Source organism: Bartonella sp. CL71SXKL, from assembly GCF_042194935.1.
In the GTDB taxonomy this organism is placed as follows: domain Bacteria; phylum Pseudomonadota; class Alphaproteobacteria; order Rhizobiales; family Rhizobiaceae; genus Bartonella.
Genome location: NZ_JBHINI010000010.1, coordinates 1 through 57,671 on the forward strand (window position 1 = coordinate 1; position 57,671 = coordinate 57,671).

The window sequence follows — 57,671 nt, forward strand, 5'->3', positions numbered from 1 at the left end:
ATATAGCATTTTGAATTTCATGACCTTTATTTCCTACCTCGGTAAAAAAATACCGTGGTTATAAAATCGATCTTGTCTTTAAATCCTTTTATGCAATCTTTATAAACTAAACCTATAAGCTTATAAAAGTTTTAAATGATTACCTTCTTATAGGATACTATAACAACTTTAGATTTTGCGCTCCCCAATTTTGAGGACTGCAAATCTTGTGTTTTTATCATGCGATTAACAATCCAATCATTAAAACAAGATGTGATCTTTAAACGTATGTTATCGATAATTCCAAACAACTAAATTTTTAACAGTGTAATTTGTGCTGTGATAAAAACGTATCATAAAATTTATAAACTGTTATGAATGATATCGGCTTTTCATTTTATTTGAATACACACATGCGTTATAATATTTACATCATGATTTGCTTTTTATGGTCTATTCATGCATGGCAATCTTATATAAAAAATGGTCAAATGAATCATGCATAAAAGTGTGGGTTCTTAAGTGGATTCATATAAAATAATTGCACACAACATATTGATTTATTTATATTTTTATGTCATATGTGGCGCCGGGCGCTAACACCACCACACACTTTTTCCTCTTAATGTCGCAATAATCCTTGCATTTGAAGGGATTCATAAGAGGCTTTTTATTTCTTTTTCAATCATTTTTACTCACACTTTAGCCCTCGTTTGTAATGTGCAAGCGAAGATGTGGACTGATTTACTCTAAATAGATTTGAAACGAGAAAAGCTTAAGACTTTCAGAACTATCACTCAACATGAAAAATTGTAAATAACCGTTATAAATCAATTTATTAACTATTGAAACAGCAATTTTTTGTTATGATTAAGCTAACAAATTGATCGAAATAATATTAACATATTTAATATTTACAAAAACTGTTTTAACCCTAAGGGAGATGATCAGAGGAAACTTTTAAAAGCATCTCATTGGCTTGAGGTATTGTTTGGCGTTCAATCATGCGGTGCACTCTTATACCGTTAGGAGCACAATTTAAATGACGCAGACGCTTATTGACTTCTGCATCTGCTTTTGTACGACGATGATTATGGCGTAAATAATCTACCCATGTTGGCATATGATAAGCCTCTGTCCAATATTCAGGTCTTTCAAGATCTCGTAAAAGAACCCACTGACGCGCACCATCACGTAATCGAATATGGCGTCGACGCGTCATCACTTTGAGAAACTCTTCGAGTTCATTTTCATGAATTTGGTAATCAATCATTATCATGATCGGGCCACTTCTTGCTTTGAGGTCGAGTAATAGTTCCGGCTCTCTAAAATGATCAAGAGGATTTAAATCTATCTGAGGAATTTCTTGAATTCTAAATTTTACCCCTGCAAGAGCACCAAAAATCAAGAATAAAGAACAAACGCTCAAAGCAATTGTTGGAGAATAACCATCAGCTAAACCTCCCCAGATTGCACTTCCAATAGCCATCCCCCCGGCAGATGCCGTTTGATAAAGAGCTAAAGAACGTGCAACAACCCAGCGTGGTGTAGAGAGTTGTACAGATGTATTAAACAATGATAAGGCCAAAACCCAACATAACCCTGCAGGAAATAAAGCAATATGGCTTATAATCAGTGAACGACTGATTCCCAATAAAAAGCAAGAAAAGGCGAAACCAATAAATGCACTTGCAATAATTGTTTCTGAACGAAAATGATGCCGTACAACTGCATTAATAATACCTGCTGTCATGGCTCCTAACCCAAAACAACCGAGCAATGTACCATAAAGAAGGGCACTTCCTCCAAGAACTTTATGCGCAACAATTGGCAAAAGTGCTAAAATAGAAGTTGCTCCTATACCAAAAAGGAACGCTCGAACCATAATACTTAAGAGATTAGGTGACATCGCAACATAACGCAAACCATCTGAGACAGCTCCTAACAGCCTTTCTCGTGGCAGTGAGTTGTTTTCATAATTCGACTTCCAGAAAAACAACGCACCAATAAGAGGAATATAGCTTATAGCATTAAACAAAAAAGCAGCCGATGCCCCTAAAGTTGCAATGATGGCACCACCAATAGCAGGACCAACACTCCGCATTAAATTAAAGCCGACACTATTCAAACTAACAGCAGCAGGAATATTTTCCCTGCTCACAATATCTCCTATCGTTGCTTGCCAAGAAGGATTATAAAAAGCTGTGCCACATCCAATCAAAAACGTAAAACATAACAAAAGCCAAGGTGTTAGAAATCCCATATAGGCTAAAACAGATAAACTCATCGATATGACCATCATCATAATCTGTACACACAACATAATTTGACGCCGATTAAAATTATCAGCTAATGCCCCTGCCATCAAAGAAAACATAACAAGTGGTAATGTTGTGGCACTTTGAACTAGCCCAACCATGGAATGCGAAGAACTAATCAACGCCATTAACCACCCTGCTCCAACAGCTTGTATCAGCCCCCCTAAATTAGAAATAAGAGTCGATGACCATAAATTTCGAAATACCGAATTACGAAAAAGTTTTAATGTTGAAATGCTCTGCATCTTTTCCCTCCAACGCTATTTATCACTTTTGTTACCACTCACACACACTCATAATCTTTGTATCAAAAGGATGCATAATTGTTTAAAACACTTCTCATAAAACTCTATTTAAATCAATATTTCAAAACAAAAGCTTTTATTTAAAGAAAGACTTCAAAATGCTGTCAAGGACTAGTATTTTAACCTTCTTTCCTATATAAGAACGAAATTAGGTAAGAGTCTTCGACTTTTCCTGTTTTCTCACAGACCCTAGCTGAACGACATCTCGGCTATGGGTGGCTTTATGTTTCTTCGTTTTTGGAAAGGATAATACGATGTCGATTACAGCTGAACGTAAAAAAGCTCTTGTCGCAGAATACGCAAACAAAGTTGGTGATACAGGATCACCAGAAGTACAGATTGCTGTACTTTCTGAACGTATTTCTAATTTAACAAACCACTTTAAATCTCACAAAAAGGATAATCATTCTCGTCGAGGTCTTTTGAAGATGGTGTCTCAACGCCGGCGTCTTCTTGATTATCTTAAAGGAGTTGACCAAAATCGTTATCAGACACTTATAAAGAAGTTAGGTTTACGTCGCTAAAAGAAAAATGGAGGTGGTATTTAAAAAAACCACCCATTTTTTCAATGTGTTGCTTTTAATTAAAAATTTTAAAAACTGATAAGTTATTATGGGATAGGACTGCTCATCGTTTCACATTTAATGCGATTTACTTCTCTCTTCTCGCAACAAAGGAAGTAATTTGTTGTCCACCCCAAAACTTGCAAATATGCTACGCACAACCAGAATGTAAGCAATCAAAGATTTAAACACTGGTCATTAAGGATAAAAAATGTTCAAAACGCACAAGATAGAAATTGAATGGGCTGGGCGTCCTCTCACCCTTGAGACAGGGAAAATAGCGCGTCAAGCTGATGGTGCAGTGATTGCTACCTATGGAGAAACTATTGTCTTAGCAACCGTTGTATCGGCCAAAAACCCAAAACCAGACCAGGACTTTTTTCCACTCACTGTTAATTATCAAGAAAAATTCTATGCTGTTGGTAGAATACCTGGGGGCTATTTAAAACGTGAAAGTCGACCAAGTGAAAATGAAACTTTGGTTTCACGTTTGATTGATCGCCCAATTCGTCCCCTTTTCGTTGAGGGATATAAAAATGATACACAAGTTATTGTTTCCGTTATACAGCATGATCTCGAAAACAATCCCGATATCCTTGCGATGATTGCATCTTCTGCCGCATTGACCCTGTCAGGTGTTCCTTTCATGGGACCTATAGCTGGTGCACGCGTTGGCTATTGTAATGGACAATATGTTCTTAATCCTCATATCGATGAAATGCCTGAATCAAAACTTGATCTTGTTGTTGCTGGAACAGAAAGTGCTGTTTTGATGGTTGAATCAGAAGCACAAGAATTACCGGAAGATATCATGTTGGGGGCCGTGATGTTTGGTCACAAAGGCCTTCAACCTGTCCTTGATGCCATTATAAAGCTTGCTGAAGTTGCTGCAAAAGATCCTCGTGATTTTGTTCCTGAAGATCTTTCTGAACTTGAAAAAGCGATGCAGAAAATGGCAGAACAGGATATACGAAAGGCTTACACAATTACTGATAAGCAAGAACGTTATGCTGCAATTGATGCACTAAAGACAGAAATCCTCAATAAATTTATGCCAGAAACAGAAAAAGACTGTCAATTTAGTACAGATCAAATTGCAACCGTATTTAAACAGTTGCAAGCAAAAATTGTTCGTGGGAACATTCTTGATACCCAAAAGCGGATTGATGGACGCAATCTTTCTACCGTGCGCCCTATCCAATCAGAAGTAAGTATTTTACCCCGCACACATGGATCAGCTCTCTTTACCCGCGGAGAAACACAAGCTATTGTCGTTGCAACACTAGGAACTGGTGAAGATGAACAATATGTTGATTCCTTAACGGGAATGTATAAGGAAACATTCCTTCTCCATTACAATTTCCCACCATTTTCAGTGGGTGAAACGGGACGCCTTGGTTCTCCTGGTCGTCGTGAAATTGGACATGGTAAATTGGCATGGCGGGCAATTCACCCCATGTTGCCAACGAAAGAATCTTTTCCTTATACCATTCGTGCTGTCTCAGAAATCACTGAATCCAATGGCTCTTCTTCTATGGCAACGGTTTGTGGAACCTCACTTGCTCTTATGGATGCTGGTGTTCCTCTAGCACGCCCTGTTGCTGGTATTGCTATGGGCTTGATTAAAGAAGGAGAACGCTTTGCTGTTCTTTCTGATATTTTAGGGGATGAAGATCATCTTGGAGATATGGATTTTAAAGTCGCAGGAACAGAAAATGGTATTACTGCCTTGCAAATGGATATCAAAATTGATGGTATTACCGAAGAGATTATGAAAATCGCGCTTGAACAAGCCAAAGGAGGCCGAATCCATATCCTTAATGAGATGGCAAAAGCTTTAACCAGTGCACGTGCTGAGCTGAGTGAATTTTCTCCACGAATCGAAGTTATGAATATTTCTGTCGATAAAATCCGTGATGTTATCGGCTCTGGTGGTAAAGTTATTCGGGAAATCGTGGAACAAACTGGAGCAAAAATTAATATTGAAGATGATGGTACCATTAAAATTGCTTCTGCTGATGCTAAAACCATTGAAGCGGCAAAACGCTGGATCCATTCTATTGTCGATGAGCCTGAAGTTGGTGCTATCTACCAAGGAACAGTTGTAAAAACTGCAGAATTTGGTGCATTTATAAACTTCTTTGGTTCTCGTGATGGACTCGTTCATATCTCTCAGCTTGCATCAGAACGCGTCAGCAAAACAACCGATATTGTAAAAGAAGGTGACAAAGTTTGGGTTAAATTAATGGGCTTTGATGAGCGTGGAAAAGTTCGGTTATCAATGAAGGTCGTTGATCAAACAACCGGAAAGGAAATCACCGGTGATAAAGCGATAAATGAAGAAAAGTGCGTGGATGAAAAAAAACAACCTGAAAATAAGCGCCGCCGTAAGAAAAAAGAAGAGTAAGTTTTTCTTCTTATCGTATCATGAAATGCCATCCCAATATTGGAGTGGCATTTTTTTCTTTGAAAGAGTCATATGTGTTATTATTTTTGCCTTTTGAAAATCATGAACTCCCGTATCCTGATCCAAACCAGTGTTGGCTAAGTTTTGGTTTAACAGAAATCCCAGCTCAAGAATGGGCACAAAATTTAAGAGTTATTACGCCTTGGCGACCAGATTTTTTAAAATTTGTCGATACTCAATTTCACTGCTCTCCTCAAATAGATAAAACCTTCAGCTATGATGGTGCATTTTTACATTTGAGCAAATATCGTGGTTTGAACCAAAATTGTTTTCTTGATTTATTAGAATGCGTTAAACCCAATGGATGGATTGTAATCAGTGGGAATAAAACTGCTGGTGCTGCTTCAATGATGAAATGGGTCAAAACAATTGTTCCCATCACCAATAAATTATCTAAAAATCATGGTCTTGTATTTTGGTTGCAAGTTCCTCAACAAATTGAGAGACATAACATTGCGCAATTGCGCTCACCACCGCTCACTTTTGGTAAATTTCAAACCGCTTCTGGTATGTTCTCACACGGACGTATTGATCCAGGATCTGCTGCGCTTGCGTCTTATATGTTCAAAGTTATTTCTGGAAAAACGGCTGATTTTGGTGCTGGATGGGGCTATCTTTCTCACGTTGCACTTGAAAGAAGTGAAAAACTCACCGCTCTAGACCTTTATGAAGCCGACTACAACGCTTTGAGAGCAGCAAAACGGCACCTTAAATCCATAACAGCTCCTTTTCCAATTCATTTTTATTGGCATGACCTTGTACATGAACCTATCACAAATCTATATGACACAATCATTTCAAATCCACCGTTTCACACACAACAAACGACAGATGTTTCATTAGGAAAAAATTTTATTATAAATGCTGCAAAGTGCTTAAAACCAAGCGGCAGTCTGCTTTTTGTTGCAAACCGCCACCTGCCTTATGAAACATTATTAAAAAATATTTTCCGCACAGTGTTGATACATGAACAAGCCCATGGTTTCAAAATTATCGAAGCGCGCAGATAAACAAAACAAGCAATAACTTTCAAAGAATAAAACGGGAAAGATCGATATCAGCAGCAAGCTCGCCAATAGATTTTCTTACGTAAGCAGCATCAATTTTAAACGATGTTCCAGCTTTATCTGGCGCCGTAAAAGAAATCTCATCCAAAACGCGCTCCATCACTGTTTGCAAACGACGTGCCCCTATATTTTCAATCCTTGCATTTAAATCTACAGCAATATCTGCTAAAGCATCAATTGCATCATCGGTAATTTCCAAATGAACCTCTTCCGTTGCCATAAGAGCAATATATTGTTTAATCAAACTGGCTTCTGGTTCTGTTAGAATGCGTCGTAAATCTTCCCTTGTTAAAGGATTGAGCTCCACACGGATGGGCAAACGTCCTTGAAGTTCGGGTAATAAATCAGATGGCTTGGAAACATGAAATGCACCTGAGGCAATAAAAAGAATATGATCTGTTTTGATTTGCCCATATTTTGTAGCAATTGTTGTTCCTTCCACCAAAGGCAAAAGATCACGTTGAACGCCCTCACGCGAAATCGCAGCACTGGCTCCACCGTCTCGAGTTGCAATTTTATCAATCTCATCAATAAAAACAATACCATCATTTTCAGCAACACGAAGCGCCTCTTGAATAATTTGCTCCTGATCAAGGAGTTTTTCAGATTCATCATCAATGAGCGGTTTAAAAGAATCCTTTACCGTCGTCTTACGGACTTTTGTACGACTGCCCATTTTGCCCAAAATATCTGATAAATTCATAATACCCATTTGTGCCCCAGGCATACCAGGAATATCAAAGGTTGAAGCACTATTGCTATTATTATCGGCGACTTCAATTTCAATCTCTTTCTCATCCAGCTCACCTTCACGCAATTTTTTACGAAAACTATCACGGGTAGCAGGACTTGCTGTTTTACCAACAAGGGCGTCTAAAACGCGCTCTTCAGCATTCACGTGAGCCTTTTCTTTTATTTCATCTCGTTTCTTTTCACGTACAAGAGAAATGGCAATTTCAACAAGATCTCGAATAATTTGCTCAACATCACGTCCCACATAACCAACTTCAGTAAATTTCGTCGCTTCTACTTTAACGAAGGGTGCTCCAGAAAGTTTTGCTAATCGACGTGCGATTCCTGTTTTACCAACACCTGTTGGCCCTATCATTAAAATATTTTTTGGCATAACTTCTTCACGCATCGGCTCATCAAGCTGTTGCCTACGCCACCGATTGCGCAATGCAATAGCTACAGAGCGTTTGGCATCATTTTGGCCAATAATAAAACGATCAAGTTCAGAAACAGTCTCACGAGGGGAAAATACAACACACATTTAAATAGCTTTCTCTAAAGAAGATAATTCTGCATCCAATGTTTCAATCGTAAAATGATCATTGGTGTAAACACAAATTTTAGCGGCAATAGCCATAGCTTTACGAGCAATAGTTTCTGCATCCAAATCCAAATCCATGAGTGCACGCGCTGCTGAAAGAGCAAAATTTCCTCCAGAGCCAATTGCCATAACCCCATCTTCTGGTTCTAAGACATCACCAAGCCCTGTTAAAGCCAAAGTTACTTTCTTATCAGCCACGAGCATCATTGCTTCGAGACGACGCAAATAGCGATCTGTTCGCCAATCTTTTGCAAGTTCTACACAGGCACGCATAAGCTGATCAGGATATTGTTCAAGCTTTGTTTCCAATCTCTCCAGTAATGTAAAAGCATCTGCCGTAGCACCTGCAAAACCAGCAATAACCACTCCGTTCTTTCCAAGACGACGCACTTTACGTGCATTGCCTTTCATAATTGTCTGTCCAAGAGAGACCTGACCATCACCGGCCATCACGACTTTTCCACCTTTTCGTACCGTAATAATTGTTGTACCATACATTATGTCTGGCTTATGTTCTGTCATAAGGAAACTCCTTAATATTAACTTTACTTTTTAATATTGATTTCTTTTCATACAATGTAAAACTCAATTACTATTGTCCTATTTAAGAACATATACAGCAAAACACAATGATTCAGCATAACTCAATTTGTTGAAAATGGAAAAATGATATCATTGTTGTCAATGTAAATTACTGCTAAATAGCTTTATATAAACAGTTTGTGCTTTTTAGAGGAAAATTATGAAAAAAATAGCCATAGGGACCTTAGGTGGAACAATTGCAATGACTGCTGATAGTTTTGGTCACATGCAACCGACTTTAACTTCAGATAACCTTATAAAAAGTGTTCCTGATTTAAATAACGTTGCTGATATTCATGCACAAACATTAATGCAAATACCAAGTGGATCTTTATCGTTTCAAATGCTTTTTGAAATAATTAAGTGGGCAAAACAACAAATAAACGCTGGTGCAGAAGGTATTGTTTTAACACAAGGGACTGATACTCTGGAAGAAACAGCTTTTTTTCTTTCTCTTTATTGGAAGGAGGCTGAACCACTCATCATAACCGGCGCTATGCGCATGCCTCATGAAGCAGGCGCGGATGGCCCCGCAAACATTTTAGCAGCCACTCGTGTCGCAGCAGCCACACAAAGTCGTAACAGGGGCGTTCTCGTTGTCATAAATGATGCAATTCATTCACCTTATTGGCTCTATAAAAGCCATACCGTCAAAGTCGAAACATTTCAATCAGGTCTTGCAGGTGTTTTAGGAACTATTTTAGAGGGAAAACTTATTTATTTCAATGATCGAAAATTTTTTCCGACAACGTTTGATCTTCCCCAAAATCATGATCATCAAATTGCACTCCTCTATTCCTCTTTATCATCTGGTGCACAATTAATGAAACTATGCCTTGAAAGTGGGTATTATGCTGGAGTTGTTATTGCTGGTTTTGGTGCGGGGCACTGTAGTTTTCAAGAAGCAGACCTTGTACAACAATATGCACAAAAAATACCAATCATTATTGCTAGTCGTTGTTGTAATGGCTCAACAACTCGTATAACTTATGGCTATAAAGGCTCCGAAATCGATATGATTGCTTCTGGTGCTCTCATGTCTGGTTATTTATCAGCCGTAAAAGCGCGTCTACTTTTATGGGCTTTTTTGGCGCAAGGGCACTCATTAGCACAAATCCGTGCAAACTGGAATGACTGGACTATAAGTTAATGAAAAATGATCTATTATCTTAAAAGAAGAGAGCATGCAAAACAAAATTTATTTGAAAATAAAGCCGCTCTTCTGTCTGCTCTTAATCAATTGCTGCTGCAAAAAAATCTCGACAAATACAAATGATTGATACAACTATACAAAAAATTAATCAGAAAGATAATCTGGTCAAATCTGTTTCTGACCGATATTCACCCTATCGTGTTTTTACTGCACAAGAATGGTCAGAGTTTCGTGAAGACACACCTCTTACTTTGACTTTTGATGAAATTAAGCGTTTACGCTCTATTGATGATCCTATCGATCTTAAAGAAGTCCAACGCATTTATCTTTCTTTATCGCGTCTGTTATCATGCCATGTTGAAGCAGTACAGGAACTTTTCCACAAACGTCAGCAGTTTCTCCATCAAGAAGAGAGTAGAAAAACGCCCTTTATTATTGGAATTGCTGGTTCTGTAGCTGTAGGAAAATCAACCACGGCTCGCATTCTTCAAGAACTGTTGAAACGTTGGACATCTAGTCTTAAAGTTGATCTAATCACAACGGATGGTTTTCTCTATCCTAACGCAATCTTACAGCAAAAAAATCGTATGAATCGTAAAGGATTCCCTGATTCCTATGACATTAAAAAGCTGCTGTGCTTTCTTTCGGCTATAAAAGCAGGTATCGGAAATGTCCGTGCCCCACTTTACTCACATATGACCTATGATGTTCTAGAAAATCAGACAATTACCATCGATCGTCCTGATATTTTAATTGTTGAAGGTATTAATGTATTACAGGTCAGTGATCTTCCTAAAGATGGAAAAGCTATTCCTTTCGTATCAGATTTTTTTGATTTTTCAATCTATGTCGATGCCGAAACAGAAGTCATTCGTCACTGGTATTTGGAGCGCTTTAAACGTTTGCGTAAAACAACTTTTCAAAATCCTGAATCCTATTTTCATCGTTATGCCCACCTCAATGAAAAAGAAGCCTCAAAAATCGCTGAGGATCTTTGGCAAACGATTAATTTAAAAAATTTACAGGAAAATATATTGCCAACACGACCACGGTCCAATCTCATTCTACGAAAGGGAAAAAATCATTTGGTCGAATATGTCGCACTTAGACGACTATAAGGATCTCATAACTATGCAGCACCACCACATTCATTTTACCTCAACGCGTATCGATAACAGTTGCCCTATCATCTTGGTAAACCAAAGAAATCTTGCTAACTTATCACTTGATGCGTCAACAACAGCATGGATAAAAGTTAATGACTTTACTGGAAAAGCGGGACAAATACTCTTTGTTCCTCACGAAACGGGGCATTTAAAAAAAGTTTTATTTGGAATTGGCAATAATAGCGATCCTTTTATCACAGGAGTTCTTGCTCAAAAACTTCCTGCTGGTCAATGGCATTTAGAAGGTACAACCTCTGATGAAATAAATACCTATCTTGGATTAGCATTCGGTAGCTATCAATTTAATCGCTATCGTCAAAATTCTTCTTTCAAATCATTATCCATCCATGTCAATGAGGCCGTTGATCTTAATGAACTCCAACGAATTTATGAAGCTGTCTTTTTCGTCCGTGATCTCATTAATATTCCAGCCAATGATATGACCCCTGATGCTCTCGAAAAAGAAGCTCGAAAACTAGGAAAAACCTACGGTGCTCACATCAAAAGTATTTGTGGAGATGATCTCTTAACCCATAACTTTCCGATGATTCATGCTGTAGGACGAGCAGGCAGCACTGCACCACGACTGATTGAGTTACTCTGGGGGAAAGAACATCATCCTAAAATAACGTTGGTGGGCAAAGGCGTAACTTTTGATACTGGAGGACTCGATATTAAATCAGCCAATAACATGTTGCTTATGAAAAAAGACATGGGGGGTGGAGCAAACGTTTTGGGATTGGCTAAACTTATCATGGATGCAAAATTGCCTTTCCGTCTACGTGTTTTGATTCCAGCTGTAGAAAATGCAATTTCTGCGAATGCTTACCGACCAAGTGATATCCTCAGAAGTCGTAAAGGTTTAAGTGTTGAAGTAGGTAATACAGATGCTGAAGGGCGCCTTGTCCTTGCCGATGCACTCGCCTATGGTGATGAAGAAAGTCCACAATTCATGCTTTGTATGGCTACTTTAACAGGGGCAGCGCGTATAGCATTAGGACCAGATCTTCCCGCATTTTATTGTAATGATTCAATATGGGCACAACAAATTTCTGAATCTGCTCACGCTGTCTTTGATCCTCTTTGGCAAATGCCCCTTTGGAAACCTTACCAAGAGATGTTATCATCACCAATTGCTGATCTTAACAATGTAACTGGAAATAGCTTTGCTGGTTCTATAACAGCTGCTTTATTTCTTAATTCTTTTGTTGAAAAAGCTGAACATTTTGCGCATTTTGACCTTTATGGATGGATTCCAAAAGAAAAACCAGGATACCCTATTGGTGGATCAGCACAAACTATTCGTGCCCTTTATAATATTTTTAAAAATGAAGTTTGACACACAATATCCACAAAAATGGACAATTTTGCAATTTCAAGAACAGTTGCTATCGTTTTAAATTGTGTTCTTAGTTTTGTTTGAGGATAAAAATCTTACCAATACAGCTTTCATGAGTTTGTTTAAAGGTAAGAAGTAACAAAATGGAAAGCAAAAAGATGATCTCTAAAGACCCAAGACTTCATGCATTCAGAGATGATCTAGCAGATCAACGTCTTGAAACAGAAATTACAGCTCAGCGCTTTGTTCAAGGTGAAAAAAGACGTGTTAATACAGCGGTCGCTGGACTTTTTAAAGAAAATAGTAAAAAAAGTGAAAGACAAACAGAATGCTTATTCGGAGAAGAACTTCTCATTTTTGAACAAGGGGAAACAATGTCGTGGGGACAATCACTCAAAGATGGTTATGTTGGTTATATTGATACAAAAGTTCTTTGTACATCAACCATAAAACAAACGCATGTGGTTTCAGTACCACGTACATTTAAATATTTACACGCTGACTTACGTGGACCAATAGTGTCCCCTTTATCTATGGGAAGCAAAGTCAGTGTTGTTGATGAAATTGAAGTCCGTGACACAATGTATTCTATTCTTGAAAATGGAACAGCAATCATTACGAGCCATCTCAGCCCCATTGGACGCGTATATGAAGATTATGTCACAGTTGCAGAAACCTTTATCCGTACACCTTATCTTTGGGGTGGTGTCAGCGGTTTTGGAATTGATTGTTCGGGACTCATTCAGCTCTCTATGATGATGACCGATCAAATAGTTTTACGTGATACCGATATGCAGCAAGAAACTATAGGCAGTCCTCTTACAGATACTGATAAACTTCAACGAGGCGATTTAATTTTTTGGAAAGATCATGTTGCTATTATGGTCGATCACGCAAATATTATTCACGCAAATGGTTTTTCTATGGACGTTATGATTGAGCCATTGGAAAAATCAATTACGCGTATCGCTAAAAAAAATCAATATCCCATCGCAAAACGCCGTCCAATTCAAGAAACTTCATGCATGCCTCCTATAAAAAATTAATTGAATGTTTTATTATACAATATATTGATTTATAAGGATAATTATCCATCATTCACTCTGCGTCAAGCATTCTAAATATCGTAAAATTTTTTATTTCAAATCTGTTTTTATGTTGGATCAATCAAAGCCGCTTGTCTGTTCATCACAAGCGTAATTGATGTATAAGTAAAAATGATTATGAAAAGAAAAATATTCCTTCTGAATGCCCTCAAATGCCAAGAGCTATCGTAATATTGGGACCAGCTTACTTCTTCATAAGCGTAAAGATAGTGGCGCTCAATAGATTTTACATTATTTCCATAGGGGCTTTAACGTTATATCATTCCGGCACCGTCGCGAAATGGGCTTTGGAGCATTGCGAGGTGCCTCTTTTAAAAAAGCTCGTGAATATGCAACACAATGCCATTCTACATTACGTAAAGAACGTACCCCTCTTAATCAAAAGCAACATTTTTTGAAATTTTTCCTATTATCGATATCTCATGAAATAAATACCCCTTATACCTCTCAGTGCACCCCAACCCATCTCACAATGATACACGTGAAAAGTGTAACATACATTGTCTACCACTATCTTTATACTTATGAATCGTGTAAAGACATCGTTATACACTTTGCCAATTCTCAATGTTGCGATAACCCTTGGCTATTGGAGAGTGTTCTTTCAGCACGTATTTTATTTCTTTCTTAAATAATTTTATCCACATAACCCTCCCCGCTTGGAACGTGCAAAAGAATGGTTTTGATTAATTTAACATAAAACAGATTTGAAATGAGAAAGTTTTTTACGACTCTGGACTTCCCCATTTAACATAAAAAATTATAAATTATCATTTTAAATCAATATATTGAATTATATTTTCTTCTTATAACACATTAAAGAAGATGATTTTTCAATACCTGAACCAATGGTTTATCAGCATCAGGCATAGAGTATTTATCAAGATCATTAATAAAAACCCATTCTAAATTTTGCCCCTCTCGTCCTTGCGCAACACCCTCATAATGGTCACAAAGATACAATGGCATTAAGAGATGAAATGTTTTATAGTTATGACTTGCAAATGTTAAAGGGTGTAAATTATTTGGTTGAACATAAATACCAAGCTCTTCCTCTAATTCACGAATCAATGATGCTTCCGGAGTTTCACCTTGCTCAACCTTGCCACCAGGAAACTCCCATAAACCAGCCAGTGATTTTCCTTCAGGACGCTGTGTAAGCAAAACACGATTATTCTGATCGAACAATGCGCATGCAACAACAAGAAGAATAGAACTTTTCATACACATATCACTCCCCAATAGGGAACATAAAAATAACTGACTTTCCTATCATATCCCCTCTGCTCCTAAAAGAGCTCACATACCCCATTTGCTCTGAAAAATAATAAGCTGTTAAATATAAAGTGCATCCATTAACTTCTGTAATCGCTATTGATCATAACGTACTCTTTTGTTAAATCGCAAGACCAAACCGTCGCCGTGCTCTTACCCAAACCGATATCAACACGAATTGTGATGTGTTTACCTTGCATATAAGCACCTATTGTCTCTTCACAATACTCAGGATCTCGTACGCCATTCACGGCCACACGATGCTCACCAAACCAAATCGTCAATAGATCACGATCGACTTCAACACCGGCCTTCCCAACTGCCATAACGACCCGCCCCCAATTCGCATCTTCACCGGCAATAGCCGTTTTTACGAGCGGTGAATTTGCAATTGATAAAGCAATAGTTTTAGCTGCATTGTTTGTTGTAGCGCCCATCACATTAACCTCAATTAAATGACGAGCACCTTCACCATCACAAACAACTTGTAGTGCAAGTTCATGCAGAAGTGCACTCAATTGTTTCACAAAAACCCCATAACGCGGATCAGATTTACTTGTAAGACATGGAAAATGTTCTTTTCCTGTCGCAAACAACATAAGCGTATCTGAAGTGGAGGTATCACTATCAACAGTAATTGAATTGAAAGAACCCTCAACTGCCTCTGATAACATGGATTGGAGTGCATCCGAAGAAATAGTCGCATCACTAACCACAAATGACAGCATTGTCGCCATATCTGGTGCAATCATACCAGCACCTTTTGCAATTCCATTAATGGTAACACGCTCTCCCCCACAGTCAAAAGTGCGCGTCGCAAGTTTTGGAAATGTGTCCGTTGTCATTATGGCTTTTGCAGCTTCCAACCAATTGCCCTCTTCTGCTGTCTCTGCCATACTTGGTAAAAGATTGACAATACCCGATGCATCCATTGGCTCACCAATAACACCCGTAGAAGCTATAAAAATTTCATCTTCTCTAACCTTTAAAGCGTTCGCTGCTGCACAAATAATTGCATCGGTTGTGTGCTTTCCTTTGCTTCCTGTAAAAGCATTTGCATTTCCAGAATTCACAACAACACCCCTCGCAACCCCATGAGGAAGCGATGCACGACAATGCTCTACAGGAGCAGATGGACATTTTGAACGAGTAAAAACACCGGCCACACTCACTGGCTTATCGAATATGATGAAAAGAAGATCTGTACGATCTTTATATTTAATCCCAGCTTCAGCTGTTGCTATCCGTACACCAGATAATGGAGAAAGCTCTTGGATCTTTTGAGGCGACAAAGGAGAGATTTTCAAAACCAAAATATGCTTTCTATAAAAAAATGAAATGATTGCAGATCAATAACCTCTCATAGAAAACTGCTAGGCTTTTTGAACAAAACTAACCTAGCAAATTATCTATTAAAGAGGCTATCTACTTATTTTTCCTAGCTATTCCGTATCTTCTTCATCTGATGTCTCATCGGGAAGTAGCGTCCCATTTTGATGAAGCGATTCCATGATTTTGGTAACATTAGAATCAGGGTATTTCACATCTATCTTGCTACGCAAATCAACAATCAGTTCTTGATAGCGCTTTTTTATTAGCTGTGTCCGCAACATCTCTTTAACATCATCAAATGCAGGCGGTTGTTTTACACGACGATCTTCTAATTTAATAATATGCCAACCAAAAGGACTTTCAACAGGTTGTTTTGTGTATTCGCCAACTTTCAAACCAAATGCGGCATCTTCAAAAGGCTTGACCATTTGACCATGGCTAAAATAACCAAGATCACCCCCAACGGCAGCAGAACCATCTGTTGAACTTTTCTTTGCAATCTCTTCAAAATTTTCGCCTTTATTTAAATGCTTAATGATAGCTTCTGCTTCTTTTCTCGTTTTGACCAAAATATGACGCGCTTTAACCTCATCCTCTTTAGGTAAAGCAGCAACTTCTTGCTTATAAAGAGCTTCCAAATCAGTATCCGATATTTTATCAACAATCTCCTGTTTAAAATAAAGCTGTTGAAGAACATTGTCACGCATGACTGCCATACGTTTATCGTAAGCTTCTGTCTTATCAAGACCCTTGCTTCTTGCTGCTTTTGCGAGTGCCTGCATATCTAAATAAGCTTTTAAAACCATCATACGGCGTTGTTCATCAGGAAAACGTGCTAAATTAGGATTTATTTCAAGCGCTAAATCATCCAATTGGCCTGCTGTAATATTTTTCCCATCAATAACCGCCATAACATGAGAAGGAGAAACGGCTTTTTCAGAAGCTTTCTCTAAAGTCTTTAAATCACTCGACGATGAATTCAAACCTTCTTGAGCACTCACCCCTAAACTTGTACTTGCCAATAAAGTTGATGCTAAAAAAAGCGTGATAAAGTTAAATTTCATAAATATACTCCTTAAAAATGAAGGCAGGTTCAAGATTCCAATTTTCTTTACCATAACACTTTAATCTTTAAACATAGAGAAATAAATTAGTAATTTTATTTTAAAAAAGTATAAAATCATCCTTTTATCTCAGTTTCTCCAATCCTATCTAATGCAGATGAAAAACATGATAATAGAGAAAAATGACATATTGTATCTTAAATTACTTTGTATTGTATCAGTTAAATAGCATACTTAAAGTTGACATAAAGCGCTTAGCCTCTTATCTCTACTTTACAATTAGAGTGAAAAATTGCACACCAGCAAGTATAATGGTACCATCTGCATTTCATGATGTCTCCAATGATATCAGACAACCTGAAGGAAATGTAGAGTATGGGGAGAGCATATGAATTTCCCAACAAGAGTGACAACAATTAAAAGAAAGGGCCAGAGATGGTCAGTTTAGGTGTTTTTGCCCGTAAGTTTTTTGGTTCAGCTCATGAGCGACATCTCAAAGCACTCCGCCAAAAAGTTGCACAAATTAATGCTTTGGAAGAACAATTCCTAAAATTAAGTGATGAGCAGCTTTGCCAAAAAACAGATGCCTTTCGTAAACGTCTTAGTGAAGGTGAAAGTGTTGATTTGCTCTTACCAGAAGCTTTCGCGACTGTTCGTGAAGCCGCAAAACGTGTTTATGACATGCGTCCTTTTGACGTACAACTTATTGGTGGAATGGTCCTTCACGACTGCGGCATAGCTGAAATGCGTACTGGTGAAGGTAAAACCTTAATGGCAACTCTACCAATTTATCTCAATGCATTGGAAGGTAAAGGCGTTCATGTTGTGACAGTAAACGATTATCTCGCCAGTCGTGATGCTGAAACAATGGGAAAAATTTTTAGTTTTCTAGGGCTTACAACAGGCGTGATTCTTCATGATCTTGATAGTGATGCCCGCCGAGAGGCCTATGCATGCGACATCACCTATGCCACAAATAATGAACTAGGTTTTGATTATTTGCGTGATAATATGGCCTTCGATCGTAGTCAAATGGTCCAACGTGGACATCATTATGCAATTGTCGATGAAGTTGATTCGATTCTTATTGATGAAGCCCGTACCCCCCTTATTATTTCTGGTCCTCTAGAAGATCGTACTGACTTCTATAACCTTATTGATACATTTATTCCTGCCTTAACTCCAGAAGACTATGAAATAGACGAAAAACAAAAAACAACGACATTTACCGAAGTTGGTACTGAAAAAATTGAAAAAATGCTCGAACAAGCTGGGCATCTTAAAGGTGAGAGTCTTTATGACATAGAAAATGTCGCTATCGTTCATCATGTCAATAATGCTCTAAAAGCTCATAAACTGTTTGCTCGCGATAAAGATTACATTGTTCGCAATGATGAAATCGTTATTATTGACGAATTTACAGGGCGAATGATGCCTGGGCGGCGTTATTCTGAAGGACTTCATCAAGCGTTAGAAGCTAAAGAGCATGTTGCTATTCAACCAGAAAACCAAACACTTGCTTCCATCACTTTCCAAAATTACTTCCGTATGTATAGGAAATTATCTGGCATGACTGGAACTGCAACAACAGAAGCCGAAGAATTCAGAAATATTTATGGTCTTGACGTTGTCGAAATCCCTACAAATTTGCCAATACAACGTATTGATGAAGATGATGAGATTTATCGAACAGCAGAAGAGAAATATCGGGCAATTGTGCGTGATATCCGTCAAGCGCACGAAAAAGAACAGCCTATTCTTGTTGGAACAACCTCTATTGAAAAGTCAGAACAATTGGCAGAGCGTTTGCGAAAAGAAGGCATTACCGATTTTAGAGTCTTAAATGCTCGCTATCACGAACAAGAAGCATATATCATTGCGCAAGCAGGCGTTCCTAGAGCTCTCACCATTGCAACCAACATGGCAGGACGCGGTACGGATATACAGCTTGGTGGTAATGTTGAAATGCGCATCCGACAAGAGTTACAGGATATCCCCGAAGGTCCAGAGCGGACAGCTAAAATTGAAGAAATAAAAAAAGATGTTCAGAAGCTTAAAGAAAAAGCTTTAGCGGCTGGAGGGCTTTACGTTATCGCTACTGAACGTCATGAAAGCCGTCGTATTGATAACCAGCTTCGTGGACGTTCTGGTCGCCAAGGCGATCCTGGTCGCTCAAAATTCTTTCTCTCTCTTCAAGATGATCTTATGCGTATCTTTGGCTCTAACCGTATGGATGGTATGCTGCAAAAACTTGGATTGAAAGAAAATGAAGCTATTATCCATCCATGGATTAATAAAGCCCTTGAAAAAGCACAAAAAAAGGTCGAAGCACGAAACTTTGAAATTCGTAAAAATCTGCTAAAATATGATGATGTCATGAATGATCAACGCAAGGTTATTTTTGAACAGCGTATGGAGGTCATGAACGCAGATGATTTATCAGAAATGATCCTTGAAATGCGCAATGAAGTCGTAGAGGATCTCGTAGAGGCTTATATTCCATCAGGGACATATTCTGAAAAATGGGATGCAAAAACTCTTGAAGAAGAGCTTCAACAACTCTTTAATCTTGAGCTTCCAGTGGAAGAATGGGCAAAAGAAGATGGAATTGCCGAGGAGCAAATTCTAGAGCGTGTATCAGATGCTGTTACAAAACTTGAAAATGAGCGTACTGAACGATATTCTCCAGAAGTTATGGCTTATTTTCACAAAGCAGTATTGCTCGAAACTATTGACACGTTATGGCGTGAACATCTGGTGAGTTTAGACCATTTGCGTTCTGTTGTTGGTTTTCGTGGTTATGCGCAGCGGGATCCGCTCAATGAATATAAGACAGAATCATTTGAACTCTTTCAAAGTATGTTGAGAAATTTGCGCCGAATTGTCACTTCTAAGCTTATGCGCTTTGAAATCATTCAACACCCCACAGAACCGACCATACCTGAGCAAACTGATGCTGCTTCTTCTGTCTTTAATGATCAAAGTCAAGAAAATGCTCCCACCTTATCGGCACGATCACAAGAAAATAGATTTGTTAATCCACAAGATCGTGACCCTAACGATATAACCACATGGGGAAAAGTTGGACGTAATGAGCGTTGTCCTTGCGGTTCAGAGAAAAAATACAAACACTGTCATGGAGCCTTTATTTGAAAAGCAAATTATGCAAATGAATAAAAAGCGAAATTATGAGCAAGAATTGCGCACCGCTGGTTTAAGAGTAACACGTCAACGACGAGTTATTCTTGATATTTTGACTGATACAAATGATCATCCCAATGCATTTGAAATTTTTCAGCGTGCAAACAAAATAGATTCGAATATTTCACTCTCAACTGTTTATCGAACCATGAAAATATTAGAAGGAAATGGAACAATTCATCGCCATAGCTTTAGTGGTGGTCCATCTCGTTTTGAGCAAGCAGATGGGCAACATCATGATCATCTCATTGATATAGAAACAGGACAAGTCATCGAGTTTCATTCTGATGTTATTGAAAAGCTACAAGAGGAAATTGCAAAATCTCTTGGCTATGATATTATTCATCACCGCCTTGAACTTTACGGAAAAAAAAACTCTTAAAAAAGTGATCATATATCATTAGATAAAAGACCTCAGGCAAATCAAATTTTATAAAAATTTACCTTTAAAATATAATAGTTTTCATTGGCAAAAAAAAAGAATTGCTTTATTACCCCTCTTTGTATGATGCTATACGGTAATTCATTGCCAATATTATAACAAAAAATCATTGCAACAAAATATTATAAAAAATTGTATTATAAAAAATTAGGCCAATATTATCATGGTTTCCTTGCCACAAGATCGTATGAGACAGCTTGAAAAGCGCTTTGAAATAATTGAAAGCCAAATGACGACGAATCCAAATGCTGAAACATATGTCAAATTAGCTTCTGAATATGCAGAACTACAACCCGTTATTGCCTCTATACGCGCATTAAATGCTCTTTACGAAGAGATTACAGAATTAGAAACGATTATCAACGATAAACAAACAGATATAGAGATGCGTAATCTTGCCCAAGAAGAGCTACCATCGTTATATAAAAAAGTAGAGCAATTTGAAAAAGAACTCCAGATTCTGCTTTTGCCTAAAGATGTTGCTGATGAAAAAAACGCTATTGTTGAAATTCGTGCAGGAACGGGTGGATCAGAAGCAGCACTTTTTTCCGGTGATCTTTTCCGCATGTATGAACGTTATGCCCATGCTCACCATTGGAAAGTAGAAGTTATTTCACTTAGTGAGGGGGAAGTTGGCGGATATAAAGAGATTATTGCTACCATTTCAGGAAAAGGTGTCTTTTCTAAATTGAAATATGAATCAGGGGTTCATCGTGTGCAACGCATCCCTGAAACAGAAACAGGTGGACGTATCCATACATCTGCTGCTACCGTTGCTGTGCTTCCAGAAGCTGAAGATATTGATATTGATATTCGTCCTGAAGATATTCGTATCGACACAATGCGTGCATCCGGAGCAGGAGGACAGCATGTTAATACAACGGATTCAGCTGTTCGTATCACGCATATTCCAACAGGAATTATGGTCGTACAAGCAGAAAAATCACAACATCAAAACCGAGCAAGAGCCCTTCAAATTTTACGGGCACGCTTATTCGATATCGAACGACAAAAAGCGGAAAGTGAACGTTCAGCTTCTCGTAAAAGCCAAGTTGGTTCTGGTGATCGCTCAGAACGTATTCGTACCTATAATTTTCCACAAGGACGTGTCACGGATCACCGTATTAATCTAACCTTGTATAAGCTTGATCGCATTCTAGAGGGAGATCTTGATGAGCTTCTTCATGCACTCATCTCAGATCATCAAACAACACTGCTGATGGAAATGGATAATAATTGAGCAAATATTCTTTCAAGAATGTCATCCAACAAATGCAAGAAAAATTGCGCACGAAAGGAATTGCTGAAGCCGATCTCGATGCGAAAATACTCGTTGAATGGATAACAGGAATAAATGCTGCTGAAAGAATTTCTAAACCAGATATGCATCTATCTTCTGAGCATATTATACAAATAGAACAAGCTTTACAACGGCGTATTGCAGGCGAACCCGTTTACCGTATTATAGGAGCACGAGAATTTTATGGTATATCTTTTAAATTGTCTCAAGAGACGTTAGAACCTCGCCCTGATACAGAAACGCTGATAGATCTTGTTCTCCCTTTTCTCCAAAAACAGGTCGAAAATTCGAGAAAAACAACATTCCTTGATATGGGAACAGGAAGTGGCGCCATTGCTATTGCACTCCTTAAACAAATTCCCCAATCCTATGCGGTGGCAGTCGATATTTCTGAAGATGCCCTTAGAACAGCAAAAAAAAATGCAAAAAATGCTGAAGTAGCACACCGCTTCACACCTCTTCTTAGCGACTGGTTTGATTCTGTCGCAGATCGCTTTGATTTTATTGTTTCCAATCCACCTTATATTCCCGCAAAAGATATCAAAAAACTTGCAAAAGAAGTGCGCTTACATGACCCATTGCGCGCTCTGATAGGAGGAGAAGATGGACTTGATTTTTATCAAAAACTCGCCCATGAAGCAGCCAACTACTTAAAAGAAAACGGCTATATCGCTGTTGAAATTGGTTTCTCTCAAGAAAATGAAGTCTGCAATTTGTTCGAAAAAAATGGTTTTCAATGTTTAGAAGTGCGCAAAGATCTAAGTGGAATACCCCGCGCACTTCTATTTGCATGCAAACATTAAAATTCCCAATCATCATCCGTGGTAGCAACCGCCTTGCCGATGACATAAGAAGAACCTGCCCCTGAAAAAAAGTCATGATTTTCGTCAGAGTTTGGTGATAAAGCTGCCAAAATAGCGGGATTAACACGACAAACCTCAGGGGGGAAAAGAGCTTCAAAACCTAAATTCATTAAAGCCTTGTTTGCATTATAATGAAGAAAAATTTTAACATCTTCTGTCAATCCAAGCGCATCATAAAGATCTTCAGTATATTTGCACTCAATGTTATAAAGATCAAAGAGCAGGTTAAAAGCAAAATCTTTAATTTCTTGTCTTTTGGCTTCATCAAGCTTTGCAAAGCCCAATTGGAATTTATAACCTATATAATAACCATGGACTGCTTCATCACGAATGATTAGTCGAATGAGGTCTGCTGTATTGGTCAACTTAGCGCGACTGGCCCAATACATGGGCAAATAAAAACCAGAATAAAATAAAAAGCTTTCCAGCAAAGTCGAAGCAATTTTTTTCTTAAGTGGATCATTTGCTTCATAACGCTCAAGTACTAATCTAGCCTTTTTCTGCAAATGAATATTTTCTTCTGACCATCTAAACGCGTCATCAACTTCTACCGTCGAACAAAGGGTTGAAAAAATAGAGGAATAAGAACGTGCATGAACCGCTTCCATGAAGGCAATATTCGTCAAAACTGCCTCCTCATGCTCTGTTATCGCATCAGCCAGAAGCGAAATGGCTCCTACAGTGTTTTGAATTGTATCTAAAAGCGTTAGTCCTGTAAAAACACGAATTGTCAATTTACGTTCTTCATCCGTTAAGCTTGACCATGAGGGAATGTCATTGGAAAGTGGAACCTTCTCAGGTAACCAAAAATTCCCAGTTAAGCGATTCCATACTTCAAGATCCTTCTCATCATGTAATCTATTCCAATTAACAGCGCACACAACAGGATTTTTGGTTGTAATCTTTGTCATATGATGATCTCCTATAAACTGCAAGAAACACAGCCATCAACTTCCGTTCCACTTAATGCTACTTGCCGTAACCGTACATAGTAAATACTCTTGATACCCTTTTTCCAAGCATAAATTTGTGCGCGGTTAATATCACGTGTGGTCGCTGTATCAGGAAAAAATAATGTTAATGAAAGACCTTGATCAACATGCTGTGTTGCAGCAGCATAGGTATCTATAATTTTTTCAGGGCCAATCTCATAAGCATCTTGGTAAAAATTCAAATTCGTATTATCCATATAAGGAGCGGGATAATAAACGCGCCCAATTTTTCCCTCTTTGCGAATTTCAATTTTTGAAGCAATTGGATGAATAGAAGAAGTGGCATGATTAATATAGGAAATAGATCCCGTAGGTGGAACTGCCTGCAAATTGCGGTTATAAAGCCCATACTCAATAACTAATTTTTTGAGTTCCTGCCAATCCTTTTGATCTGGGATAACAATATTATTCCGTGCAAAAAGCTCTTGCACAAGCGCAAATTGCGGTTTCCATTCTTTTTCAATATATTTTTCGAAAAAACTTCCATCTGCATAAGCTGATTTTTCAAACCCTGCAAACATTTCTTGACGTTCGTGCGCAATTAAATTGGAAGCCCGTATGGCATGATATGTCACAATATAAAAATAGATATTGGTAAAATCAATCGCTTCTGGAGACCCATAATAGATCTGCTCACGCGCTAGAAACCCATGCAAATTCATTTGTCCCAAACCAATCGCATGACTTTCAGCATTGCCTTTCGCAATGGAAGGCACACAGGCAATATTGCTCATATCCGAAACAGCAGTAAGAGCACGAACAGCAGATTCCACGGTCTGTCCAAAATCAGGACTTTCCATTGCTTTGGCAATATTCATGGATCCAAGATTACAGGATATATCACTTCCAATCGTGCGATAAGTTAAATCTGTCTCCAGTTCACTCGCCTCACTCACCTGCAAAATTTCTGAACATAAATTGCTCATACTTATGCGCCCAGCTATCGGATTCGATCGATTAGCAGTATCCTCAAATAAAATATAGGGATAACCTGACTCAAATTGAATTTCCGCTAATGTCTGGAAAAAAACGCGTGCACTTATTTTCTTTTTACGAATCTTTGCATTATCAACAAAAGAACGATAATGCTCCGTTAAAGAAATATCGCTAAAAGGCTTACCTGTCACACGCTCGATATCATACGATGAGAAGAGGTACATATCCTCATTATTCCGTGCAAGCTCAAAAGTAATATCAGGAATAACGACACCAAGCGAAAGCGTTTTAATTCTAACTTTTTCATCAGCATTTTCACGCTTTGTATCCAAAAATTTCATAATATCTAAATGATGAGCATGCAAATAAACAGCTCCAGCCCCCTGTCGTGCCCCAAGCTGATTGGCATAAGAAAAAGAATCTTCCAAGAGTTTCATCACCGGTAAAACACCTGAGGACTGATTTTCTATTTGCTTAATTGGTGCCCCTGCTTCCCGCAAATTCGTTAAACAAAGCGCCACACCTCCACCACGTTTTGAAAGCTGCAAAGCCGAATTAACCGCACGACCTATCGATTCCATATTATCTTCAACACGTAGCAAAAAACACGAAACCAATTCACCTCGTTGTTTTTTCCCAGCATTTAAAAATGTCGGTGTTGCCGGTTGAAAACGTCCTGTAATAATTTCATCCACAAAATTTTCAGCAAGAGCTTTATTCCCTTGTGCCAAATATAAAGCTACAAGACAGACGCGATCTTCATAACGTTCAAGATAACGTTTCCCATCAAAAGTCTTCAGTGTATAGCTGGTATAATACTTAAATGCGCCTAAAAAGGTAGGAAAACGAAACTTAAATGCATAAGCACGTTTAAAAAGTTTTTTAATAAAAGAAAAATCATAAAGCTCAAATAAAGCTTTTTCATAATAACCTTCTTCTATTAAGTAATCTATTTTTTCCCTCAGGTTATGAAAAAAAACTGTATTTTGATTAACATGCTGAAGAAAATATTGCCGTGCGGCAAGCCGATCCATATCAAATTGAATATGACCATTTTCATCATAAAGATTAAGCATTGCATTCAGCGCATGATAATCAGTAATCTGATCCGATTTCTGCGATTGTCCTATACTAATTGTTTCCAAAATATTTCCAATCCCTTTTTTACATAAATAACGTCTTCATCAGTTCCACGCAGCTCAAAACGATAAAGGCAAGGTACACAACATTTTTCAGCAATAATTTTACTTGCTAAATTATAATAGCGACCAAAATTACGATTCCCACCGCCAATAACACCACAAATTAATTTTCGGTTCTCAGCTTCATTAAGAAACTGGACAACGGCTTTCGGCACTGCCCCTCTTCCTTCACCATCTGCATATGTAGGAACAACCAGTACATAAGGTTCACCAACCAATGCAGAAGGCTTTCTTTTATCAATTTTGAAGAGTCGTTGACCAAGCTGCGAGACAAAATGCTGTGTATTACCCGTTGCACTCGAATAATAAACAATAAGCCCCATTAAGCACAAAGACCACTAATCATATCTGGTCTAAAACCAGACCAATGATTTTCACCACAAACAACGACAGGAACCTGACGATACCCCAGAGATTGAACAAAACTGTATGCTTGTTCATCACAGGAAATATCAACAACACGATAACGAATGCCTTTTGCATCAAAAGCGCGGCGTGTAGCATCACATTGGACACAAGATGGTTTACTATAAATAGTGATCGACATTTTCTTCAACTTTCACAATTCCAAACAATCAACCCTCAAAGGTCAATCTAATAATTTTATAGGTACTCAAGAATAACAAAAAATAGAAATTGTACGCAAAGCATGTGGTTATTTTTCAAATAGTACACAGCTTCCTGAATATAACAGAATTCCTCATCAAATAACTTCAAAGACTATGATGAGAATAAGAGATTATTCTACAACTTAAATGGCAAAGCCCCCTAGTTATAAAACAATCTTTTGCTTGCATTACAATTCCCTCCTGCTGTCTAAAAAACTAACGTTCTAAACTACCGTCTTCCAAGAGCTCTGTTTTACTCTTTTACGGCAAAAATCAATTACAAAAATGAAAGGGAATCCTTCCAAAAGAGATCCTTCAGCAAAAATACTGCTATACCCTTGGTCAATAAACTCTTTACAATAATGGAAATAACTTAGATACCAAACGAAACACACTAACACCCTCTCTTGTGCTTATTTAGAATCACCAATCATTTTGATACTATATATAGTATATACTCTCTCTCTTTCGTCAAGGTGAATTCAATTATTATTTTTAATTTTCCACGATCTTCCCACTAAAATTTTCAGTACTCAAAACTATGTAATAATATAACATTTTGTTGACAAACGTTATATTATTACATAGTTTCCAAAATAATAAGCAACGATGGTAAAAAATATGGATCTGCTCTTCAATAAGACAACATTAGGCTATAGGAATAGAATAGCAATAAAGAACTTTTCAGCAAAGTTAAAAGCTGGTTCATTGGTCGCAATAACAGGTGATAATGGCGCTGGAAAATCGACACTGCTAAAAGCCATCGCCGGATTGATTAAACCTCTTAAGGGAAAAATTATAAAACAAAAAAAAAGTCGCATTGCTTATCTTGCTCAGCAATGTGATATAGATCAAACATTTCCAATTGATGTGAAAACGCTTGTAAAAACAGGACTGTGGTCTTTTTGTGGATTATGGAAAAATCAACGCCCTTATGATTCTAAGATTCAAAATGCGCTTAAAATGGTTGGGCTTACAGAACTCGCACCCCGTTCACTTGAAACATTATCAGGCGGGCAATTACAACGCGCTCTTTTTGCACGTATCATTGTGCAAGATGCCAATATTATTTTGCTTGATGAACCTTTCAATGGTGTAGATCATAGTACCCAAAAAGACCTTCTTGCACTGATCACATACTGGCAACAGCAAGGACGCACAATTCTCACCGCACTCCATAACCCTCTCATCGTGCAAGAATTTTTCCCCCAAATGATTCAAATTGATCAACAAAACGCCTTTTATGGAGAAACAACACAGTTTTTAAACAACACCATTCATCACGTTATGCCACCTCTCTCATCCAATTCTTTCCCTGTTAGCGCACAAAAACAAAATCTTCCCATCAATGATCCTCTCTTTCTTAGGTTATAAGACGTGTATGCATTTTTTCTTGCCCCCTTTGTTGATTTCCAATTTATGCAAAACGCCCTTATCGGTTCTATTTTCCTGTCTATTAGCGCTTGTCCTGTTGGTGTGTTTTTGATGCTCCGTGGAATGAGCTTGACAGGAGATGCTATCTCTCATGCCATTCTTCCTGGTGTTGCAACTGCTTTTCTGATTTGTGGTTTTTCCCTCATATCTATGACACTTGGTGGCATCTTCGCTGGTCTTATTGTTGCTTTAGCAACCATTTTGATTTCACGAAACAGCTTTCAGAAAGAAGATGCATCCATGACCGTCTTTTATCTTATTGCACTCGCGGCAGGTGTCATTATTATCTCACTGAAAGACTCAACAATTGAGCTGCTTCATCTCTTATTCGGATCGGTTCTTGCACTTGATGCACAAGCCCTTTGGTTAATCGCTACTATAATGCTGATTACACTATGCAGCCTTTGTATTTTTTGGCGTGCACTCGTTTTAGAAAGCTTTGACCCCCTCTTTTTTAAATCACTCTCTCCATTGAGTAAATATATTCATATTTCATTGCTTGGACTTGTGGTGTTGAATCTGGTTGGAGGCTTTCAATCACTAGGAACATTACTCTCCGTTGGCATTATGATGATTCCAGCCATTACAGCCCGTTTTTGGTTTTCACGGCTAGGCCCTATTTGCGCGCTTTCCACTCTTTTTGGAATCATTTCTAGCGTATGTGGTCTTCTGCTTTCTTTTCATCTTTCACTTCCCTCCGGCCCTGCTATCATCATTGCCGCAGGATTTATTTATCTTGTTTCCTGTTTGATAAGTCCACGTGGCTTTATTGTAACATGGTTTCCCCACCTCTTTTATACCTCCTCACTTTAAGGAAAAAAATGTGCCTAAGTTTGCTCAAAAATTTGCTCTTCTTGGAGCTTTATTGCTTGCCCTTTCTCCATTTTCTGCTTCTGCACACAATAAAATCAAAGTTGTTGCGAGCTTTTCTATTCTCGCAGATCTCGTCAAAAATGTAGGAGACAACCATATCTCTATGACCACTTTTGTAGGTCCCAATGCGAATACCCACACTTATGAACCTACCCCCCATGATGCTCAAGCTCTTAGAAATGCTCAAATTATTTTCATCAACGGGCTTCATTTAGAAGGATTTATTGATCGCCTCATTACAGCAAGTGGTACAAAAGCACTTCTTGTCGAAGTTAGCGCTAACATTCCCTCCCTCAAAATGAAAAATCAAGAACATAATGCCCATCACCACCACAGCGTTATTGATCCACACGCTTGGCAAACCATTCCCAATGTCAAAATCTATGTGAAGAATATCGCTGCTGCTTTTTGTAAAATCGATCCACAATCCTGCACCAGCTACAAAAAAAATGCCGAAACCTACATTCAAAAACTTAAAATAGCACAAGATACCCTGAAAACAAAAATTGCTACTATTCCTAAAGATAAACGTATCATTATCACATCTCATGACGCCTTTGGCTATTTTGCCAAGGAATATGGTTTTACTATCCTTGCCCCTCAAAGTGCTTCAACAGAAGCTGAAGCATCCGCAGCCGATGTTGCTAAACTTATCAAACAAATTAAAGCGAATAAAGCAGCTGCACTATTCGTTGAAAATATCTCTAATCCCCGTCTCATAAAACAGATTGCAAAAGAAACAGGTTTAACAATTGGTGGAACACTTTATTCTGATGCATTGTCAAACAAAAATGGTCCAGCAGCAACTTATCTCGATATGATGGAACATAATGTGAATACCATCATTGATGCCATCACAAAACATTAAGATCTTCTACAAAAGAGATAAAAAAGAGTTCATAAAATCATAAGTCTATGATTATATTACTAATGATGCCCAACATCTATAATTGATAACATTGATATGAAATAAAGTGACTTTTACAGAGAAATTTATATTCAATAGATTCTAAGATAGATAAAGTAAGTGGATTTATTACCTCATGGTGCCCAAATCATTAGCAGTAGCACTCTACTTTTCAATGATTCTTTTACAATAACTCTCGACACTTGAAACGATTCATAAGAAGCATTTGGTGTCTCTTTCTTAAAATATTTTTATCTATCCAACTCCATTTATAACATGCAAATGGGATTAGCGTATGAATAAAAACCACTTGAAGAAAAAATGCCTCTTCTAAAGAGTCTCAACACAATAATTGTTGCAATGTTGGAGACTGAAAGAGAGTATGATGATGTCCCCAGCTTGCACTTTTATAAGCATAAAGATGGCGATACACTGTGGATTTTATGTTATACCACTCATAAAAGACTGCGTGAAAAAATAGTTGGAACAACCTTGCAAGATATTTTTTAAAACAAGTGCGTGAATTGGCAACCCAATAGCCTTCTGTTTAGGTATTCTGTTTTGTATGAGAGGTGCAATTCTATTCAAAGAACATAATAAAAAAATGTGTTCAGCAATGCGTAATCTCCATTATGTAAGAGACATTGGCTCAGATTTTTTTTGAAAATCGCAATACTAAATTAAAAGATGAGGCTAAGGATAGAAACTATTTTTTATCTTGATGCTTTCATATTCTCCCTAAATTAAGCTGTCTCCTCATTTTAGAAATTACATAAGAAGACAAGCTTATTCCACTCTGACATACAAAACTAAATACAACACCGAACCGTCTTCATATTTGTCTCAAACATACTGCTGTATAAAGTTTAGGTTGATTTATAAGCAACAAAAAAGCACGCGCTTTATAAGAAAATAATATCATAAAACCATTAATAGACTGGCAATATATTGAAAAAATATACCAGTTTTTATAAAATGCTTTGCAAAACAATAATATAACTGTCTTTGTCTCTGCTGATTCTTATAGGTGTTCGCACCAATCCCTTATGTTATATTCATAAAGATCTGTTTTAGGATGATCTATAGGCAATTTTTAACTCAAGAATATAGAAAGATCGATGAGATGTTACAGATGTGTTTCATCTGCTTTTATCGTTAACAGTAATGAAAATTCTAAAACAAGCACGCCTTCTATCTCTCAGTAATTTTTTTGCAACTTATCAGATACCCTCGCTGAGAATTGCATAGTGATTTACATGAGAAAAAATAAACTTGTAGCATGCGCGCATAGGTTTCTCTCTAATTTATGTGATTGGTAGAAAAAACAAATGCTTCTTATAGGAGCTCTGAAACCATTTTAGATCATATGGTCAGCAGTAAAATAGAATGCGCCTATTCTCGTACAGACTATTTAGAACAGCGTCGTATTTTGTGGATAAAATAGACTTCTTATGTTAGGGATCAAAGCTAAAATATGGGGTGCATCCTCCCTTATCTGTGACGCATTTTTCTCTCTATTTCTCTCATTTACTTTTTATAAGATACATAAATTATTACATCAAGAAACATATGATAATATGTTGTTTTTTTATAATAAAATTATAAATGAATAAAAATATGGTTAATAAAGATTTATTCTATATTGATATTTTTTATAATGAAAATGATGTTTGAAAATAATATTCTTCTTACAGACCGTGAAACCGCAAAATTTTTTCATATAAATGTTTTGAAATTCTCAGCGCCATGGGACAATGGATTATTACCAAAACTATTAAATTTTTGTTTTTAATCCCATCGGTTACAACCTGATTTTGTAAATGTAATCGAGAAAGTCAAAACGCAACATTATCATGAGGCAGCATAAAAGAGAGTCGTGTCACATCAATTAATGCTTACTTATTATTTGTGCGCTTTCCTGTGTTTTTATTAAAAGTATGAAAATTCTGATGAGCAACTGTGAAACTTAGTTTTTGACCATAGTCGTGTGTCAAGCGTTCTTTTATTTCAATCGTAAAGATGATACCATTCCAACGCGTTAAAACATGGCAACCTGTTCCAATAGGCTTGATAAGCTCAATTTTTGTGTGAAAGACTGGTCCTTTATCTGGATGTTCGCCCAATAAGATTATTTCAGGTCTGAATGCTAAAAGATCAGTTTCTTCGCCATAAGTAAATGAATGCCCTAAATGTTGTTCTAAGACATGGCGATCAAGAAAATTCATAGGAGGAGAACCAATAAAATCAGCAACAAATGTTGTTGCTGGAGTATCGTAAATTTCCATTGGTGTTCCAATTTGCTCGATAGCTCCTTTATTCAAAACGACTATTCTATCAGCTAATGTCATAGCTTCTAGTTGATCATGGGTAACATAGAGGCTCGTTGTTCCTAATGAACGCTGTAGTGTTTTTATCTCAATACACATTTGTGCCCGTAATTTTGCATCAAGATTTGAAAGAGGTTCATCAAAGAGAAAAACACGGGGTTGACGTACAATCACACGCCCCATTGCAACACGCTGGCGTTGTCCTCCTGATAATTGTCGTGGTTTACGATCAAGAAATGGTTCTATCTCCAAAAGCTTTGCAGCATGTGCGATACGTTTTTTAATTTCTTCTTTAGGGGTTTTGCGATTTTTAAGACCATATTCTAAATTTCCACGAACTGTCATATGGGGATAAAGGGCATAATTTTGAAAAACCATAGCGATATCACGATCAGCGGGTTCACGATCATTGATACATTCGTTATCAATGCATAATTCACCTGAGGTAACTTGTTCAAGTCCTGCTATAATACGTAATAAGGTCGATTTTCCGCACCCTGAAGGACCGACAAGAACAAGAAGTTCTTTATCGGCAACAGTTAAGTTTAAATCATCAATGACCAGAATGCCGTTGTCATACTGTTTTTTTATATTTGATAACTGGATTATGGCCACAATTACTTCTCCGTTTCAATAAGGCCTTTGATAAAAAGCCGCTGCATGAAGATAACAACAAGAACAGGGGGAACCATGGCAACAACCGATACTGCCATGAGTATATTCCATTGAGGATCATGTTGAAGTGATTCGACAATAAGCTGTTTTAAAATAATAAGGATCGTTTGATGATTTTGATCCGTTGTGATGATAAGAGGCCAGAGATATTGTATCCATCCATAAATGAACATAATGATAAATAAAGCAGCGATATTGCTTTTACTAAGAGGAAGAAGGATATCCTTAAAAAATTTAACTGGACCTGCACCATCAACACGTGCCGCCTCTAAGAGTTCATCTGGAACAGTCAAAAAAAACTGGCGAAATAAAAATGTAGCGGTTGCAGATGCAATAAGTGGAATAATCATTCCACTATAGGTGTTAACCATCCCCAATTTTGCAACAATCTCATAGGTTGGAAGAATACGAACTTCGACAGGGAGCATCAATGTAACAAAAATAAGAACAAAAGCAGTTTTTCGGAAGGGAAAGCGCATGTAAATAATTGCATAAGCAGACAAAAGTGAAATAATAATTTTTCCAATACTAATCCCAAGAGCCATAATGAATGAATTCATTAAGAGTGGCCAGAGGTTGGGCAAACCTAGCCGTGCAAGGCCATCACCAAAGATTGTTTTATAATTTTCCAGAGCGTATTTCCCAGGCAAAAGAGGAAGTGTTCCTGAGTTAAATGCTGCTGAACTATGAGTTGATGCAATGATAGCAACATAAACTGGAAAGCAAATAATGATAATACCAACAATGAGAGTAATATGGGTTAGAAATTTCAAAACAGGGCGATTTTCAACCATAATTTGTTTCCTAATATTGTACACGGCGCTCAATCCAGCGAAACTGGATAAACGTTAAGACAATAACCATCAACATCAATATTGTTGATTGTGCTGCTGATGCACCGATTATTTGATTTCTAAAGCCATCGTCATATACTTTATAGACGAGGATGCTCGTTGCACGCGCAGGACCTCCAGAAGTTGTATTATCAATAATACCAAAAGTATCAAACATAACATAATTGACATTGACAATAAGAAGGAAAAACGTCGTTGGTGAAATTTGCGGGAAGACCACTGTCCAAAATCGTTTAAAAGGACCAGCACCATCAATGGCGGCTGCTTCTATTTGAGAACGCGGAACAGACTGAAGACCTGTAAGAAAAAAGAGAAAATTGTAAGAAATTTGTTTCCAACTAGCCGCAATGACAATAAGAATCATTGCTTGAGTGCCATTAATACGATAATTCCATAGCACTCCTATTTTCTCGAGAAGAAAAGGCATAATTCCGATAGTGGGATGAAAGATAAACAGCCATAATATACCTGCCAATACTGGAGCAACAGCATAGGGCCAAAGCAAAAGCATTGTATAAGCCTTTTTTGCACGGATGACACGATCAACACAGACAGCTAAGAGAAGTGATATTGTCATTGAAGCGACAGTAACTGAGATGGAAAATACTGCGGTTGTAAGAAGCGATTGCCGATAAGTAGGATCAGAAAGAACGGTTAGATAATTCTCAAAACCAATAAAGGTTGTTGTAAAGCCAAAAGGGTCTTCACGCTCAAAAGATGATTTTATTGCTTGAGCAGCAGGCCAAAAGAAAAACAAAAAAGTCACAAAAAGCTGAGGAAAAAGCAGTCCATAAGAAAGTAGATTATTTTTAAAATATGCATGTTTTTCTTGCATTCGTAGGGCTCTTTAAATGTAGAGACTTTAAAAAGGTAAACAAAAAGGACTCAACTGTTTTTGTTGAGTCTTTAATGTTTAACAATAAAACGAAATTAATGATTAGATCTTTCAAATTCACGCAAGAGTTTATTTCCACGTTCAACGGTCTCATCTAAACCATCTTTCGGCGTTTTTGAACCACTAAGAACAGCTTCCAACTCTTGATCAAGAATGGCACGGATTTGTGGTAAATTACCAAATCTTATCCCTTTTGAGTTAACTGTTGGTGGATTAAGATTAATCTGTTTGATAGCTATATCCGCACCTGGCGTTTTTTCATAGAAATGTTGTTTTTTACTCAATTCATAAGTCGTTTTTGTGGTTGGAAGATAACCTGTCTCCTGATGCCATTTTGCTTGATTTTCTGTTTTCGAAAGAAATTTAAGAAAAGCGGCTGCCCCTGCATATTCCTTTGGGGTATGGCCCTTAAACGCCCAAATAGAAGCTCCCCCAATAACTGAATTTTGTGGTGCTCCTTCTGTATCCTTATAGTACGGTAGCATACCAACCCCCACATTAAACTGAGCTTCAGAAACAATTCCAGCATGTGATCCTGAAGATTGCATAAAAATTGCACAATTTTGTGCCATAAACATTGGTGTTGAATCTAATGCACCTGCTGGACCACCATAGCGGAAAATACCTTGATCAGACCACTTTTTCAGGTCAGTCCACATACGCACTTGTAAAGGTCCATTAAATGTAAGTTCTGAATCAAGTCCTTTAAAGCCATTTTCCTTCGTTCCAAACGGAACATTATGCAACGCTGAAAAATTTTCTATACCAATCCATTGAGCGGCATAAGCCATTGTAAAACCACAAGTTGCTGCTTTAGTCTCAAGAATTTTTTTGGAAAAGTTTTCTATATCTTGCCACGTTTTAGGAGGCTGTTCTGGATCAAGCCCTGCTTTTTTAAAGATATCTTTGTTATAATAAAGGATGGGTGTTGAAATATTGAATGGCATAGAAACCATACGCCCCTGTTCATCGGAGTAATAACCACTAATAGCAGGGAAATAATCTGTAGGATCAAATTCTTGTTTTGTATCAGCCATAAGTTGATAAAATGGGTAGATTGCGCCTTTTGCAGCCATCATAGTTCCAGTACCAACGTCATAAATTTGGGCAAGTACTGGCTGTTTCTTTCCACGAAATGCTGCAATAAGTGAAATCAACCCCTCTTCATATTCACCGCGATATGAAGAAACAACTTTATACTCAGATTGACTTGCATTAAAATCGTTAATGAGACTTTCAGTTTGCTTTCCTAATTCACCACTCATAGAATGCCAAAAGCTGATTTTTGTCTGCGCAAAACTTGCTGTTATTCCCGCTGTGGACATTATGATAGCAACCGTGGCCGCTATGGAAAGATAAAAACGACTCATGGTTCACCCTTTCTGAAGTGATGGAATACAAACTACCCCTAAATTTATAGTATTACACATGAACATGCTATGACAGTTTTATTTCAGAAACATATTCTCTCATTTAAACAGGAACCACCAAAAGGTCAAATGAATTTGTTTAAATTTATTCATTTTCTTTTATAAGCATTCTTATGTATTAACGAAGAGACAAATAAAACTTTTCTTAAAATTAAAAATCATTTTGAGCGCTTAATAGTCTCTTTCCCTGTAACAAGATCACGCCCCTCACGCAAAACAAAATGACAATGTATGACCAATTTCCATGCTGTAAAAAAATCTTTCAATACATCTACATTTCGTGATAGCTCCTATAATATAAGCCATAAAGCCTCTCCACTAAAGTATATAAGACTTTTTGTATACCATCACTTTTACACTTCATAAAAGTGCAAAACGACATCATCATGTGAGACCCTAATGCTTCAACAAATCTTGCATTTAAAATACGTTCAATGAACATTTTCATTCTTTTCTCAATCATTTTTTATCCACACACCAACTCTGCTTGTAATGTGCAAAGGAATGATTTTGATTGATTCATTGTAAAAAGACTTGAAATAAGAGAAACTCACGTATTAAAGACTCTTATTCACATGAACAAACTATTAATTATCATTATAAATCAATGTGTTATTGTTATATATTAGATAATTTTTCTTCTTCCATTACGCTAGCTTTATGAGGATATATAGCTCCTTTTGTGTTGATGTATTTTTTTACCTTTGTGCACACAATTGCAATGCGAGATCAGGTTGATCTGTCGTAATGTAATGTACAGGCATATCAAGCCAATGTGATAACCGAGCTTTTCCATTAATTGTCCATACCCCTACAGTAAAACCAGCCTCAAGAGCTGATTCAATAAAGTTCTGTGAAACAATGGAGCCATCTAAACTTAGATCAGAATAACCTAATTGCTTCCATTCAGAAAAATGACGGTACATATCACCTTCAAAATTATCAACACATGGACCAGATGGTATTCCTGCTTCAATAAAAGGACGAAGGATAAAAGGATCAAAACTAATTGCAGAAACCCGTTCTAATAAATTTCGGCTTTTTATTAGTGCAAGCGCTTTTTGGGATAATATTGTTTCACGCTCCACTTCACCACATGTTTTGATTTCAAGATGCAATGCAACATTCGTTGGTGCTAAAAGATCAAGCACTTCTTCTAATAAGGGAGGTGCTTCTTGGCTTCCTTTCACGCAGAGTTGTTTGCGTGTTTCATTATCAATGTCGTGAATATACCCCTTTTTCCCAACCAATTGGTCTAAACGGAAGTCGTGAAAGACAACCACTTCACCGCTTTTCAGCAAATGAACGTCGCATTCAACTTCATCAACACCTAACGCTATAGCATTATTAAATGCTGAAAGGGTATTTTCAGGATAAAGATGAGCTCCTCCACGGTGTGCAACAATTTTTTTCTCAGACATGCAAAATCCCACACTTCTCAATTTTAAACGATATTGACGTACAGATTGTCAGATAAAGGCTTATTCTTCATTTCAATTATTCCCATTCAATAGTACCAGGAGGCTTTGAGGTTACATCATATACAACACGATTAATCCCTCTAACTTCGTTAATAATACGTGCTGCTGTCTTACTTAAAAATGCCATATCATAGGGATAAAAATCAGCGGTCATTCCATCTACAGATGTGACAGCGCGAAGAGCACAAACAAATTCATAAGTGCGATCATCCCCCATAACACCAACAGTTTGAACTGGAAGAAGAACAGCAAAAGCTTGCCAAATTTCATCATAAAGACCGGCCTTACGGATTTCCTCAAGATAAATAGCATCTGCTTCGCGTAAAATTTCTAATTTTTCACGTGTTACAGCACCTGGACACCGAATTGCAAGGCCGGGACCTGGAAAAGGATGGCGACCAATAAACTGCTCCGGTAGCCCTAACTCTCGTCCTAGCGAGCGAACCTCATCCTTAAAGAGCTCACGTAACGGTTCTACAAGTTTCATCTTCATCTGTTCTGGTAGCCCACCCACATTATGATGGCTTTTAATGGTTACCGTTTCACCAATAGCAGACACACTCTCAATAACATCTGGATAAAGTGTTCCTTGTGCTAAAAACTCTGCACCTCCTATTTTTTTCGTTTCTTCTTCAAAAACTTCAATAAAAAGGCGACCAATTGTTTTGCGTTTTTTTTCTGGATCTGTCTCACCTTTTAAAGCATTAAGAAACACATCAGCAGCATTAACGTGAATAAGCTCTATATTATAGTGATCACGAAAGAGCGTGAGAACTTCTTCAGCTTCATTCTTGCGCATCAGCCCATGGTCTACCAAAATACATGTCAGTTGATCTCCTATAGCTTCATGAAGGAGTACCGCTACAACAGATGAATCCACTCCCCCTGAAAGACCACAAATCACACGACTTTTCCCAACTTTTTGTCGTATCGTAGCAATTGCCTGCTCACGATAAGAAGCCATTGACCAATTGCCTGTAATAGCAGAGATCTTATGAACAAAATTTTGCAAAAGTTTTGTACCATTCGGTGTATGGATAACTTCAGGATGAAACTGTACCGCATAAAAATGTCTTTTTTCATCCGCAATAGCCGCATAGGGAGCTCCTTTTGAGGTTCCTATGACACGAAAACCTTCTGGTAAAGCTGCCACACGGTCACCATGGCTCATCCATACTTGATAACGAGAACCTTTTTTCCACACTCCATCAAAAAGGGCACTCTCTTCTTGCACTTCCAAAAAAGCACGCCCAAATTCACGCTCATGCCCAACTTCAACCTTTCCTCCAAGCTGAACACACATGACTTGTTCACCATAGCAAATACCCAGAATCGGAATACCCGCCTCAAAAATTTCCATTGGAGCACGCGGAGAGCCCTCATCAATAACGGAATAAGGACTCCCTGATAAAATAATAGCTTTAGGATTTATGCGGCGCACAACTTCTAAAGCCAATTGAAAAGGAGCAATTTCACAATATACCCCCATTGCTCGTACCCGTCGTGCAATAAGTTGTGTAACTTGTGAACCAAAGTCAATAATAAGAACAGTGTCTGGATGTGATATGCTCATAGAAAACCAATCAACAATTGTAAAAGAAAACTCATGAGAGTTATGATTTAATCTTTCTCTTTTCACAAGCCTGTTTTCTTAAGAAAAAGATTATTCTCGTAAAGTTTATGATAAAAAGTGCAAAAATATGGATCAATGTTTTTTTTGCAACACAGATAAAAAGAACCCATCTGTTTGTGTTGTGGCTGGCGACAAAGTAAGTCCATAATTTGAAAAAACTGGTTGCACAGGAGAAAAACTAAAATGTTTCTGCCAAAGCGCTGGCATATCTATTGGAGAAAAATGAGAATGTTGTTGAAGGAAATGGGAAATTTGTTCCTCATTTTCATCTGTAAAAAGAGAACAGGTAATATAGATTAGGCGCCCATTTGGCTTAAGATAAGCTATCGCTTCATTCAAAATAGCCCTCTGTTCTGTTTGGCGTTGTTTCACCTGTTCTAATGTTAAACGCCATTTCGCATCTGGACGACGACGCCATATTCCTGTCCCACTACATGGTGCATCTAGTAGAACTCTATCCATCTGGCCTATTAATGGCTTCAATTCTTCTTTTTGTGCTCGTGTTTGTACATTACGAACACCAGCGCGTCGAAGACGATCAAAAATAGGAGCTAAGCGCGCTTTATCGGAATCATAAGCATAAATTTGTCCACGATTGTTCATATCGGAAGCTAAAGCTAATGTTTTGCCCCCAGCACCTGCACAATAATCTAATACCTGCATGCTCTCTTGCGCGTCCACAAGGTGAGCAACAATTTGAGATCCTAAATCCTGTATTTCAAAGTGTCCTTTTTGAAAAGCTTGTTCCACTTGAACATTGGGATGACGATTAAACTTTTCAATCGGTGCAATTCTTAAAGCTTGCCCAAACCATGGAAAAGATTTAAGTTTGGTTTTTGCTAATTCTTTCAGCACCTTTTCTGGTGTTGCCTTTAGGTTATTTACCCGTAGATCTAAAGAAGGACGCGTTGCTAACGCAGCCGCTTCAGTGATCCAATTATCACCAAATAAAGGACGCAGATGCGCTTGACACCATTGTGGAATATCACCACGAATATAGTCTGGAGCATCCACTAATTGCTGACCTTGCCACGATTTACGCTGCTTAGCCCCTAATAACTGTGGTGCAAACCGATCTTCTGCCAACTCACCGTCAATTTGCTCCAGCGTCATTTTTCCATAATCTAATAAGGCACCAAAAACGATATCTCGGATATCATCACTCTCCATACGCCATTGTAAAGAATAACGTCGTCTTAAAACATCATAAACGATTGTACCAATAGCTGCGCGATCACCTGCTCCAGCAAAGCGATGAGAAAGCCCCCAATCCTTTAAAGCTGCTCCTACTGGGCGATGCTTCATTTCTATCTCTTTGAGAACATCTATTGCTGCTTGCAAACGCCCACCTAATCGCATTCATTTCTCCCATTAAAATAATAAAATTTTAAATCATCTAAAAAAATAATATTATCGTCTTCTTGCCAATGGAACCTTCTCAAAGCCATAAAAAATTTACATTCAATATTAAAATGATCTGATCATACTTTTTTATAAAATCCAATTTAGAGTATCTAGATTTTTCCTTTCATCTTCTGCCCATTCGCTTTTTATCCTTCTACCTCTTATGCTAAAAGATACGTAGCCATCCATAAAGAACTTATTTCCGCCATGCATTACGAAAAAATCAAATATCTCCCATCTTTGTACGGCTATCCTGCTGAAAAAATAGAAAAAGTCTTCTCATAAAATTAAACAATTTCATCTTACGTTCAACAAAAAATTAACTTTTTAGAAAATGCTTGGAACCACTATTTGGCATGACCGTTTTTACTCTAATGGCAACTGCCAGACAATTTAAAAGGAGAAAATAATGACTTATAATAATGGAAAAACAACTTCGTCTAAAAGCCGTCATAATACAATGCCCTCAAACAACGGAAAGAAATCCATCCAAAGTGATCAGACAAACACTCGCCAACGTGCGTCAAAGACTGGACGGAAGACAACAAAAAGTTAATTCTAATTTTATATAACTTATTTCATATAGTCTTAACAGAAAGAATTAGAGTTTTGACCTCTAATTCTTTCCTTTTTGGGATTATTACACCAAATTACAAACAGAAAAAAGCGCAGTCTCTCTTTCTTATTCTCGGAAGATTTTATATTTATGCAATATGACATTAGGATCTTGTATCTTTAAACTGGCCCACGATAATTTGGACTCTCTCGTGTGATAGAAACATCATGCGTATGACTTTCATGGAGTCCCGCATTCGTAATACGTACAAACGTTGCTTTTTCACGAAACTCTACAAGATCTTTTGCTCCAACATACCCCATCGAAGCACGAAGTCCACCAGCAAGCTGATGTAGAACTGATGCTATAGGACCTTTATAAGCCACCTGCCCCTCTACACCCTCAGGAACCAACTTAAGTTCATCACGAACATCATCTTGAAAATAGCGATCTGCCGATCCTCGTGCCATAGCACCAACAGATCCCATGCCGCGATAAGCTTTAAAGGATCGTCCTTGATATAGATAAACTTCACCAGGGCTTTCTTCTGTACCCGCTAAAAGAGAGCCAATCATAGCAGCACAAGCCCCACCTGCTAAGGCTTTAGCAAAATCACCCGAAGCTTTTATCCCCCCATCAGCAATAACGGGAATACCGACCTTATCAGCAATTTCTGCCGCACTCATAATGGCTGCAAGCTGAGGAACACCAACACCTGCAACAATTCGCGTTGTGCAAATAGAACCAGGACCAATACCAACTTTTATAGCATCCGCACCACTGTCAATCAAAGCCTGTGTTGCTTGCGGAGTTGCGACATTACCAGCAATAATGGCTGGAGAAAACGTCATTTTTTTAATACGCTCAACTGTGTCTAATACACGCTGAGAATGTCCATGTGCAGTATCAATCACTAGAATATCAACACCTGCATCAATTAATCGTTCAGCCCGCTCAAACCCATCGTCCCCTACACTACTTGCAGCTGCAACACGCAAGCGACCTTGCGAATCTTTGGCAGCGTTTGGATTTAATTTTGCTTTTTCAATATCCTTAACTGTTATCAGTCCGACACAACGATTCTGTTCATCCACAACTAATAATTTTTCAATACGATGATGGTGTAAAAGATACTTTGCTTCATTGAGTTGAACATTTTCACGCACTGTGATTAAATTTTCATGCGTCATTAATTCATAAATTTTTTGTTTGGGATCCGATGCAAAACGTACATCCCTATTTGTCAAAATGCCAACAAGCCGTCCAGCAGTTTCACCTTTAGCACCATTTTCAACAACCGGAATACCGGAAATACCATGAGAGCGCATCAAAGATTTTGCTTCTTCAAGTGTTGCATCTGGTCCAATGGTGACTGGATTAACAACCATACCAGATTCAAACTTTTTTACTTGGCGGACCTCTTCTGCCTGCTCTGCAGGAGACATATTACGATGAATAACCCCAAGACCACCAGCTTGAGCCATCGCAATAGCCAAACGCGATTCTGTTACCGTATCCATTGCCGCAGAAAGCAATGGCAAATTGAGCTTAATATCCGCTGCAATGCGCGTACTGAGATCCACTTGACTAGGCATAACAAGAGAATGACCGGGTTGTAAAAGTACATCATCAAAAGTCAGTGCCAATGCACCTGTCCCCGTTTCAACAATCTTTGCCATAGCAAAATTCCTTTTATAATAAAACACCGCAAGGAGCTTTAAAATACAACTGCGGTTCTCATACATGGTAGATTGGCAAAAAATTATGCCATGCTACAAACAAAATGAAAAGAAAAATAAAATATTTTTTTAAGTGTGGTTTATAAAAATTTACAATTGTGATTCAATAGGTAACCAACTTATTATTTTTGCAAATGCGCGACGCCAAAAATTGCTTTCTGGCTCATAGTCAATGCTATATTTTTTTTCATTTTCAATAAAATCCCAATAAATACGATTATTATCACCAAGACGCAGATGATAGCTCATTTCCCCTGTGGTTTCTTCAGAAAACAACAAATCTAATCTTGCTGTAATGGGAGCACATTCAAAAAGAATGCCCATTTCTGTATTTAATGATGCTGATCTTGGATCAAAATTTAAAGATCCAATAAAAGCTGTTTTACGATCAATTAAAAAAGCTTTGGCATGTAAACTTGCCTTACTCGATCGAAACAATCGTAACCCATGAGTATTGCCTTCCGCTTTTAATTCATAAAGATTAACACCACTTTTCAACAATGCCTTACGATACGGTACATAACCACCATGCACTAATGCTACATCAGTAGCTGCTAAAGAATTTGTCAGAATTTTGACATCAACACCCTTTGAAACCAAATTACTAAAATTCTGCGTGCCAACCTTACCAGGAACAAAATAAGGTGACGTAATCTGAACCGTTTTTTGGGCATTTCCAATAACCTTTGAAAGTGCCTTCATAAGCCAATTGCTTGCTTTTTTACGCAATGCTTTTTCTGGAGGATCAGAAAGAACAACAACTTTGTCTGCTAAAAATAACCGCTTTCCTGTTTGGATAAAACAATTAAAGTTAATGTGCTCTTTGACATAATCTAAATAAACTTTTGCAACCTTGGAATCACGAAACTTTCGTAATTTATCTTTCCAATAGCTAAGATCACTTGCGCTTTTAGGAACAACCAAAGTATGAATTGGTAAAACAACAGCACTATTCCAAAAATCATCAAAGATACTTTCTACCTTTTTAACAGAGGGACCGATTAACATCAAATCTAAATCTCGAAAATGAGATTCTTTACCAGCATCAAAATAAGAATCTGCAAGATTACGTCCTCCTACAAAAGCGACCCTGCCATCAACAATAAAAGCTTTATTATGCATTCTACGTGTTACGGTAATTGCCCGTAATATAATTTCTAAACCACGGCGTAAACCACCTTTACGAGATCGCCCTGGATTAAACATTCTCACCTCAATATGAGGATGTTTATCTAGCGCAATATAAGCTGGATCACGTGCCTGAGCATTAATATCATCCAAAAGAAGCCGTACCCGAACACCCCGATCTGCTGCCTCAACTATTTCACTTAATAATAGGCGCCCCGTTAAATCATCGTCCCAAATATAATACATCAGATCAAGGCTACGCCCAGCCTCTGCAGCTCCTATTGCACGAACGCAAAACGCATCCAAATTGCTGATAATGAGGGAAAGGGCATCTTTATCAATCCCCAATCCATTTTCTTCCTCAGCTAATTGACTGACGATACGATCAAGCTTAGTTTCATCTTTCTGAATAGGTAACGCATAAGAACACTGCCCCCTAGCATTTTTCACAAAACGCCCATAGGTGTAGATTGCCAACATAGATGCAATAAAAAAAAAGAGGACAAAACCAATAACAATCTGTAAAAGAGTCAAAGAGGATAAACTTTCTATTTTAAACTATCACATCATCCGTAATGCAAACGATAACACTAATCACTTTATCTTAATCGTATAGCAGATAAAATGCCACTTCTTGCTTAAGAGAGTATAAATTTAATATTGATGATACAAAAATTTTAGCGGTAGTATTTAAAAGTTTTTAAAAATGCTTCTCTGTTTTAATAAATGTAAACTTAACTAAAATTGTATAAATTGAAACAAACGATTAAAATAATCACATAAAATTTATATTTGATTTAAATCTACAAAATCATCCTCTATAGATAAATTTTACAATAAATAATTGTTTTCTTAAGCTTCCCCCACGAACTTTATCAAAATCCACTCTATTTTTTTGAAACTCATGCTTGTCATGAAGAGAAATTTGTTATGAATTTTACTTTCGTTCTTGATTTCTTATTGCTCTCAATTCTTCCATTTTTCTATAAAGTGTAGAGCGACCAATATGAAGGCGGCGCGCAATCTCACTCATATGTCCTTTATAATGTTTAATCGCTTTCTCTATAATATCATGTTCCATCTCTGCAAAAGTACGCACATGCCCATCAGTATTCAAAAATTTTATCGATTCTTGTTCATTATCTTCTTGTATATTACCCTCAATGATATTGGGAACATTCATTAATGAATTTCCCATTAATTGCGGAAAATCTCGAACAGTTAATAAAGGTCCTTCACTGAGTAAAATCGCACGAAATAAAAAGGTTTCAAGCTCATTTCTATTGCCAGGCCAATCATACTGCATAAGCAAGGAAAGAGCAGAGCCTGCTAAACCATGCACATGTGATCGCCCTGTTTCTGTGATAATGCGATCAATCAAACGTTGTGTAATCTCTGGAAAATCATCCCTTAATTCTCGTAAAGCAGGGACGCTAATAGACAAGTGAGAAAATTGTTCAAACAAACTATGCAAAAAAAAGTTCTCATTAACCAAGTCCTTTAAACGCGATGTTGAAATAGCAATGATCCGAAAAGGGGAAAATCCTCCTTTTGTATCCCTTTCCCTCTCTTTAAGGTAATGAGCAAACCGTTTTTGCTGTATGGGCTCAAGTCGATCAATATCACAAAGGCAAAGTGTCCCTTTTTCAAGAGAAGAAACCAATGGTAGGAATTCTTTAAACCACTGCTGATTTTCTTCTTCTGGATCAACGATGGCTGAACATTGAAAGCGAACAAAAACACCCTCCGAAAATAATCCCTCATGATGAATAATCCGAGCTAATGTCTCACGTCCTGTTCCAGCTTCCCCCTCTATCAAAAGATTCTGTAAAGAAGTTGCTGCTTGTCTCGATTGTTCTAACACTATCTGCATAGCTCTACTTTTTACGCAAAGATCAGAAAACCGTAAATGATTCTCTTTTTTTCGCCGAATATCTCGAACCTCATGCTCCAAGGCAGAAATAAGAGCAAGAATATCCAAAGTAACTCTTACGCGTAATAATGTTACTGGATGGATCCAATAATCAATAGCTCCAGCTGTTAAAGCTTTCTGGAGTAAATGCTGATTCTCTTGTTGTGCTATAACGACAATAGGAACAGAAACACCAGCAACTCTAATCATTTTAATCAAATCGCTCACACTCAAATCACTCATAACGACATCAAGGAGTGCAAGCACAATGTTTTTACGCCTGTGTAAAAGATCAATAGTACGGAGACCATTTTCTGCTTCAATGACACGATAACCAAAACCTCTCAGCATAGCAGAAAGTTCTATACGTCTTCCATAATCTTCACTCGCAACAAGAATGGGACCAACCATAATGTCAATAATCTCCTTTGAGACTACTCAGCAGCTTAATATCAAAATTGTTGTAAACCATAAGAAATATTTCACCTCTTGTGTTTCACTTACGAACTTCATCAAGCTATCAATTAAATACAACATTAAGGCATTTTTTTCCATTTTTTTGCTTTTTCATTGATTTTCATTAAATTTTTCATATTGACTCATGGGGTAATTTAATAATGTTATAGAAACTCGAGAGCAAATAATCTAAATAGAGTGCAATAAATGAAACATACCTATCATATTTTATGTCTTACAATCACCGCCTTGCTGTTAAGTGCCTGTAAATTTTCGCAATATTATAATTCAAATATGCCAACTGGAATTGATGGGAAATGGGTTGATGAGAATGGTATTATTTCTTCTTTCCACAATGGTGTTTTTGAAACGCGTGCAGCAGATACAGAAGAAAAACTATCAGAAGGGGCATATAATTATCTCAATGCCCAAAATATAGAAATTGAAATACGCTCTATTCTCCGTGGAACAATTTCTAGAGTCAATTGTACAATGTCATATGACGCCACACAACTTCTCTGCACCTCACATACAGGAGCACAGTTTTTCCTTAAGCGGAAATCTTAAACAAAGTACAAGGGAAACCTCTCTTAAGAACAGAGGGAGCACACACATTAAGCAGGAGGCGATCCGTTCTCCTCCTGATAGAAAATCCTCTCTAAAATACGCAAAGAGGCTGGTATAATCTTTACCCTGAGAATTTTCTAAACATTATGAAATGCGTAAAATAATCATTTTCTTCCACAAAATATCAGTAAAGCCACCTCACAATAAAATTGTAACTTTGTATCCTGCAATCTATTTCAACCTAAAATAACATTTTATTTGATAAGGAAGCTTAATCTAAGCAGCGCCAATGCGCAAAAGATCATGAAAATGGACAATTCCTATCGGTTTTTTATCTTCAACCACGAAAAATGCACCAATCTGATGATCATTAATAAAAGCTGTTGCTGCACCAACAAGTGTATTTGGCTTTACAACTTTAGGAGCTTTGGTCATCACCTCGTCAACATTAAATTTTGATAAATTAAAATGAATGTTACGTGCAAGGTCGCCATCAGTTACAATTCCGATTAGTTCACCTTCTTGATTCACAACACCAACACAACCAAAATGTTTTTCCACCAAAACATTCATCGCTTCAGTCATAGATGTTCCCTGCATTACCAAAGGAATATTATCACCCTCATGCATAATATCACACACGTATTTAAGGCTTGCACCAAGAGAACCACCAGGATGATATATTTTGAAATCCGTTGCGGTAAAACCACGCATTTCTAAAAGAGAAACCGCTAATGCATCTCCCATTGCCAATTGCATAATTGTTGAAGTTGTAGGGGCTAAACCATGGGGGCAAGCCTCTTCTATCTTTGGTAATAATAGCACAATATCAGCTTGTCGTCCTAACACAGAGTGCTTACTTGATGTCATCGCAATAAGGGGAATACGAAAACGCGCCGCATAACTCATAATACCACTTAACTCTTGAGTTTCACCAGACCATGATAAAGCAAGAATAACATCATCAGATCCAATCATACCAAGATCACCATGATTGGCTTCTGCAGCGTGAACAAAAAAGGCAGGTGTTCCAGTTGAGGCTAAGGTTGCTGCAATTTTTGTCCCTATATGACCACTTTTTCCAAGACCAGTAATAACCACATGTCCACGAGCATTTCTAATAGTTTGAACAGCCGCTTCAAAAGAAGAAGAAAGACTTTCCAGAAGAGCTTTTTCAAGGGCTTCAAGCCCCTGCTTTTCACTGGCAAGTGTTTTAAGCGCTGATACAACAGCACCCTGCAAAGCCATATGAGGAGACGATATTATCATAATCAAATTCGATCAATAAAATTAAATGAGAGATCTATATTATTTTTCAACATTAATGGTTTCCAGTAAATTTTTCAATGAAGCAGAAACGTGGCTGTGCATATCAGCGCGTGCCAAAGAAAATGCAACGTTGGCTTCAATAAAACCAGCTTTAGAACCGCAATCAAAAGTGCGCCCTTTTACTTGCAAACCCCAAAAATCTTGCTCATTTGAAAGCCGTATCATAGCATCTGTTAATTGAATTTCATTTCCTGTTCCCCGTTCTTGAGTGGAAAGAATATTAAAAATTTCTGGCTGCAAAATATAACGTCCATTGATGTACAAATTTGATGGTGCCGTTCCTTGTGCTGGTTTCTCTACCATTTTTGTGATTTCAAAACCATTTGCAATCTGTTTGCCTTTCCCAACAATACCATATTTATGTGTTTCTCTAGGATCGCATTCCTGAACTGCTATAATATTTCCCCCACCCACCTTTTCATAAAGACTAATCATCTCAGAAAGACAGCCATTTTTCGCCTGTATCAACATATCGGGTAATAACAAAGCAAAAGGTTCCCCTGCAACTAATTCACGCGCACACCAAAGAGCATGCCCTAATCCCAAAGGTTGCTGTTGCCGAGTGAAAGAAGTTGACCCTGGTAATGGCTGTAAACGGTATAAATTTGCAAGATCTTCTTTCTTTCCACATTCAGCAAGTGTCGTGTATAATTCAACTTGCGCATCAAAATAATCCTCAATGACTGCTTTGTTACGTCCAGTCACAAAAATAAAATGCTCAATACCAGCTTCCCTCGCCTCATCCACAACATATTGAATAACAGGTTTATCAACAACTGTTAGCATTTCTTTAGGAATCGTTTTTGTCGCAGGAAGGAAACGCGTCCCAAGACCTGCAACTGGGAATACTGCTTTCCGGATTTTACGCACACTCACCCTCCTCAATGAATTCATATAACTTTTTTGTTTTATTTATCATATGTTTTTACGAAATGGTAAAAAAGATATCTTATTGTTTTGATTATCATTATAATGGATAATAAAAATGTAAAAAGAGTCTGAGAATTTATTGAAAAGATTAAAACGTATTATTTATTCAGTTTTTTCCTCTTCTTGATCATATTATCGATTAAACTAAATACAAAATAAAGTTATTGCACATCTAATGAATTGAATATTAATGGGGATTTCAAAATGCAAAAAACAGAATTGAAGACTCTCTTTTTAGAGAAGTCAATAACTTGGAGAACTCTTTTCACTGTCTCTGCCGTTATTTTTTCTGCTTTTTTTATGTTTTTTATATCCCTTTCATATGCTGATAGCGGATTTAAACACTGGATTAAAGAATTTAAAAAAATAGCTATTGCTCACAATATTACCCCTTCTACGTTTCATATGGCGTTTAAAGGTGTTAATGCCATTGATCCAGAAGTTCTAAAAAGTGCCGCATACCAACCGGAATTTGTTGCTCCTTCATGGAACTATTTCGATAATCGTGTCCATGATATTGCAATTGAGGAAGGACGGCGCCAAACTCAAAAATGGAACAAATGGCTTCTTCAAATTGAAAAACGTTTTGGTGTTGATCACAATATTCTGCTTGCTATTTGGTCAATGGAAAGCAACTATGGGAAGGTTTTAGCCAATAAAAGTGTAATGCGTGATACCATTCGCTCTCTTGCAACTTTAGCCTATGCTGATAAAAAACGTGCAAAATATGCATATACACAGCTGATTGCTGCTATGAAAATTCTACAAAGTGGCGAAATTAAACGCTCTCAACTCACTGGATCTTGGGCCGGTGCATTGGGGCATACACAATTTATTCCAAGCAGTTATCTCGCCTATGCAGTTGATATGGACCAAGATGGACGGCGTGATATCTGGAACTCTGTTCCAGATGCTCTGGCTACTGCTGCTAACCTTCTCCACAAAAATGGCTGGCAACCTAATCTTATTTGGGGAGTAGAGGTAAAAGTGCCGCAGGGGAAAAACCTTCCTGAAGGCTGGTATTCCTTTGAACAATGGAAAAAATTAGGTGTAAAACACGCAAATGGGCACCCTCTTCCTACATCAGCTGAACAAGCAATATTAAAATATCCAGATGGAGCAAAAGGACCTATATTTTTAGTCACAAAAAATTTCTTTGTTCTGAAACATTATAATAATGCAGATCGTTATGCGTTTGCTGTTGGCCTTCTTGCTGATCGCATTGCTGGACATCCTGGATTGGTAAATGATTGGCAAAGACCTTTTCAACCTCTTACTTTCCAGGAATGTAAAGAACTACAATCTCGCTTAAGTGCACTGGGCTATTATAAAGGGAATGTTGATGGAAAAATCGGAACAGCTTCTCGCAAAGCAATTAAAGCTTTTCAACTGCGTCACGGTCTAAAAGCAAATGGATATCCATCATCTCAAGTGCTTTTTCTCCTTCGCAAACAATAAGGGAGACTAAATTTTTGTCTTCTTTTCGCCTGATATACTTGACATTATTGCTGTTTTCACTTTCTATTGTGGGGATCTTACAGCCATCCCCAAGTAAAGCAACGAACTTCTTCAAATGGTTGTCACAACAAAACAAACAGACACAGCAGCCACCGCAAATTATAGAACAAAAAATAGACAAGCCGCAAAAAAAGATCGTAACACAAAAAAACATACAAAAGCTAAAAAATGAGAATGCAAAGCGCGTTCTTGTCATAGGGGATTTTGCAGCTTCTGCTGTTGCCGATGCACTTAAGAAGTCTTTTATAAATAATAGCGATATCGTTATCATGAACAACACAATACCAGCTTCCGGCTTAGTTCGAACGGATTATTATTCTTGGCAAGGCAATATTTCTAAACTCATTGATCAAAATAATCCCGATGTTATTATCATGATGATCGGTGCAAATGATAATCAACCCATCACAGACTCTCATAACATGATTAACACAGATCAGTCAGAATGGATGCGCATCTACAAACAAAGAATTATCGAAATTGCTGAAAGTCTTCATGCCTCTGGAAAACCATGGATATGGATAGGTCAGCCTTCTTTTGAAAATGATCTTTTGACACAAAAAATAAAAATTTTTAATGCGCTCTATCAACAAGAAACAGAAACAGCAGGAGGGTATTTTCTCGATATCTGGAGCGGCTTTAGTGATGAGACAGGAAATTTTTCTTTTTCAGGCTATGATATTAATGGGAAAATAACCAAATTACGCACCAATAATGGCATGCATTTCACCCCTGAAGGAAAGAAAAAACTTGCCTCTTATTTAGAAAAGCCATTGAAAAATATTTTAAATTTTTATGCCTTTTCTCATGGAAATCCTTACTCAACCGATCAAGCTATTCAAAAACTTATACAAGAATCAGAGAATCAAGAGCGGAGTAAAATTATGCGTCAGCTTCCAATGAGCCTCGATGATATGGCACAACAAAACACTCACCTTTTAGGCAAAAGAAAGTCAAGTTTTATAAAAAAATCATGGTTTCCACCAAATGGGCATCAAAAAGATCGAGCTGATGATTTTTCTTTCCCATAATGTCTATTTAAAATACAAAATCTGTTTTCCTCTATAAACAAAAAGCGAATAAGATAAAAAACTCTGTTTACAGAGCTATAATGAAGAGGAAATTTGCATAACTAGCAACTGCACCTTTCGAATAATATGAAAACGGCATGGTGTTAACCATACCGTTATATCTTATAGTCCACGTTTGTTAATCATTGCCTCTGGTAAAGGCATCCGTCCCCGAAAAGCTTTATAAAGCTCCTCTGGATCACGACTTCCTCCAGCGGAGTAAATACAACGCTTTAAAAGATCAGCGAGCTCTGAATTAAAAACATCTCCCGTTTCTTCAAAAGCCTGAAAAGCATCTGCATCAAGAACTTCCGACCACATATAAGAATAGTAACCAGATGCATAACCATCCCCTGCAAACACATGCATAAAATGTGGGGGACGATGACGCATAATAATTGTGTCAGGCATTTGCAGCTTTTCTAATTCTTGGCGTTCAAACACTGTTGGATCAGTGACTGTTTCGCCTTGATGAAAAGCCATATCCACTAAAGCTGATGAGATAAATTCAACGGCAGAAAATCCTGCATTAAATGTCTGTGCTACTAAAACTTTATCTATCAACTCTTGTGGCATAGGATGGCCTGTTTTTGTATGTATAGCATAAGATTTTAATATCTCTGGCACGGTTAACCAATGTTCGTAAAGTTGAGAAGGTAGCTCAACAAAATCACGTGCAACAGATGTTCCCGACACAGATGGCCATGTGACATCAGAAAGCAAACCATGCAATGCATGTCCAAATTCGTGGAAAAGCGTACGTGCATCATCAAGTGATAAAAGAGCAACTTCTCCTTTGGGCGGTTTAGCAAAATTACAAACATTGTAGATAATAGGCTTTTGTCCGCCATCCAATTTATGTTGTGATTGCAAACTACTCATCCACGCACCGGAGCGTTTTGAAGAACGCGCAAAATAATCACCAATAAAATGCCCAAGTAGACTTCCATCAGACTTTTTTACTTCCCACAAACGTGCATCAGGATGCCAAAGTGTAACAGCGTTTTTTTCTTCAAATGTAATGCCAAAGAGTTTTTCTGCTACCCTAAAAGCCGCTTTAATCATACGATCAAGCTGAAAATAATATTTAATCTCCGCGCTATCGAAAGAAAGTTTTTCAGTGCGAAGTTTTTCAGCATAATAACGCCAATCCCAAGCAGCTAAAGATTCATTGCAGCCCTGATTGTTGGCAAAATTTTGTAAGTCAATTTGCTCAGTAGAAGCTTTCGCTCTTGCGCGCTCCCATACAGGCATAAGCAAATCCATAACGGAATCAACACTTTTAGCCATAGTATTATCGAGCTTCAAATCTGCGAAAGATTTATATCCCAATAATTTAGCCTGCTCATCTCGAAGCGCAACAATCTCTACAATAATTGTTTTATTATCATTCTTGTTATTATTTTCACCACGTTTAGCCCAAGCTTGGAATGCAACCTCACGCAAATCACGACGATCAGAGAATTTTAAAAAAGGTTCAACAATCGAACGTGCTAGTGTTAATGCATACGCTTCTTCATTGCCTCTTTCACACGCAATTTCCTTCATTGAAGCAATGAGATCTTGCGGTAAACCAGATAAGTCTGTTTGTTTTAAAAATAGAATCCATTCAGCTTCATCATTTAAGACATTTTGTCCAAAAGTAGCATTTAAAAAAGCAAGTCTTTCATTAATTTCCAAAAGCCGTTTCTTAGCTTTTTCATCGAGTTTTGCCCCATGACAAACAAACTTTTTCCACCATAATTCAAGAACACGTGTTGTTTCACTCTCAAATGTGCCCAGCTGCGACTGTTTATAAAGCATATCTATTTTCGCAAATATCCGCGCATCCATCATCATTTTTGAAGAATAACGAGAAAGTTTTACAACGAACTCTTGCTCTAGCTGTTGAATTAATACATTCGTATGAGCACTGGTGCGTAAGAAAAATATTGAACAGACACGATCAAGCGCTTTGCCGCAAAGCTCAAAAGGCTGTAAAAAATTCTCAAGCGTTGGTGGTTCTTGCACCATCGCAATCGCCTCTAGTTCTTCTTCGGCTTCTTGAAGAGCCTGTTCAAAAGCGGGTTTAAAATCTTCATCACTTATAGAAGAAAAATCAGGAAGACATGAAAATCCCTTCCACTCCAGCACTGCTTCTTTTGCCATAATACTTTATGTCTCCATTATAAATTTAAACTGTAACAATTATCTTTACGACACAAATTGATAACATACTAAAACTATCTCGTGAGTTTCAAAACTACCTTTCAAAACGCTATTGAATAAAAAACCTGAAAATCGCAAAGTTCTTTCATTTTAAACCATATTATATTGAAGCAATAAAGATTATTCGCTCACACATCACAATAGAATTGCATATTAACAAAAACACTTGGAGAAAGGCATAATCTCCACTCTTTACAAAATATTGCTGTAGATTCTTTTGAAAATCACAAAACTGCATTAAAGAAATGATGGTAAAAATCAGAACTGATTTTTACATTTACGCTTTTATATTATCCTCAAATTAAGCTGTATTCTCGTTTTAGTGATTCAGAAACTTGTTTATAACTTATAATTCACCCTTGACTTTACTTCAAATATTAACAATTGGGAATATAGCTGGGGAGTTTTTTTTTAAATCTTCCATAAACTTTTGTTTTTATCTCATCTATTATCTAGATTTATAACTCTCCAACTCTTCAGGAGGTACTTTATCATGACTGAAATCAAAACGGCCTTAGACTTCAAAAATTTTTCTCCTGAAGCTCTTGCAGAAAAGTTAAAGAACCAGCATTTTGCAGACTCTATTGATATCATAAATGACCTCGATATCATGGAACGTGTAACTATTCTTAGTCTTCTGCCTCTTGATTATGTTATCGAACTTTTTGATAAACCAGAGCTTGAGCAACCTGCTGCCATCCTAGAACTTCTCCCTATAAATCGTGCTGTTGAAATTCTTGATGGCATGTCTGCCGATGCTGCTGCAGACGTCTTTCAAGAAATGGATAAAGAAACCCGCACACGACTTTATGCCTTGCTTAACCCCTTAACGCGCGCTGAACTTAAAAAACTCACCAGTTATCCTGACCATACAGCAGGAGCACTGATGACAACAGAATTTATAGCCGTTCCTTCAAACTGGACCATACAAAAAACTTTGGATCACATCCGTGAGGTCGAGCGAACACGTGAAACAGTTTATACCAGCTATGTAATTGACCCTAAAACAGGTACTCTTCTCAAAGCTGTTTCCCTGCGTAACCTTATTCTTGCCTCACCTGATGAACTAATTCTTAATGTCCCTACCCATGACTCGCCCATTACAATATCGCCCTTCACACATCATGAAGATATCGCACGCCTTTTCCAGCGCCATGATCTTCTCTCTGTGCCTGTAGTTGATGAAAGTAACCATGTCATTGGCATTGTAACCGTTGATGACGTGCTTGATACTATGGTCGATGAGATGAATGAAGATGCCTATAAATTTGGGGGTATGGAAGCGCTTAATAAGCCCTATATGCAAATTAAGTTTCCTGAAATGATGAAAAAACGTGGCGGATGGCTCGCTTTACTCTTTATCGGTGAAATGCTGACAGCAAGCGCTATGCAACATTTCGAAACAGAACTCGAAAAAGCGATTATTCTTACACTGTTCATACCTCTCATTATGAGCTCAGGAGGAAATTCCGGCTCACAAGCTACATCCCTTATTATCCGTGCATTGGCTTTACGTGAACTCACGTTGAAAGACTGGTGGAAAGTGATCATTCGTGAAATTCCAACAGGACTATCCCTTGGTCTCTTACTAGGAATTATTGGTGTTACGCGCATTGCTCTTTGGCAAAAACTGGGTATCTACGACTATGGACAACATTGGATTGCTATTTCGACAACAGTGGGTACAGCTTTAGTTGGAATCGTTACCTTTGGTTCTCTTTCTGGATCTATGTTGCCTTTTATTCTTAAAGGTTTAAAATTTGATCCAGCAAGTGCTTCTGCTCCTTTTGTGGCAACTTTAGTAGATGTCATGGGCATTATAATCTATTTTTCTGTAGCTTCCCTCATTTTGTCAGGAACTCTTCTTTAAACATGTAAAGTAAAAACTCTTACTTATGGAAAGATCTTGTCATGTAACCTAAGATTCTTTCCATAAGAAAATAAGCTTTATTATTTATTTTCTAGCGCACCGCTCCATAGATAATTTATTATTTTTTTTGAATAACAGCTCCGAATAACGTAAATTTACCTCATCATAAAGCTTCTCATATTAAATCGATTAAAGTCATCTTCTTGCCAGTCACAAACGAGATCGGTGTATGGCTAAAAACTATTCAAGAAAAAAATAAAATACTTCTTATATCTTCTTTCTCGTAGCAAAAACTGGCGCAATATTGACAGCTGAGAAAGAATGATAATGCTCAACAGTTTTATATTTTTTCACAAAGGCGTTAATAGTATACTATTCGCGTATATTATATCATTTATGAGCCTATCATGGAATGGATGTAGTATACGTTAAGCAATCTCTCTTAAGTACATGAATATGCAACAACAAGTATATTCTGTTTAAAGTGTTCTGTTTGGCATGAAAAGCATGCTCCTATTAGAGAATACGATTAACAAAAGTGTGAGGGGCAAAGCACTATCTCCATGGTTTAAAAGATATTACTTTAGATGCCTTTGAAAGCATAAATTGGATTAACGGCAAAGATGGAAATTTTCTTTGGATGCCTTCATATTCTTTCTAAATAAGACTATATTCCGGGTTCATAAATAAATAAAATAGATATAACTCTTGCCCCAATCTGGCATACAAAAGCTAGAACTTCTTATAAAATTCTTAATCATCTCAATATTTACCTCAAATACACGGTTGCATTAGATCTGGATTTTGATTGACAAGTTATAGAATAAGAAAAAGCTTTATTTAGAATAAGAATGTTGTACAATTGTCAATAAATTGGCTATGGATTGAGAGATATTCCGGATTTTTATTAATCTCTTTGCAAAACAACAACAATAATATGGCTAGCTTTATACTTACTTACTCTTACAAGAGCTCATATAAACTCCTTGTGTCATATTGATAGAAATCAAGTTGACGGTGATTTTTTGGATAATTCTTAGCTCGAGAATAGAACATACGCACTATAAAAATCCTTTTACGAAGCTCCAGCAATTGAAGCTTAATAGAGCCTTAAAGACTTGGATAAATAGTTTTGTCATAAAAATATTGCCTCCATCTTCCAAAACTATAAAAAAACATGTAAAAGGTTTTTTAATAGTCAGGCAAAGAATGTAAAGACTTTGCCTCAAATGAAATTTCATTAAACGAAAAGAAGAAAATTTATGCAATTGCGTAACATTGCCATCATTGCCCACGTTGACCATGGGAAAACAACGCTTGTAGACGGACTTCTCAAGCAATCAGGAAACTTCCGTGATAATCAGCGTACAAGCGAACGTATGATGGATTCAAACGATATTGAGAAAGAACGCGGAATTACAATCCTAGCGAAAGTGACATCTGTTGTTTGGAAAGATACTCGAATTAATATTGTTGATACACCAGGACACGCCGACTTTGGTGGAGAAGTTGAACGCATTCTAAATATGGTTGATGGAGCCATTGTACTTGTTGATGCTGCTGAAGGACCAATGCCACAAACAAAATTTGTTGTTGGCAAAGCATTGAAAGTAGGATTGCGCCCTATTGTTGCTATTAATAAAATTGACCGATCGGATGCACGCGTTGATGAAGTCATTAATGAGGTTTTTGACCTTTTCGCTGCTCTTGATGCAACCGATGAACAGCTTGATTTTCCTATTCTTTATGGATCTGGACGCGATGGATGGATGGCTGAAGCCCCTGAAGGACCAAAAGATCATGGATTAGGTCCTTTATTTGATCTTGTGACGCAGCATGTCCCTTCTCCTAGTGTAGCAGAAGGACCGTTTCGCATGATTGG

Annotated in this window: 43 protein-coding genes and 1 pseudogene (1 of these 44 running past the window's edge); 21 read left to right on the forward strand and 23 right to left on the reverse strand. The window is 37.5% G+C overall.

Going from position 1 to position 57,671, the window contains the following annotated elements; translation table 11 throughout:
* Positions 1-913: 913 nt before the first annotated feature.
* A complete protein-coding gene (locus ACFILA_RS06340) occupies positions 914-2,542 on the reverse strand; it encodes an MFS transporter (protein ID WP_375660844.1) in 1,629 nt (542 codons plus the stop codon).
* 314 nt (positions 2,543-2,856) lie between these two features.
* Between ACFILA_RS06340 and rpsO the strand changes: the two genes are divergently transcribed.
* From rpsO to ACFILA_RS06355, 3 genes are all read left to right on the forward strand, one after another.
* The gene (gene rpsO, locus ACFILA_RS06345) at positions 2,857-3,126 is read left to right on the forward strand and encodes a 30S ribosomal protein S15 (RefSeq protein WP_375611819.1); all 270 of its coding nucleotides are present in this window, start codon (positions 2,857-2,859) and stop codon (positions 3,124-3,126) included.
* A gap of 250 nt (positions 3,127-3,376) precedes the next feature.
* Positions 3,377-5,572: a polyribonucleotide nucleotidyltransferase gene (pnp, locus tag ACFILA_RS06350; protein ID WP_375637597.1), complete on the forward strand. Its 2,196-nt coding sequence runs from the start codon at positions 3,377-3,379 to the stop codon at positions 5,570-5,572.
* Between the two features lie 74 nt (positions 5,573-5,646).
* Positions 5,647-6,642, forward strand: a complete 996-nt coding sequence (locus ACFILA_RS06355; protein ID WP_375654448.1) for a class I SAM-dependent methyltransferase — start codon at positions 5,647-5,649, stop codon at positions 6,640-6,642.
* A 19-nt stretch (positions 6,643-6,661) separates the two neighbouring features.
* Here the strand turns inward: ACFILA_RS06355 and hslU are convergent, their stop codons facing one another.
* Both hslU and hslV read right to left on the reverse strand, forming a co-directional pair.
* The gene (gene hslU, locus ACFILA_RS06360; RefSeq protein ID WP_375631079.1) at positions 6,662-7,972 is read right to left on the reverse strand and encodes an ATP-dependent protease ATPase subunit HslU; all 1,311 of its coding nucleotides are present in this window, start codon (positions 7,970-7,972) and stop codon (positions 6,662-6,664) included.
* A complete protein-coding gene (hslV, locus tag ACFILA_RS06365) occupies positions 7,973-8,554 on the reverse strand; it encodes an ATP-dependent protease subunit HslV (RefSeq protein ID WP_012754621.1) in 582 nt (193 codons plus the stop codon). It abuts the gene before it with no gap.
* 220 nt (positions 8,555-8,774) lie between these two features.
* On the opposite strand from hslV, the gene ACFILA_RS06370 reads away from it, so the two are divergent.
* The 4 genes from ACFILA_RS06370 to ACFILA_RS06385 all read left to right on the forward strand — a co-directional run bounded on the left by ACFILA_RS06370 (position 8,775) and on the right by ACFILA_RS06385 (position 13,318).
* Positions 8,775-9,764 carry an asparaginase gene (locus ACFILA_RS06370; RefSeq protein ID WP_375637596.1) on the forward strand — a complete coding sequence of 330 codons (990 nt, stop codon included), beginning with the start codon at positions 8,775-8,777 and terminating at the stop codon, positions 9,762-9,764.
* A gap of 122 nt (positions 9,765-9,886) precedes the next feature.
* On the forward strand, positions 9,887-10,885 hold the full coding sequence (coaA, locus tag ACFILA_RS06375; protein ID WP_273790598.1) for a type I pantothenate kinase: 999 nt from the start codon (positions 9,887-9,889) through the stop codon (positions 10,883-10,885).
* Positions 10,886-10,898: 13 nt separating this feature from the next.
* On the forward strand, positions 10,899-12,272 hold the full coding sequence (locus ACFILA_RS06380; protein WP_375631081.1) for a M17 family metallopeptidase: 1,374 nt from the start codon (positions 10,899-10,901) through the stop codon (positions 12,270-12,272).
* 158 nt (positions 12,273-12,430) lie between these two features.
* Positions 12,431-13,318: an NlpC/P60 family protein gene (locus ACFILA_RS06385; RefSeq protein WP_375657925.1), complete on the forward strand. Its 888-nt coding sequence runs from the start codon at positions 12,431-12,433 to the stop codon at positions 13,316-13,318.
* 876 nt (positions 13,319-14,194) lie between these two features.
* On the opposite strand, the gene mutT is transcribed toward ACFILA_RS06385, so the two are convergent.
* The 3 genes from mutT to ACFILA_RS06400 form a co-directional block, all read right to left on the reverse strand.
* Complete coding sequence (gene mutT, locus ACFILA_RS06390) at positions 14,195-14,608, reverse strand: 8-oxo-dGTP diphosphatase MutT (protein WP_375631082.1); 414 nt, start codon at positions 14,606-14,608, stop codon at positions 14,195-14,197.
* Between the two features lie 125 nt (positions 14,609-14,733).
* Positions 14,734-15,966, reverse strand: a complete 1,233-nt coding sequence (gene argJ, locus ACFILA_RS06395; protein ID WP_375660845.1) for a bifunctional glutamate N-acetyltransferase/amino-acid acetyltransferase ArgJ — start codon at positions 15,964-15,966, stop codon at positions 14,734-14,736.
* Positions 15,967-16,095: 129 nt separating this feature from the next.
* Complete coding sequence (locus ACFILA_RS06400; protein WP_375660846.1) at positions 16,096-17,049, reverse strand: peptidylprolyl isomerase; 954 nt, start codon at positions 17,047-17,049, stop codon at positions 16,096-16,098.
* A gap of 435 nt (positions 17,050-17,484) precedes the next feature.
* On the opposite strand from ACFILA_RS06400, the gene secA reads away from it, so the two are divergent.
* The 4 genes from secA (at position 17,485) to prmC (ending at position 22,795) form a co-directional block, all read left to right on the forward strand.
* The gene (secA, locus tag ACFILA_RS06405) at positions 17,485-20,202 is read left to right on the forward strand and encodes a preprotein translocase subunit SecA (RefSeq protein ID WP_273790602.1); all 2,718 of its coding nucleotides are present in this window, start codon (positions 17,485-17,487) and stop codon (positions 20,200-20,202) included.
* On the forward strand, positions 20,141-20,632 hold the full coding sequence (locus ACFILA_RS06410; protein WP_273790603.1) for a Fur family transcriptional regulator: 492 nt from the start codon (positions 20,141-20,143) through the stop codon (positions 20,630-20,632). Before secA ends, ACFILA_RS06410 begins: the two co-directional genes overlap by 62 nt.
* 223 nt (positions 20,633-20,855) lie before the next feature.
* The gene (gene prfA, locus ACFILA_RS06415) at positions 20,856-21,932 is read left to right on the forward strand and encodes a peptide chain release factor 1 (RefSeq protein ID WP_375631085.1); all 1,077 of its coding nucleotides are present in this window, start codon (positions 20,856-20,858) and stop codon (positions 21,930-21,932) included.
* The gene (prmC, locus tag ACFILA_RS06420; protein WP_375660847.1) at positions 21,929-22,795 is read left to right on the forward strand and encodes a peptide chain release factor N(5)-glutamine methyltransferase; all 867 of its coding nucleotides are present in this window, start codon (positions 21,929-21,931) and stop codon (positions 22,793-22,795) included. The genes prfA and prmC overlap by 4 nt, the downstream gene beginning before the upstream one ends.
* Here the strand turns inward: prmC and nrdF are convergent.
* From nrdF to nrdH, 4 genes are read right to left on the reverse strand one after another with little or no spacing between them, the layout of a single operon-like run.
* The gene (nrdF, locus tag ACFILA_RS06425; protein ID WP_273722534.1) at positions 22,792-23,766 is read right to left on the reverse strand and encodes a class 1b ribonucleoside-diphosphate reductase subunit beta; all 975 of its coding nucleotides are present in this window, start codon (positions 23,764-23,766) and stop codon (positions 22,792-22,794) included. The two genes, prmC and nrdF, sit on opposite strands and share 4 nt — an antisense overlap.
* A gap of 11 nt (positions 23,767-23,777) precedes the next feature.
* Complete coding sequence (gene nrdE, locus ACFILA_RS06430) at positions 23,778-25,928, reverse strand: class 1b ribonucleoside-diphosphate reductase subunit alpha (protein ID WP_375660848.1); 2,151 nt, start codon at positions 25,926-25,928, stop codon at positions 23,778-23,780.
* Entirely contained in the window at positions 25,910-26,308 is a 399-nt protein-coding gene (nrdI, locus tag ACFILA_RS06435; RefSeq protein WP_273790607.1) for a class Ib ribonucleoside-diphosphate reductase assembly flavoprotein NrdI, read from the reverse strand. Before nrdI ends, nrdE begins: the two co-directional genes overlap by 19 nt.
* Positions 26,308-26,532, reverse strand: a complete 225-nt coding sequence (gene nrdH, locus ACFILA_RS06440) for a glutaredoxin-like protein NrdH (protein ID WP_273790608.1) — start codon at positions 26,530-26,532, stop codon at positions 26,308-26,310. The genes nrdI and nrdH overlap by 1 nt, the downstream gene beginning before the upstream one ends.
* Positions 26,533-27,214: 682 nt before the next feature.
* Between nrdH and ACFILA_RS06445 the strand changes: the two genes are divergently transcribed.
* The 4 genes and pseudogenes from ACFILA_RS06445 (at position 27,215) to ACFILA_RS06460 (ending at position 31,674) form a co-directional block, all read left to right on the forward strand.
* Positions 27,215-27,967 (forward strand): ABC transporter ATP-binding protein, encoded by a 753-nt coding sequence (locus ACFILA_RS06445; protein WP_273790609.1) that lies wholly within the window; start codon positions 27,215-27,217, stop codon positions 27,965-27,967.
* A 3-nt stretch (positions 27,968-27,970) separates the two neighbouring features.
* Entirely contained in the window at positions 27,971-28,840 is an 870-nt protein-coding gene (locus ACFILA_RS06450) for a metal ABC transporter permease (protein ID WP_375631086.1), read from the forward strand.
* A gap of 10 nt (positions 28,841-28,850) precedes the next feature.
* Positions 28,851-29,768: a metal ABC transporter solute-binding protein, Zn/Mn family gene (locus tag ACFILA_RS06455; RefSeq protein ID WP_375631087.1), complete on the forward strand. Its 918-nt coding sequence runs from the start codon at positions 28,851-28,853 to the stop codon at positions 29,766-29,768.
* Positions 29,769-31,473: 1,705 nt separating this feature from the next.
* Positions 31,474-31,674: pseudogene (locus tag ACFILA_RS06460) on the forward strand (DNA-binding protein).
* Positions 31,675-31,702: 28 nt separating this feature from the next.
* Here the strand turns inward: ACFILA_RS06460 and ACFILA_RS06465 are convergent.
* From ACFILA_RS06465 to ACFILA_RS06495, 7 genes are all read right to left on the reverse strand, one after another.
* On the reverse strand, positions 31,703-32,749 hold the full coding sequence (locus ACFILA_RS06465; RefSeq protein WP_375637594.1) for a sn-glycerol-3-phosphate import ATP-binding protein UgpC: 1,047 nt from the start codon (positions 32,747-32,749) through the stop codon (positions 31,703-31,705).
* Positions 32,750-32,751: 2 nt separating this feature from the next.
* Positions 32,752-33,603 carry a sn-glycerol-3-phosphate ABC transporter permease UgpE gene (ugpE, locus tag ACFILA_RS06470; protein WP_375637593.1) on the reverse strand — a complete coding sequence of 284 codons (852 nt, stop codon included), beginning with the start codon at positions 33,601-33,603 and terminating at the stop codon, positions 32,752-32,754.
* 10 nt (positions 33,604-33,613) lie between these two features.
* Positions 33,614-34,498 carry a sn-glycerol-3-phosphate ABC transporter permease UgpA gene (gene ugpA, locus ACFILA_RS06475; RefSeq protein ID WP_375643385.1) on the reverse strand — a complete coding sequence of 295 codons (885 nt, stop codon included), beginning with the start codon at positions 34,496-34,498 and terminating at the stop codon, positions 33,614-33,616.
* Positions 34,499-34,593: 95 nt separating this feature from the next.
* A complete protein-coding gene (gene ugpB, locus ACFILA_RS06480) occupies positions 34,594-35,928 on the reverse strand; it encodes a sn-glycerol-3-phosphate ABC transporter substrate-binding protein UgpB (RefSeq protein ID WP_375631091.1) in 1,335 nt (444 codons plus the stop codon).
* A gap of 758 nt (positions 35,929-36,686) precedes the next feature.
* Positions 36,687-37,409, reverse strand: coding sequence for a glycerophosphodiester phosphodiesterase (locus tag ACFILA_RS06485; protein WP_375660849.1), 723 nt, complete (start codon positions 37,407-37,409; stop codon positions 36,687-36,689).
* A gap of 76 nt (positions 37,410-37,485) precedes the next feature.
* The gene (gene guaA, locus ACFILA_RS06490) at positions 37,486-39,042 is read right to left on the reverse strand and encodes a glutamine-hydrolyzing GMP synthase (RefSeq protein WP_375643383.1); all 1,557 of its coding nucleotides are present in this window, start codon (positions 39,040-39,042) and stop codon (positions 37,486-37,488) included.
* Between the two features lie 132 nt (positions 39,043-39,174).
* Positions 39,175-40,461 (reverse strand): RsmB/NOP family class I SAM-dependent RNA methyltransferase, encoded by a 1,287-nt coding sequence (locus ACFILA_RS06495; protein WP_273790617.1) that lies wholly within the window; start codon positions 40,459-40,461, stop codon positions 39,175-39,177.
* Positions 40,462-40,915: 454 nt separating this feature from the next.
* Here ACFILA_RS06495 and ACFILA_RS06500 point away from each other — a divergent pair, with 454 nt between their 5' ends.
* A complete protein-coding gene (locus ACFILA_RS06500; RefSeq protein WP_375631092.1) occupies positions 40,916-41,062 on the forward strand; it encodes a hypothetical protein in 147 nt (48 codons plus the stop codon).
* Positions 41,063-41,241: 179 nt separating this feature from the next.
* Here the strand turns inward: ACFILA_RS06500 and guaB are convergent, their stop codons facing one another.
* The 3 genes from guaB to ACFILA_RS06515 all read right to left on the reverse strand — a co-directional run bounded on the left by guaB (position 41,242) and on the right by ACFILA_RS06515 (position 46,252).
* Complete coding sequence (gene guaB, locus ACFILA_RS06505) at positions 41,242-42,741, reverse strand: IMP dehydrogenase (protein WP_273790618.1); 1,500 nt, start codon at positions 42,739-42,741, stop codon at positions 41,242-41,244.
* A gap of 150 nt (positions 42,742-42,891) precedes the next feature.
* Positions 42,892-44,463, reverse strand: a complete 1,572-nt coding sequence (locus tag ACFILA_RS06510; RefSeq protein WP_375657919.1) for a phospholipase D family protein — start codon at positions 44,461-44,463, stop codon at positions 42,892-42,894.
* Between the two features lie 403 nt (positions 44,464-44,866).
* Positions 44,867-46,252, reverse strand: coding sequence for a sigma-54-dependent transcriptional regulator (locus ACFILA_RS06515; protein WP_375660850.1), 1,386 nt, complete (start codon positions 46,250-46,252; stop codon positions 44,867-44,869).
* A 252-nt stretch (positions 46,253-46,504) separates the two neighbouring features.
* On the opposite strand from ACFILA_RS06515, the gene ACFILA_RS06520 reads away from it, so the two are divergent.
* Entirely contained in the window at positions 46,505-46,864 is a 360-nt protein-coding gene (locus ACFILA_RS06520; RefSeq protein WP_273790621.1) for a hypothetical protein, read from the forward strand.
* 276 nt (positions 46,865-47,140) lie between these two features.
* Here ACFILA_RS06520 and ACFILA_RS06525 read toward each other — a convergent pair whose 3' ends face one another.
* Together ACFILA_RS06525 and ACFILA_RS06530 are read right to left on the reverse strand one after the other, a co-directional pair.
* Positions 47,141-48,133: an SIS domain-containing protein gene (locus ACFILA_RS06525; RefSeq protein WP_375660851.1), complete on the reverse strand. Its 993-nt coding sequence runs from the start codon at positions 48,131-48,133 to the stop codon at positions 47,141-47,143.
* Between the two features lie 39 nt (positions 48,134-48,172).
* Entirely contained in the window at positions 48,173-49,063 is an 891-nt protein-coding gene (locus tag ACFILA_RS06530; RefSeq protein ID WP_375660852.1) for a UTP--glucose-1-phosphate uridylyltransferase, read from the reverse strand.
* Positions 49,064-49,327: 264 nt separating this feature from the next.
* Between ACFILA_RS06530 and ACFILA_RS06535 the strand changes: the two genes are divergently transcribed.
* Positions 49,328-50,581, forward strand: a complete 1,254-nt coding sequence (locus ACFILA_RS06535; protein WP_375660853.1) for a lytic murein transglycosylase — start codon at positions 49,328-49,330, stop codon at positions 50,579-50,581.
* A gap of 14 nt (positions 50,582-50,595) precedes the next feature.
* On the forward strand, positions 50,596-51,672 hold the full coding sequence (locus tag ACFILA_RS06540) for an SGNH family hydrolase (protein WP_375660854.1): 1,077 nt from the start codon (positions 50,596-50,598) through the stop codon (positions 51,670-51,672).
* A gap of 162 nt (positions 51,673-51,834) precedes the next feature.
* On the opposite strand, the gene ACFILA_RS06545 is transcribed toward ACFILA_RS06540, so the two are convergent.
* A complete protein-coding gene (locus ACFILA_RS06545; RefSeq protein ID WP_273790626.1) occupies positions 51,835-53,859 on the reverse strand; it encodes a M3 family metallopeptidase in 2,025 nt (674 codons plus the stop codon).
* 553 nt (positions 53,860-54,412) lie between these two features.
* On the opposite strand from ACFILA_RS06545, the gene mgtE reads away from it, so the two are divergent.
* Both mgtE and typA read left to right on the forward strand, forming a co-directional pair.
* Positions 54,413-55,789, forward strand: a complete 1,377-nt coding sequence (mgtE, locus tag ACFILA_RS06550; protein WP_375660855.1) for a magnesium transporter — start codon at positions 54,413-54,415, stop codon at positions 55,787-55,789.
* Positions 55,790-57,051: 1,262 nt separating this feature from the next.
* A protein-coding gene (gene typA, locus ACFILA_RS06555; protein WP_375660856.1) for a translational GTPase TypA crosses the window boundary here: on the forward strand, positions 57,052-57,671 show its beginning. 1,207 nt of this gene lie beyond the right edge of the window; 620 of the gene's 1,827 nt are visible here — the first part of the coding sequence; the start codon lies at positions 57,052-57,054; the stop codon falls past the right edge of the window.

Excerpts from the sequence above, each read along its gene's own strand:
- nrdI (WP_273790607.1), bottom strand. The coding sequence starts at position 26,308 with ATGGGGCTTATTGTTTATTATTCGAGTGCAACGGGTAATACACAGCAT.
- hslU (WP_375631079.1), bottom strand. The coding sequence starts at position 7,972 with ATGTGTGTTGTATTTTCCCCTCGTGAGACTGTTTCTGAACTTGATCGT.
- guaB (WP_273790618.1), bottom strand. The coding sequence starts at position 42,741 with ATGGCAAAGATTGTTGAAACGGGGACAGGTGCATTGGCACTGACTTTT.
- rpsO (WP_375611819.1), top strand. The coding sequence starts at position 2,857 with ATGTCGATTACAGCTGAACGTAAAAAAGCTCTTGTCGCAGAATACGCA.
- mutT (WP_375631082.1), bottom strand. The coding sequence starts at position 14,608 with ATGTGTATGAAAAGTTCTATTCTTCTTGTTGTTGCATGCGCATTGTTC.
- ACFILA_RS06520 (WP_273790621.1), top strand. The coding sequence starts at position 46,505 with ATGAAACATACCTATCATATTTTATGTCTTACAATCACCGCCTTGCTG.
- secA (WP_273790602.1), top strand. The coding sequence starts at position 17,485 with ATGGTCAGTTTAGGTGTTTTTGCCCGTAAGTTTTTTGGTTCAGCTCAT.
- coaA (WP_273790598.1), top strand. The coding sequence starts at position 9,887 with ATGATTGATACAACTATACAAAAAATTAATCAGAAAGATAATCTGGTC.
- ACFILA_RS06485 (WP_375660849.1), bottom strand. The coding sequence starts at position 37,409 with ATGTCTGAGAAAAAAATTGTTGCACACCGTGGAGGAGCTCATCTTTAT.
- ACFILA_RS06495 (WP_273790617.1), bottom strand. The coding sequence starts at position 40,461 with ATGCGATTAGGTGGGCGTTTGCAAGCAGCAATAGATGTTCTCAAAGAG.
- guaA (WP_375643383.1), bottom strand. The coding sequence starts at position 39,042 with ATGAGCATATCACATCCAGACACTGTTCTTATTATTGACTTTGGTTCA.
- ugpB (WP_375631091.1), bottom strand. The coding sequence starts at position 35,928 with ATGAGTCGTTTTTATCTTTCCATAGCGGCCACGGTTGCTATCATAATG.
- prfA (WP_375631085.1), top strand. The coding sequence starts at position 20,856 with ATGGTTTCCTTGCCACAAGATCGTATGAGACAGCTTGAAAAGCGCTTT.
- ACFILA_RS06380 (WP_375631081.1), top strand. The coding sequence starts at position 10,899 with ATGCAGCACCACCACATTCATTTTACCTCAACGCGTATCGATAACAGT.
- mgtE (WP_375660855.1), top strand. The coding sequence starts at position 54,413 with ATGACTGAAATCAAAACGGCCTTAGACTTCAAAAATTTTTCTCCTGAA.
- ACFILA_RS06545 (WP_273790626.1), bottom strand. The coding sequence starts at position 53,859 with ATGGCAAAAGAAGCAGTGCTGGAGTGGAAGGGATTTTCATGTCTTCCT.
- ACFILA_RS06370 (WP_375637596.1), top strand. The coding sequence starts at position 8,775 with ATGAAAAAAATAGCCATAGGGACCTTAGGTGGAACAATTGCAATGACT.
- ugpA (WP_375643385.1), bottom strand. The coding sequence starts at position 34,498 with ATGCAAGAAAAACATGCATATTTTAAAAATAATCTACTTTCTTATGGA.
- nrdF (WP_273722534.1), bottom strand. The coding sequence starts at position 23,766 with ATGACAAAGATTACAACCAAAAATCCTGTTGTGTGCGCTGTTAATTGG.
- ACFILA_RS06340 (WP_375660844.1), bottom strand. The coding sequence starts at position 2,542 with ATGCAGAGCATTTCAACATTAAAACTTTTTCGTAATTCGGTATTTCGA.
- ACFILA_RS06535 (WP_375660853.1), top strand. The coding sequence starts at position 49,328 with ATGCAAAAAACAGAATTGAAGACTCTCTTTTTAGAGAAGTCAATAACT.
- hslV (WP_012754621.1), bottom strand. The coding sequence starts at position 8,554 with ATGACAGAACATAAGCCAGACATAATGTATGGTACAACAATTATTACG.
- ACFILA_RS06515 (WP_375660850.1), bottom strand. The coding sequence starts at position 46,252 with ATGGTTGGTCCCATTCTTGTTGCGAGTGAAGATTATGGAAGACGTATA.
- nrdH (WP_273790608.1), bottom strand. The coding sequence starts at position 26,532 with ATGTCGATCACTATTTATAGTAAACCATCTTGTGTCCAATGTGATGCT.
- ACFILA_RS06445 (WP_273790609.1), top strand. The coding sequence starts at position 27,215 with ATGGATCTGCTCTTCAATAAGACAACATTAGGCTATAGGAATAGAATA.
- pnp (WP_375637597.1), top strand. The coding sequence starts at position 3,377 with ATGTTCAAAACGCACAAGATAGAAATTGAATGGGCTGGGCGTCCTCTC.
- ACFILA_RS06525 (WP_375660851.1), bottom strand. The coding sequence starts at position 48,133 with ATGATAATATCGTCTCCTCATATGGCTTTGCAGGGTGCTGTTGTATCA.
- ugpE (WP_375637593.1), bottom strand. The coding sequence starts at position 33,603 with ATGGTTGAAAATCGCCCTGTTTTGAAATTTCTAACCCATATTACTCTC.
- ACFILA_RS06385 (WP_375657925.1), top strand. The coding sequence starts at position 12,431 with ATGATCTCTAAAGACCCAAGACTTCATGCATTCAGAGATGATCTAGCA.
- ACFILA_RS06500 (WP_375631092.1), top strand. The coding sequence starts at position 40,916 with ATGACTTATAATAATGGAAAAACAACTTCGTCTAAAAGCCGTCATAAT.
- ACFILA_RS06410 (WP_273790603.1), top strand. The coding sequence starts at position 20,141 with ATGAGCGTTGTCCTTGCGGTTCAGAGAAAAAATACAAACACTGTCATG.
- ACFILA_RS06400 (WP_375660846.1), bottom strand. The coding sequence starts at position 17,049 with ATGAAATTTAACTTTATCACGCTTTTTTTAGCATCAACTTTATTGGCA.